Annotated in this window: 63 protein-coding genes, 1 tRNA gene and 1 pseudogene; 34 read left to right on the top strand and 31 right to left on the bottom strand. The window is 68.2% G+C overall.

All coding sequences use genetic code 11. The annotated features are described in order from the left end of the window. Positions 1 to 214: 214 nt before the first annotated feature. Positions 215 to 373 carry a hypothetical protein gene (locus ACFOSH_RS30480; protein WP_378242715.1) on the bottom strand — a complete coding sequence of 53 codons (159 nt, stop codon included), beginning with the start codon at positions 371 to 373 and terminating at the stop codon, positions 215 to 217. 443 nt (positions 374 to 816) lie between these two features. Between ACFOSH_RS30480 and ACFOSH_RS30475 the strand changes: the two genes are divergently transcribed. Further along, positions 817 to 2,010, top strand: a complete 1,194-nt coding sequence (locus ACFOSH_RS30475; RefSeq protein ID WP_378242713.1) for an MFS transporter — start codon at positions 817 to 819, stop codon at positions 2,008 to 2,010. A gap of 76 nt (positions 2,011 to 2,086) precedes the next feature. Further along, positions 2,087 to 2,398 (top strand): annotated as a pseudogene (locus tag ACFOSH_RS45155) (transposase); the annotation flags it as partial. 189 nt (positions 2,399 to 2,587) lie between these two features. On the opposite strand, the gene ACFOSH_RS30465 reads toward ACFOSH_RS45155, so the two are convergent. Next, the gene (locus tag ACFOSH_RS30465) at positions 2,588 to 3,052 is read right to left on the bottom strand and encodes an ArsI/CadI family heavy metal resistance metalloenzyme (protein WP_378242709.1); all 465 of its coding nucleotides are present in this window, start codon (positions 3,050 to 3,052) and stop codon (positions 2,588 to 2,590) included. Between the two features lie 82 nt (positions 3,053 to 3,134). Between ACFOSH_RS30465 and ACFOSH_RS30460 the strand changes: the two genes are divergently transcribed. From ACFOSH_RS30460 to ACFOSH_RS30450, 3 genes are read left to right on the top strand one after another with little or no spacing between them, the layout of a single operon-like run. Further along, complete coding sequence (locus tag ACFOSH_RS30460) at positions 3,135 to 3,497, top strand: metalloregulator ArsR/SmtB family transcription factor (RefSeq protein WP_378242707.1); 363 nt, start codon at positions 3,135 to 3,137, stop codon at positions 3,495 to 3,497. Next, a complete protein-coding gene (arsB, locus tag ACFOSH_RS30455) occupies positions 3,494 to 4,567 on the top strand; it encodes an ACR3 family arsenite efflux transporter (protein WP_378242705.1) in 1,074 nt (357 codons plus the stop codon). Before ACFOSH_RS30460 ends, arsB begins: the two co-directional genes overlap by 4 nt. Further along, positions 4,564 to 4,965, top strand: a complete 402-nt coding sequence (locus ACFOSH_RS30450) for an arsenate reductase ArsC (RefSeq protein WP_378242703.1) — start codon at positions 4,564 to 4,566, stop codon at positions 4,963 to 4,965. Before arsB ends, ACFOSH_RS30450 begins: the two co-directional genes overlap by 4 nt. 282 nt (positions 4,966 to 5,247) lie before the next feature. Here ACFOSH_RS30450 and ACFOSH_RS30445 read toward each other — a convergent pair whose 3' ends face one another. Then, positions 5,248 to 6,243 carry a ferritin-like domain-containing protein gene (locus tag ACFOSH_RS30445; RefSeq protein ID WP_378242701.1) on the bottom strand — a complete coding sequence of 332 codons (996 nt, stop codon included), beginning with the start codon at positions 6,241 to 6,243 and terminating at the stop codon, positions 5,248 to 5,250. Between the two features lie 589 nt (positions 6,244 to 6,832). On the opposite strand from ACFOSH_RS30445, the gene ACFOSH_RS30440 reads away from it, so the two are divergent. Beyond that, entirely contained in the window at positions 6,833 to 7,144 is a 312-nt protein-coding gene (locus ACFOSH_RS30440) for a hypothetical protein (RefSeq protein WP_378242699.1), read from the top strand. A gap of 71 nt (positions 7,145 to 7,215) precedes the next feature. On the opposite strand, the gene ACFOSH_RS30435 is transcribed toward ACFOSH_RS30440, so the two are convergent. Then, positions 7,216 to 7,422 (bottom strand): LuxR C-terminal-related transcriptional regulator, encoded by a 207-nt coding sequence (locus ACFOSH_RS30435; protein WP_378242697.1) that lies wholly within the window; start codon positions 7,420 to 7,422, stop codon positions 7,216 to 7,218. A gap of 360 nt (positions 7,423 to 7,782) precedes the next feature. Here ACFOSH_RS30435 and ACFOSH_RS30430 point away from each other — a divergent pair, with 360 nt between their 5' ends. Continuing rightward, a complete protein-coding gene (locus ACFOSH_RS30430) occupies positions 7,783 to 8,409 on the top strand; it encodes a carbonic anhydrase (RefSeq protein ID WP_378242695.1) in 627 nt (208 codons plus the stop codon). A 31-nt stretch (positions 8,410 to 8,440) separates the two neighbouring features. Here the strand turns inward: ACFOSH_RS30430 and ACFOSH_RS30425 are convergent, their stop codons facing one another. Continuing rightward, positions 8,441 to 10,078: a polyketide antibiotic transporter gene (locus ACFOSH_RS30425; RefSeq protein ID WP_378242694.1), complete on the bottom strand. Its 1,638-nt coding sequence runs from the start codon at positions 10,076 to 10,078 to the stop codon at positions 8,441 to 8,443. Beyond that, entirely contained in the window at positions 10,075 to 10,983 is a 909-nt protein-coding gene (locus ACFOSH_RS30420) for an ABC transporter ATP-binding protein (RefSeq protein WP_378242692.1), read from the bottom strand. The genes ACFOSH_RS30425 and ACFOSH_RS30420 overlap by 4 nt, the downstream gene beginning before the upstream one ends. A gap of 239 nt (positions 10,984 to 11,222) precedes the next feature. Here ACFOSH_RS30420 and ACFOSH_RS30415 point away from each other — a divergent pair, with 239 nt between their 5' ends. After that, positions 11,223 to 12,434, top strand: coding sequence for a cation:proton antiporter (locus ACFOSH_RS30415; protein WP_378242690.1), 1,212 nt, complete (start codon positions 11,223 to 11,225; stop codon positions 12,432 to 12,434). A gap of 67 nt (positions 12,435 to 12,501) precedes the next feature. On the opposite strand, the gene ACFOSH_RS30410 is transcribed toward ACFOSH_RS30415, so the two are convergent. Genes ACFOSH_RS30410 through ACFOSH_RS30400 form a run of 3 tightly spaced genes read right to left on the bottom strand, consistent with a single transcriptional unit; the run spans position 12,502 to position 14,880 of the window. Then, positions 12,502 to 12,990 (bottom strand): DUF6653 family protein, encoded by a 489-nt coding sequence (locus ACFOSH_RS30410; RefSeq protein ID WP_378242688.1) that lies wholly within the window; start codon positions 12,988 to 12,990, stop codon positions 12,502 to 12,504. 13 nt (positions 12,991 to 13,003) lie between these two features. Beyond that, on the bottom strand, positions 13,004 to 14,272 hold the full coding sequence (locus ACFOSH_RS30405) for a glycosyltransferase (RefSeq protein ID WP_378242686.1): 1,269 nt from the start codon (positions 14,270 to 14,272) through the stop codon (positions 13,004 to 13,006). Then, on the bottom strand, positions 14,269 to 14,880 hold the full coding sequence (locus ACFOSH_RS30400; protein ID WP_378242684.1) for a TetR/AcrR family transcriptional regulator: 612 nt from the start codon (positions 14,878 to 14,880) through the stop codon (positions 14,269 to 14,271). Before ACFOSH_RS30400 ends, ACFOSH_RS30405 begins: the two co-directional genes overlap by 4 nt. A 225-nt stretch (positions 14,881 to 15,105) precedes the next feature. Here ACFOSH_RS30400 and ACFOSH_RS30395 point away from each other — a divergent pair, with 225 nt between their 5' ends. After that, positions 15,106 to 16,590, top strand: coding sequence for a SulP family inorganic anion transporter (locus ACFOSH_RS30395; protein ID WP_378242682.1), 1,485 nt, complete (start codon positions 15,106 to 15,108; stop codon positions 16,588 to 16,590). 9 nt (positions 16,591 to 16,599) lie between these two features. Here the strand turns inward: ACFOSH_RS30395 and ACFOSH_RS30390 are convergent, their stop codons facing one another. Next, positions 16,600 to 17,046, bottom strand: a complete 447-nt coding sequence (locus ACFOSH_RS30390) for a CBS domain-containing protein (RefSeq protein ID WP_378242680.1) — start codon at positions 17,044 to 17,046, stop codon at positions 16,600 to 16,602. 39 nt (positions 17,047 to 17,085) lie between these two features. Then, positions 17,086 to 17,241 carry a hypothetical protein gene (locus tag ACFOSH_RS30385; protein ID WP_378242678.1) on the bottom strand — a complete coding sequence of 52 codons (156 nt, stop codon included), beginning with the start codon at positions 17,239 to 17,241 and terminating at the stop codon, positions 17,086 to 17,088. Positions 17,242 to 17,510: 269 nt separating this feature from the next. On the opposite strand from ACFOSH_RS30385, the gene ACFOSH_RS30380 reads away from it, so the two are divergent. The 3 genes from ACFOSH_RS30380 to ACFOSH_RS30370 all read left to right on the top strand — a co-directional run bounded on the left by ACFOSH_RS30380 (position 17,511) and on the right by ACFOSH_RS30370 (position 19,830). Continuing rightward, entirely contained in the window at positions 17,511 to 18,803 is a 1,293-nt protein-coding gene (locus ACFOSH_RS30380; RefSeq protein WP_378242676.1) for an ArsB/NhaD family transporter, read from the top strand. Between the two features lie 131 nt (positions 18,804 to 18,934). Next, a complete protein-coding gene (locus tag ACFOSH_RS30375; protein ID WP_378242675.1) occupies positions 18,935 to 19,150 on the top strand; it encodes a hypothetical protein in 216 nt (71 codons plus the stop codon). Then, positions 19,150 to 19,830: a winged helix-turn-helix transcriptional regulator gene (locus ACFOSH_RS30370; protein WP_378242673.1), complete on the top strand. Its 681-nt coding sequence runs from the start codon at positions 19,150 to 19,152 to the stop codon at positions 19,828 to 19,830. The genes ACFOSH_RS30375 and ACFOSH_RS30370 overlap by 1 nt, the downstream gene beginning before the upstream one ends. Positions 19,831 to 20,058: 228 nt before the next feature. On the opposite strand, the gene ACFOSH_RS30365 is transcribed toward ACFOSH_RS30370, so the two are convergent. Together ACFOSH_RS30365 and ACFOSH_RS30360 are read right to left on the bottom strand one after the other, a co-directional pair. Next, positions 20,059 to 20,613, bottom strand: a complete 555-nt coding sequence (locus tag ACFOSH_RS30365; protein WP_378242671.1) for a hypothetical protein — start codon at positions 20,611 to 20,613, stop codon at positions 20,059 to 20,061. 107 nt (positions 20,614 to 20,720) lie between these two features. Continuing rightward, a complete protein-coding gene (locus ACFOSH_RS30360; protein WP_378242669.1) occupies positions 20,721 to 21,185 on the bottom strand; it encodes a hypothetical protein in 465 nt (154 codons plus the stop codon). Positions 21,186 to 21,307: 122 nt separating this feature from the next. Between ACFOSH_RS30360 and ACFOSH_RS30355 the strand changes: the two genes are divergently transcribed. From ACFOSH_RS30355 to ACFOSH_RS30345, 3 genes are all read left to right on the top strand, one after another. Then, complete coding sequence (locus ACFOSH_RS30355) at positions 21,308 to 21,988, top strand: response regulator (RefSeq protein WP_378242667.1); 681 nt, start codon at positions 21,308 to 21,310, stop codon at positions 21,986 to 21,988. Next, positions 21,985 to 23,373: a sensor histidine kinase gene (locus ACFOSH_RS30350; protein WP_378242665.1), complete on the top strand. Its 1,389-nt coding sequence runs from the start codon at positions 21,985 to 21,987 to the stop codon at positions 23,371 to 23,373. Before ACFOSH_RS30355 ends, ACFOSH_RS30350 begins: the two co-directional genes overlap by 4 nt. 240 nt (positions 23,374 to 23,613) lie before the next feature. Then, complete coding sequence (locus ACFOSH_RS30345) at positions 23,614 to 23,829, top strand: hypothetical protein (protein WP_378242663.1); 216 nt, start codon at positions 23,614 to 23,616, stop codon at positions 23,827 to 23,829. Between the two features lie 237 nt (positions 23,830 to 24,066). On the opposite strand, the gene ACFOSH_RS30340 is transcribed toward ACFOSH_RS30345, so the two are convergent. Beyond that, positions 24,067 to 24,381 (bottom strand): hypothetical protein, encoded by a 315-nt coding sequence (locus tag ACFOSH_RS30340; protein ID WP_378242661.1) that lies wholly within the window; start codon positions 24,379 to 24,381, stop codon positions 24,067 to 24,069. Positions 24,382 to 24,632: 251 nt separating this feature from the next. Beyond that, a complete protein-coding gene (locus tag ACFOSH_RS30335; protein WP_378242718.1) occupies positions 24,633 to 25,004 on the bottom strand; it encodes an SRPBCC family protein in 372 nt (123 codons plus the stop codon). Positions 25,005 to 25,739: 735 nt separating this feature from the next. Between ACFOSH_RS30335 and ACFOSH_RS30330 the strand changes: the two genes are divergently transcribed. Then, positions 25,740 to 26,057, top strand: a complete 318-nt coding sequence (locus ACFOSH_RS30330) for an alcohol dehydrogenase catalytic domain-containing protein (RefSeq protein ID WP_378242659.1) — start codon at positions 25,740 to 25,742, stop codon at positions 26,055 to 26,057. A 294-nt stretch (positions 26,058 to 26,351) separates the two neighbouring features. Here the strand turns inward: ACFOSH_RS30330 and ACFOSH_RS30325 are convergent. After that, positions 26,352 to 26,425: transfer RNA gene (locus tag ACFOSH_RS30325), tRNA-Leu, on the bottom strand. A gap of 173 nt (positions 26,426 to 26,598) precedes the next feature. Between ACFOSH_RS30325 and ACFOSH_RS30320 the strand changes: the two genes are divergently transcribed. Next, positions 26,599 to 27,210 carry an ANTAR domain-containing response regulator gene (locus tag ACFOSH_RS30320; RefSeq protein WP_005157321.1) on the top strand — a complete coding sequence of 204 codons (612 nt, stop codon included), beginning with the start codon at positions 26,599 to 26,601 and terminating at the stop codon, positions 27,208 to 27,210. A 47-nt stretch (positions 27,211 to 27,257) separates the two neighbouring features. Here the strand turns inward: ACFOSH_RS30320 and ACFOSH_RS30315 are convergent, their stop codons facing one another. Continuing rightward, positions 27,258 to 28,475 carry an alkaline phosphatase gene (locus ACFOSH_RS30315; protein ID WP_378242657.1) on the bottom strand — a complete coding sequence of 406 codons (1,218 nt, stop codon included), beginning with the start codon at positions 28,473 to 28,475 and terminating at the stop codon, positions 27,258 to 27,260. Between the two features lie 198 nt (positions 28,476 to 28,673). Here ACFOSH_RS30315 and ACFOSH_RS30310 point away from each other — a divergent pair, with 198 nt between their 5' ends. The 7 genes from ACFOSH_RS30310 (at position 28,674) to ACFOSH_RS30280 (ending at position 32,312) form a co-directional block, all read left to right on the top strand. Beyond that, positions 28,674 to 29,138 (top strand): Asp23/Gls24 family envelope stress response protein, encoded by a 465-nt coding sequence (locus tag ACFOSH_RS30310; protein WP_378242655.1) that lies wholly within the window; start codon positions 28,674 to 28,676, stop codon positions 29,136 to 29,138. A gap of 41 nt (positions 29,139 to 29,179) precedes the next feature. Next, the gene (locus ACFOSH_RS30305) at positions 29,180 to 29,356 is read left to right on the top strand and encodes a hypothetical protein (RefSeq protein WP_005154991.1); all 177 of its coding nucleotides are present in this window, start codon (positions 29,180 to 29,182) and stop codon (positions 29,354 to 29,356) included. Between the two features lie 5 nt (positions 29,357 to 29,361). Then, the gene (locus ACFOSH_RS30300) at positions 29,362 to 29,748 is read left to right on the top strand and encodes an Asp23/Gls24 family envelope stress response protein (protein ID WP_378242653.1); all 387 of its coding nucleotides are present in this window, start codon (positions 29,362 to 29,364) and stop codon (positions 29,746 to 29,748) included. After that, a complete protein-coding gene (locus tag ACFOSH_RS30295; RefSeq protein ID WP_378242651.1) occupies positions 29,745 to 30,272 on the top strand; it encodes a DUF6286 domain-containing protein in 528 nt (175 codons plus the stop codon). The genes ACFOSH_RS30300 and ACFOSH_RS30295 overlap by 4 nt, the downstream gene beginning before the upstream one ends. Further along, entirely contained in the window at positions 30,269 to 30,835 is a 567-nt protein-coding gene (locus ACFOSH_RS30290; RefSeq protein ID WP_378242649.1) for an alkaline shock response membrane anchor protein AmaP, read from the top strand. Before ACFOSH_RS30295 ends, ACFOSH_RS30290 begins: the two co-directional genes overlap by 4 nt. A 71-nt stretch (positions 30,836 to 30,906) precedes the next feature. Next, positions 30,907 to 31,350: an ATP-binding protein gene (locus ACFOSH_RS30285; RefSeq protein WP_378242647.1), complete on the top strand. Its 444-nt coding sequence runs from the start codon at positions 30,907 to 30,909 to the stop codon at positions 31,348 to 31,350. A 26-nt stretch (positions 31,351 to 31,376) separates the two neighbouring features. After that, complete coding sequence (locus tag ACFOSH_RS30280) at positions 31,377 to 32,312, top strand: SDR family NAD(P)-dependent oxidoreductase (RefSeq protein WP_378242645.1); 936 nt, start codon at positions 31,377 to 31,379, stop codon at positions 32,310 to 32,312. Here ACFOSH_RS30280 and ACFOSH_RS30275 read toward each other — a convergent pair. The 3 genes from ACFOSH_RS30275 to ACFOSH_RS30265 form a co-directional block, all read right to left on the bottom strand. Next, the gene (locus tag ACFOSH_RS30275) at positions 32,309 to 33,031 is read right to left on the bottom strand and encodes an anti-sigma factor (RefSeq protein WP_378242643.1); all 723 of its coding nucleotides are present in this window, start codon (positions 33,029 to 33,031) and stop codon (positions 32,309 to 32,311) included. The genes ACFOSH_RS30280 and ACFOSH_RS30275 overlap by 4 nt on opposite strands. Then, positions 33,028 to 33,624, bottom strand: a complete 597-nt coding sequence (gene sigK, locus ACFOSH_RS30270) for an ECF RNA polymerase sigma factor SigK (RefSeq protein ID WP_378242641.1) — start codon at positions 33,622 to 33,624, stop codon at positions 33,028 to 33,030. Before sigK ends, ACFOSH_RS30275 begins: the two co-directional genes overlap by 4 nt. Positions 33,625 to 33,747: 123 nt before the next feature. Next, positions 33,748 to 34,215 (bottom strand): MarR family winged helix-turn-helix transcriptional regulator, encoded by a 468-nt coding sequence (locus tag ACFOSH_RS30265; protein ID WP_378242639.1) that lies wholly within the window; start codon positions 34,213 to 34,215, stop codon positions 33,748 to 33,750. Between the two features lie 87 nt (positions 34,216 to 34,302). Here ACFOSH_RS30265 and ACFOSH_RS30260 point away from each other — a divergent pair, with 87 nt between their 5' ends. Then, a complete protein-coding gene (locus ACFOSH_RS30260; protein ID WP_378242717.1) occupies positions 34,303 to 35,415 on the top strand; it encodes a cytochrome P450 in 1,113 nt (370 codons plus the stop codon). A gap of 48 nt (positions 35,416 to 35,463) precedes the next feature. Here the strand turns inward: ACFOSH_RS30260 and ACFOSH_RS30255 are convergent, their stop codons facing one another. The 4 genes from ACFOSH_RS30255 to ACFOSH_RS30240 form a co-directional block, all read right to left on the bottom strand. Beyond that, positions 35,464 to 35,670: a CsbD family protein gene (locus tag ACFOSH_RS30255; RefSeq protein ID WP_378242637.1), complete on the bottom strand. Its 207-nt coding sequence runs from the start codon at positions 35,668 to 35,670 to the stop codon at positions 35,464 to 35,466. A gap of 98 nt (positions 35,671 to 35,768) precedes the next feature. Continuing rightward, on the bottom strand, positions 35,769 to 36,185 hold the full coding sequence (locus tag ACFOSH_RS30250; protein ID WP_378242635.1) for a VOC family protein: 417 nt from the start codon (positions 36,183 to 36,185) through the stop codon (positions 35,769 to 35,771). Between the two features lie 28 nt (positions 36,186 to 36,213). Then, positions 36,214 to 37,095: an alpha/beta fold hydrolase gene (locus ACFOSH_RS30245; protein ID WP_378242633.1), complete on the bottom strand. Its 882-nt coding sequence runs from the start codon at positions 37,093 to 37,095 to the stop codon at positions 36,214 to 36,216. Between the two features lie 21 nt (positions 37,096 to 37,116). Next, positions 37,117 to 37,617: an ATP-binding protein gene (locus ACFOSH_RS30240; protein ID WP_378242631.1), complete on the bottom strand. Its 501-nt coding sequence runs from the start codon at positions 37,615 to 37,617 to the stop codon at positions 37,117 to 37,119. A gap of 160 nt (positions 37,618 to 37,777) precedes the next feature. Between ACFOSH_RS30240 and ACFOSH_RS30235 the strand changes: the two genes are divergently transcribed. Then, complete coding sequence (locus ACFOSH_RS30235) at positions 37,778 to 38,389, top strand: LysE family translocator (RefSeq protein ID WP_378242629.1); 612 nt, start codon at positions 37,778 to 37,780, stop codon at positions 38,387 to 38,389. Between the two features lie 11 nt (positions 38,390 to 38,400). Continuing rightward, positions 38,401 to 39,030 carry a B3/B4 domain-containing protein gene (locus ACFOSH_RS30230; protein WP_378242627.1) on the top strand — a complete coding sequence of 210 codons (630 nt, stop codon included), beginning with the start codon at positions 38,401 to 38,403 and terminating at the stop codon, positions 39,028 to 39,030. Here ACFOSH_RS30230 and ku read toward each other — a convergent pair. Continuing rightward, positions 39,017 to 39,958 (bottom strand): non-homologous end joining protein Ku, encoded by a 942-nt coding sequence (gene ku / locus ACFOSH_RS30225; protein ID WP_378242625.1) that lies wholly within the window; start codon positions 39,956 to 39,958, stop codon positions 39,017 to 39,019. The two genes, ACFOSH_RS30230 and ku, sit on opposite strands and share 14 nt — an antisense overlap. 57 nt (positions 39,959 to 40,015) lie before the next feature. After that, positions 40,016 to 40,294: a YggT family protein gene (locus ACFOSH_RS30220; RefSeq protein WP_378242623.1), complete on the bottom strand. Its 279-nt coding sequence runs from the start codon at positions 40,292 to 40,294 to the stop codon at positions 40,016 to 40,018. A gap of 431 nt (positions 40,295 to 40,725) precedes the next feature. On the opposite strand from ACFOSH_RS30220, the gene ACFOSH_RS30215 reads away from it, so the two are divergent. Then, positions 40,726 to 43,656: an AfsR/SARP family transcriptional regulator gene (locus tag ACFOSH_RS30215; protein ID WP_378242621.1), complete on the top strand. Its 2,931-nt coding sequence runs from the start codon at positions 40,726 to 40,728 to the stop codon at positions 43,654 to 43,656. 257 nt (positions 43,657 to 43,913) lie between these two features. Next, entirely contained in the window at positions 43,914 to 44,987 is a 1,074-nt protein-coding gene (locus ACFOSH_RS30210; protein ID WP_378242619.1) for a SagB/ThcOx family dehydrogenase, read from the top strand. Between the two features lie 34 nt (positions 44,988 to 45,021). Here the strand turns inward: ACFOSH_RS30210 and ACFOSH_RS30205 are convergent, their stop codons facing one another. Then, positions 45,022 to 45,726 (bottom strand): methyltransferase domain-containing protein, encoded by a 705-nt coding sequence (locus ACFOSH_RS30205; protein ID WP_378242617.1) that lies wholly within the window; start codon positions 45,724 to 45,726, stop codon positions 45,022 to 45,024. A gap of 28 nt (positions 45,727 to 45,754) precedes the next feature. Here ACFOSH_RS30205 and ACFOSH_RS30200 point away from each other — a divergent pair, with 28 nt between their 5' ends. Further along, a complete protein-coding gene (locus ACFOSH_RS30200) occupies positions 45,755 to 46,135 on the top strand; it encodes a helix-turn-helix domain-containing protein (protein WP_378242615.1) in 381 nt (126 codons plus the stop codon). A gap of 19 nt (positions 46,136 to 46,154) precedes the next feature. Here the strand turns inward: ACFOSH_RS30200 and ACFOSH_RS30195 are convergent, their stop codons facing one another. After that, a complete protein-coding gene (locus tag ACFOSH_RS30195; RefSeq protein ID WP_378242613.1) occupies positions 46,155 to 46,742 on the bottom strand; it encodes a DUF305 domain-containing protein in 588 nt (195 codons plus the stop codon). Between the two features lie 47 nt (positions 46,743 to 46,789). After that, positions 46,790 to 47,176, bottom strand: coding sequence for a DUF6153 family protein (locus ACFOSH_RS30190; RefSeq protein WP_378242611.1), 387 nt, complete (start codon positions 47,174 to 47,176; stop codon positions 46,790 to 46,792). Between the two features lie 46 nt (positions 47,177 to 47,222). Between ACFOSH_RS30190 and ACFOSH_RS30185 the strand changes: the two genes are divergently transcribed. Beyond that, positions 47,223 to 48,269, top strand: coding sequence for a winged helix DNA-binding domain-containing protein (locus tag ACFOSH_RS30185; protein WP_378242609.1), 1,047 nt, complete (start codon positions 47,223 to 47,225; stop codon positions 48,267 to 48,269). On the opposite strand, the gene ACFOSH_RS30180 is transcribed toward ACFOSH_RS30185, so the two are convergent. Further along, complete coding sequence (locus tag ACFOSH_RS30180; RefSeq protein ID WP_378242607.1) at positions 48,262 to 49,419, bottom strand: epoxide hydrolase family protein; 1,158 nt, start codon at positions 49,417 to 49,419, stop codon at positions 48,262 to 48,264. The two genes, ACFOSH_RS30185 and ACFOSH_RS30180, sit on opposite strands and share 8 nt — an antisense overlap. Before the next feature lie 78 nt (positions 49,420 to 49,497). Here ACFOSH_RS30180 and ACFOSH_RS30175 point away from each other — a divergent pair, with 78 nt between their 5' ends. Next, complete coding sequence (locus tag ACFOSH_RS30175) at positions 49,498 to 49,890, top strand: NUDIX domain-containing protein (RefSeq protein ID WP_378242605.1); 393 nt, start codon at positions 49,498 to 49,500, stop codon at positions 49,888 to 49,890. Between the two features lie 42 nt (positions 49,891 to 49,932). After that, the gene (locus ACFOSH_RS30170; RefSeq protein WP_378242603.1) at positions 49,933 to 50,343 is read left to right on the top strand and encodes a hypothetical protein; all 411 of its coding nucleotides are present in this window, start codon (positions 49,933 to 49,935) and stop codon (positions 50,341 to 50,343) included. Here the strand turns inward: ACFOSH_RS30170 and ACFOSH_RS30165 are convergent. Then, positions 50,248 to 51,516, bottom strand: a complete 1,269-nt coding sequence (locus tag ACFOSH_RS30165; protein WP_378242601.1) for an MFS transporter — start codon at positions 51,514 to 51,516, stop codon at positions 50,248 to 50,250. The genes ACFOSH_RS30170 and ACFOSH_RS30165 overlap by 96 nt on opposite strands. Before the next feature lie 80 nt (positions 51,517 to 51,596). Here ACFOSH_RS30165 and pdxR point away from each other — a divergent pair, with 80 nt between their 5' ends. After that, entirely contained in the window at positions 51,597 to 53,009 is a 1,413-nt protein-coding gene (gene pdxR, locus ACFOSH_RS30160) for a MocR-like pyridoxine biosynthesis transcription factor PdxR (protein WP_378242599.1), read from the top strand. Positions 53,010 to 53,156: the final 147 nt, after the last annotated feature.

Below are 53,156 nucleotides of genomic sequence, written 5' to 3'. Positions count from 1 at the left end.
TCCTCCAAGTCGACAACCCCCGCGCCACCGTCGCACTGGTCGAGAACACCCTGCACTGAAAGAGGAATTCGACGCTCCCCCCTCGTGCCCGCCGCCGACCGCGACGGCAACCAACCGCAGACGTCCCCGAACACCCCTTCACCGCCAGAACGATCATCACCTGGTGGTGCACTGAGGGATTGAGTGGATTGCGCGAGAACGGGAACAACCGGTTTCAGCGGAGCCGGTAAGCGTGAAGGATGCTCTGGGTCGTGGTGTTCCCGTCGGCGTCGGGGGCTTTCGCGCGCAGGGAGACAGAACCGGTCGCCGGATGGCGGAGTTCGGCGTCGCACCGGCCGACCTGCCCGCTCACCTTCGCGGGCTGCCAGTTCACGCCACCGTCGTAGGACGCTTCGACCCTGCAGGCCGGTGATCGTGTCGGGACCGTCCTGCCGGGACAGGGTGACGACCGGGATGGTGAAGGTGCCACCACCCGGCGCGCTGTTGGCCAGATCCACCGCCGGGGTGTAGCGCACCTCCGACAACGGCAGCGTTTGGCCCACTCCCTGGACGAACCCGCTGCGGAAGGTCCATTCGGCGGAGAAAGCCGCCGGCGACCGGGAGCGCACCCAACGCCGCGACCGCGGGAGGAACCCAGCCGAGCGCGAGCGCCGCGGCACCGAGCCGTGTTCCCCGCCGCGGTCGAACGCGTTCTCCGAGTCGTCCTGAACTTGCGCGAACCAGACGGGGAGACAGTATGCCCCGCCCGCCCCTTGACCGGAAGCCGATCTTCGCTATTCTGGCCTGCTGCCTTCTGGGGGAAGGACCACAGCAGCCATGCAGAAACAGCGTCACCTTTTCCTCGCCGCCACTCTCATCGACGCGCTCGGAAGCGGGATCTGGATCCCGTTCGGGCTGCTCTTCCTTGTCCACGGCCAGGGCTTCGGCCTGGTCGAAGCCGGCGCGGCGCTCAGCACCGGCGGCCTGCTCGCACTGACGACCGGGCCACTGGCGGGTACCGCGATGGACCGGTTCGGCCCGCGCGCCCTCTTGATCGCGGGAAACCTCCTCCGGCTGGTCGCCTTCTGCTGCTATCCCCTGCTGACCTCGATCTGGCAGGTCGTCGCCGCCACCCTTGTGGCGGGCGTCGGCGATCGGCTGTTCTGGACCTGCAACGCCCCCATGATCGCCGAGCTCACCACCGGCCGGGACGCCGAACGCGTCCTCGGCCTCCAGACGATGGGCAGGTTCGCCGGGGCGGGCGCCGGTGCGGCGGCGAGCGCGGTGCTCCCGGAGATCACCAGTCCGGCGGCGTTCCATCTCATCGCCTACGCCAACGCCGCCAGCTTCGCCGTGGCCGCGGCTCTCCTCTGGTTCCTGCCCACCCTGGCAAGGGCGTCCGAGAAAGACAGATCAGCAGGCTGGAAAGTGGTCTTCGCCGACCGGCCCTATATCCGGTTCTGCTTGACGCATATGGCTTTCACCCTGGCGAGTGCGAGCAAGTTCGCCATCCTGCCGATCCTGGTCCGCGATTTCCTGCACGGTCCTCAGTGGGTCACCGGTACCGCGATCACGATCGGGACCGTCGTGGTGGTGTCCTGCCAGAACATCGTCGTCCGCCTGCTCGCGAACCACACCAGAGCCACCGGGCTCATCGCCGCCGCATTGGTCTTCGCGGGTTCGTTCGCGATGCTGATCCCCGTCACTTCGGTCTCCTTGCGGGTCGCGATCGGGCTGATCCTCGTCACGAGCATCACCTTCTCCATCGCTGAGACGATGTTCGCACCACTATCCACGGCCGCTGCCGCCGAAAACGCGCCACCAGGGGCCGAGGGCCGAGCGAGCGCGCTGTTCCAGCTGTCATGGGGACTTCCGGTGGCGCTCGCGCCGGCCATCCTCGGCACCCTGCTCTCAGCGAGCAACCCCCTACCGTGGACGTGCCTCACCGTCACCTCCCTACTCGCCGTCCCCGCCATCCTCAGCCTGAAGAAAACACTGCTCGCCAAGCAGTCACCACCCATATCGGCGTAGACACAACAGGCCCGGAACGGGGACTGTCTCAAGATCGGTGTTTCTGGCCCGACACGCCGGGCTGGGTTCTGGCGGGATGGGCGTTGTGGGCGATGACATCGGAGCTTGTGAGTCCATGACGGCGCGGAAGTTGTCGCCGGAGCAAGTCGCCGCGGCGGCGATGGTGGCCGAAGCGAAAGTCCGCGGGCCGGCTCTGACCGGCCCCGGCGGGCTGCTGAAGCTGTTCACCGAGAACGTGCCGGAAACCGCGCTGAACGAGAAGATGGCCGAGCATCTCGGGCACGAGAAGAACCAGGCCGGCCCGGACCGCGAGTCGGCGAACGTGCGCGATGGCAGCCGGGCGAAAACAGTGATCTCGGACGATGCGGGCGAGGTCGGTATCACCTTGTGCGCCTGGGTGAACTTCAAGCCCGAGCCCGAGGCGCCGGCCCGAAGATCGCCGGGGAGGAGCCCGATCACGACAGTGTCGCGCTCGCGCCGCAGGTGTGAGGGTGGTTGGTCGCGCTGGTCTGCCTCGACAGGAACGGAGCGCCGGCTCGGGGCGGAGTAGCAGCTCGGCCACTCCGCCCCGAGCTGATCATGAGCAGCAACCCGCAGGCTGCGCGGCCACGCCGGCCTGGCCGGTGTCGGAGGTGCAGCAGGTGGCGAGGGCGGCGCTGTCGGTGCCGAAGGTCCGCGAGTCGGCTTTGACGGTGTAGACCTCCCAGGGTTCCTGGCCGGGACCGTGGACCCAGACCTTGTCCTGGACGGCGTAGCAACAGGTGGTGTCGTCCTCGGTCAGCGTGTCCAGCCCTTCGCCGGTGAGGCGCTTGCTGGCTTCGCTGACCTGGTCGGTGGATTCGACTTCGACGCCGAGGTGGTCCATGACCGTCGCCTGACCGGGTTCGCCTTCCAGGAGCACGAGCTTGAGCGCGGGTTCGGCGATGGCGAAGTTGGCGTAGCCGGGGCGGAGCTTGGCCGGTTCCGTGCCGAAGAGCTTGGAGTAGAAGTCGATCGAGCCTTCGAGGTCCCCGACCCGTAGCGCGAGCTGTACCCGTGACATCGCATCCTCCTTGGATAGACGTTCATCGAAACAGTGTGCGACTTAGATTGGCTTCTACTTAGAAGTCTGTCAAGATAGATGCATGCCGAAACAGCTGCCGCTCCTCGCGATGGACGCCTGCTGCTCCCCGCTGGCCCGCGAACCGCTGACCGAGGCCCAGGCCGTCGAGTTGTCCACGCTGTTCAAGGCGATGGCCGACCCCGTCCGGCTGCGGCTGCTGTCACTGATCGCCTCCCACGACGGGGGCGAGGCGTGCGTGTGTGACCTGACCGACGCGTTCGACCTGACCGGCCCGACCATCTCCCACCACCTCAAGGTCCTGCGGGAGTCCGGGCTGATCACCGGGCAGCGGCGCGGGACCTGGGTCTACTACCGGGTCCACCCCGAGGTGTTGGCCCGCCTGTCGGCCGTGCTCGTTCCTGGTGACGCCCCGGTCCCGGCATGACCGGCCAGCACAGCGGGGTGGTCGGGAAGCTGTCCACCCTGGACCGGTTCCTGCCCGTGTGGATCGCGGCCGCCATGATCGCCGGACTCCTGGCCGGGCGCTGGATCCCCGGCCTGAACACCGTCCTGTCCGCGGTGCAGGTGGCCGGGATCTCGCTGCCGATCGCGTTCGGGCTGCTGGTGATGATGTACCCGGTGCTGGCGAAGGTCCGCTACGACCGGCTCGCCGCGGTGACCGGGGACCGGCGGCTGCTGTGGCCGTCGCTGGTGCTGAACTGGCTGATCGGCCCGGCGCTGATGTTCGCCCTCGCCTGGCTGCTGCTGCCCGACCTGCCGGAGTACCGGACCGGGCTGATCATCGTCGGCCTCGCCCGCTGCATCGCCATGGTCATCATCTGGAACGACCTCGCCTGCGGCGACCGCGAAGCCGCCGCCGTGCTCGTCGCCTTGAACTCGGTGTTCCAGGTGATCGCGTTCGGCCTGCTCGGCTGGTTCTACCTCGCGGTCCTGCCCCGCTGGCTCGGCCTCCCACAAGCCGACCTCGCCGTCTCCGGCTGGCAGATCGCGAAAAGCGTGCTGATCTTCCTCGGTATCCCGCTCCTCGCGGGCTACCTCACCCGCCGATTCGGCGAACGCGCGAAAGGCCGCACCTGGTACGAGACACGGTTCCTGCCGAAGATCGGACCGGCCGCGCTCTACGGTCTGCTGTTCACCATCGTGATTCTCTTCGCGCTGCAAGGAGAACAGATCACCGCGCGGCCGCTGGACGTCGTCCGGATCGCCGTGCCGCTGCTGGTCTACTTCGGACTGATGTGGGCCGGGTCCTACGCCTTCGGCCGTGCCGTCGGCCTCACCTACGAACGCACCACCACGTTGGCGTTCACCGCCGCGGGCAACAACTTCGAACTCGCCATCGCCGTCGCCATCGCCACCTTCGGCGCGACCAGCGGACAAGCCCTCGCCGGAGTCGTCGGGCCACTGATCGAAGTCCCCGTGCTCGTCGCGCTCGTCTACGTGTCCCTGGCGCTGCGCCGCCGATACAGCCCCGCCCGCGTGGAGGTCACCCCGTGAACACCCCCGAAGTCCTGTTCGTCTGCGTCCACAACGCCGGACGCTCCCAAATGGCCGCAGCCCTGCTGCACCACCACGCCGCCGGACGCCTCACCGTCCGCTCCGCCGGATCGGCACCGGCGAGCGAAGTCAACCCTGCCGTGGTCGCGGTCATGGCCGAACTCGGCATCGACGTCTCCCGCGAGTTCCCCAAACGCCTCACCACCGACGCCGTCGAGGCCGCCGACGTCGTGATCACCATGGGCTGCGGTGACGCCTGCCCGGTCTTTCCCGGCAAGCGCTACCTCGACTGGCAACTCGACGACCCCGCCGGCCAGACCGCCGAGCAGATCCGACCGATCCGCGACGAGATCGACCGCCGCGTCCGCGCCCTGCTCGCCGAACTGGTCGCCCGATGACGCCCGGCCCGGTGCCGGTTCGTCTCGCGCTCATGGAGCGTCGGCCGCCACCGCCACCGCGACCGCTGGCGCGACGTCCTGATGATCGAACGCCGCAGCACGATCACCGGGGCCGGCTGAGCGCCCCACGCTGAAGCAACCGCTCGCGGCCGCGTGGCGTCGTCCGGATCGGAGTCTCGCCGCCGGCCCGCTTCGGGCTTATGCAGGCAGGGCCTGCGCCTTCGCCTGCCCGAAGTCCTGGCCGGGCGAGCAGTCCACCCGCCCGGCCAGGACTGGTGGTGATCAGCCGTTGGGGTCGCTGGTGTTCACGTCGCCGTTGACGCCCTTGGGGAAGAAGCCGCCGGAGGTGACGGCCTTCGGGTTCAGGTAGACGATGTTGAGCACCTGTCCCGGGGAGCGGCTGTAGGCGATCCCGTTGCCGTCGGTCGGCACGATGTTCGCCCTGCCCTGTCCGTCGACCACACCCTGGTCCAGATCGGCCTTCCCGTCGAGGCTGTCGCGGGCGTTGGAAAGCTTGACGCTGGCCTCGCGCAGGTCGCGGCCGAGGAGACCGAGCCCGAGGAGCCCACCGGTGTGCTGGTAGAGCGCGGTGCGGATGCTGGCGGCGTGGTACGCCTCAACGGCCAGGATCCCGGCGGCGGCTTCGAGGTAGGTCTTGTTGGTGATCAGCGGCGCGGCGCCCTTGTAGGCGGTGACACCGACGTCTTCGAACAGGTACGCCGCCAGCAGGAAGTTCTCCTCGCAGGCGAACGCGTCGAAACTCTGCCCCTTCTTGACCAGCCCGGCGGCCTGCGCCGCGGCCGTGAAACTGGCCTGCAGATCGATCGCGGGACGGCTCACCGCCGCGGATCCGAGCGCGGTGCGCAAGAACTCGACGTGGGCCTTCTCGTCGCCGGCGATCTCTTGCGCGTACTGCTTCGCGGCCTTCGTCTTGAACTTCACCGCGCGTCCACCGGTGACACCACCGCGCGTGCCGGTCCCGGTCGTCATGGAGTCGGCGAGCCCCTTGCCGGTGACGGCGTGCAAGTAGAACTCCGCTTCGAGATATTCGAGGTTGAGCGCGAAATTGAGTACCGCGCCGTCACTCACCCCTTCCGCTTCTGCCGCGGCCGGCCTGGCGGTCCCCGCCGACGCGGAAGGGACGGCGATCCCGCCGAGCGCACCCACCCCGACGACGCCAAGGCCCGTCACCCCGGCGGCGCGCAGGAAGCGGCGCCGATCCTGCTGATTCTCCGCACTCCGGTTGATCATCGATGCGGCATAGCGTTTGCCAAACACGTACGGTCTCCTTCCCGCCCGTGTCCTGGCTTCGCACGACAACGGGCGTGCCCCGCTCACCGGGCTATGACCATCGGCGGGCAAGGGTCGACTACGCGGACATCCTGCTTTCGAGTACGCAGCACGATCAGCTTGGTGCTCTTTCGCACTTCGGCCGGAATTCGCCGGATTCCGACGTCGGAGCGACCCCGATCGTGGCGGTGGAACGCGCTTCGCAGATCGTTGTGCTTCACCTACCGCACGCGGTCTCGTTCCGTGGCCGATCGGCCGAAGTTCGGCCGATTCGGTGATTCCACCAAGCCGCCAGGGCACCGGGCGCGAAATTACCGCACAAGGGCGTCCACCTGGGGTTCAGGCGGGACAAAACCTCGTCCATCGACACCGAACGGGCGAGGGCGTTTTGTCGTGCGTTCTTCATCACCCCGCCTCCCCTCGTCTCTGTTGTCAGGAAAAGAAGACCATTGACATGGACCGGAAAACTCCTGCTAACGTCCGATACGAAGTGTCAATCGAGCGGCCTCGCAAAGCCCAGATCGACTCTTGGGGGCTCATTCTTCTGTGAGGTCGTTTTTCCGGGGGAAGGAAACCGATGAAAATTCGTAACTCGCTGCTGACCTTGGCCGTGCTCGTGGGCGGCGCGATGACGGTGCTGCCCGGCGTGGCCGGCGCCACCGTCACCGAGGATTGCACGTACAACACCAGCGCCAGCGGGGTGAACTTCCACGTCAAGTGCTCCCGCCTGCCCACGGGAGTCTCGCAGTATCGGGCGGTCGCGCAGTGCGGCAACGGCTCCACCACCTATGGGATCTGGAAGACGGTGGCGGAGAGTGTGTACATCGGCTCCGTGGCCGACTGCACGAACCGGGGCAACGTGGCCAAGGGAGGAATCCAGCTCCGCTGATCACCTGCCCAGAGGAATGTACATGACGGCGGTGTCCCGGATTTCCTGTCCGGGCCACCGCCCTCCTTTCACTATTCTCCGCTGAGCATTCCGCTGTGCAGGGCGGCCGTGGTGCGCCGGTCATGGGCGCCGAGCTTGGCGCGTATTCGTGCCATGTGGTGTTCGACGGTCTTCCCGGAAATATGCGGCAGCTCGCCGATTTCGCGGTAGTATGGCCGTCGACGGCCAGGCGTCCGATGTCGGGGCAACAAGGAGAACAGGTCCACCGGCTGTCTCATCATCGCCTCGTACGCACCCGTCCAGCTCCCGCGAATCGCGTCGGGAGTCTCGGCACGGCGGATCAGACCGAAGGCGGGGTGCCGGCCGAACCAGCGCGCCGCCCTCCGGACAAGTGATGTCGCCCGCCTGATCCCGCCGCGACCCCAACCCCGTCGACCGGTGTCGATGAGGAAGTGGAATGGACGGAAACCGGTTCCGCGCATGACAAGGACTCGAGCCGGATCTCCCGGCGAACCTCGACGGCAAGATCGAGCGGCTGCGACCACACAGGGAGAACTGAGACCAGGGTGCACACCGAACCCTCGCCGACAGTATCCCTTATGTCCGCTTCGCTCGACCGGCCGTTGTATTGTGCGTCCATGATCAACGCGTCCGAGCCGTCCCCCTCCGAGGCCTTCGACCTACTGCTGGCCGGTAACCGGCGCTTCATCGCCGGCACCCCGGAGCATCCGAACCAGGACGCCACCCGGCGTGCCGAAACAGCTCCCGGACAACGTCCCTTCGCTGTCCTCTTCGGCTGTTCCGACTCACGGCTGGCCGCTGAGATCATCTTCGACCGCGGGCTGGGCGACCTGTTCGTCGTCCGCACCGCCGGTCACGTCGCCGGTTCGGAAGTGCTGGGCAGCATCGAGTACGCGGTCAGCGTCCTCGGCTGTCCCCTGGTCGTCGTGTTGGGTCACGACTCCTGTGGTGCCGTCGCCGCGACCCGCGCGGCGCTGACCGAAGGACTCGGCACCAACAGCTTCGTCCGCGACGTCATCGAACGGGTCACCCCGAGCATCCTCGCCGCCCGAGCCGCCGGGCTCACCGGCGACGACGACATCATCGACGAACACATCCGTCACACCGTCGACCTCCTGGCCGACCGCTCCCGCCTGCTCGCCGGCAAGATCGAAGCCGGGGAGACCGCGATCGCCGGACTGTCCTACCGCCTGGCCGACGGCAGCGCCCGGGTCGTCACCACCCGCGGCCTGAAAACCGGCTGAATCATCGGCTGAGCGTTTTCGGAGGCGCAGGTCAGGTATCGAGGTCCCTGCGCTGATAGCCGAGGACGCCGAGCGCGACCAGCGCTCCGCTGACCAGCAGAAGGCCGACGGTCGCGCTCCAGTCCGGTGGTGTTTCGGGTACAGAAGACAGATAGGTGTACGGGGAAAGGTACGTGAGCCACTCGGGTGCGTGAGTGCTCTGCAGGATCACGGTGAGCAGAAAGCCACCGGCGACCGGGAGCGCACCCAGCGCGGTGACCGCGCGAGGTGCCCAGCCGAGCCCAAGGGCCGCGGTACCGAGCGCGAGCAAGGCGACCGGAGCGGCATTCCCGGCCCCGGCGAGGGCGGCCGTGATCGGCAACGCCGCGCCGGCGATGGTCGCGCCGCACCAGAGCAGCGTTCCCGCAGTGGCCAGCAGTCCCAGCGCGCCCAGGCCGGTGATGAGGAGTTCGGTGAGCACGATCCGGTGCCGGGAGAGAGGCAGCGCCAGCAGCAGTGTCAGCCGTCGATCGGTCTCGGCCGCGGCGAACGCGGCGATCCGTGTCGCGGCATGGAGACCGACCGGGATCGTGAGCAGGCTGAACATCGCCGCGGCGAACCCCTCGGCGGTGCCGAGCCCGCCGAAGCCCGCAGCCGCTGCCAGTTCGGCGAAACGCGGGTTCTCTCGCAGAAACCGCAGAATCGACGCGATGAGGACGCCGACGAGCAGGAAGTAAGCCCCGATCGCCAGCGACCAGGCGAGAGTGGGACGCGCCGCGCGCCGGACGGCGAACCCGGTGACGGATCCCAGCAGCCCCACTCGCGGTCGCCGCCTGCCGGACGGATTCAGCACTCCCCGGCCGACGTCCCGGCGTGAGCAGGCGATCACCGCCGTGGCGCCGAGCAGGACCGGGAACGCGGCGAGGACCATCAGCGGGACGATCCTGTCGTCGGCATAGGGCGCGGCGATGGCGGTCAAGCCGAACGGGGTGGCCCAGGCAGCCCAGGACAGCGCGCTGACGCCGTCCGCGAGCATGCGAAGGAACAGGAAGGTGCCGAGTGCCGCGACAGCGAGCCCGGTGGCGGTGGCGCGGGCGGGCATGAGTTGCGCGGACAGCGCGCCCGCCGCGGCGAAGGTCATGGTCACGCCGAGTAGGCCCGCAGCGTGAATGACAGCACCCAAGGGCTGAGTACCGGCGACCAGCAGGGCCAACGCCACCGCCGCCGCGATCGCGACGGCCGCCGCGGTCAGCACGGCCAGAACCCGCTTGAGCGGATCGGCCGCGCGCAGGCGACCCGCGAGCAGCAGGTCAGCGCGGCCGGCGTCTTCTTCGCCGCGGGTGAGGCGGGTCGCGGTCAGCAACGCCCACACGCCGGTCAGGAGCTGGATGGGTGTGCCAGTACGCCAGACGGTGAATCCGCCCGGATCGTCCAGTGCGACCGGCGGCCCGAACAGGATCCGGATGGCCGGGTTCTCCGCGAGTGCCCGGATGGCCGTGCCGTTGAGTTCACCGGCGAAGGTGGCTTGGTACTGGCCTGCCACGACGGCCGACATACCCGCCGCCGCCAGGCCGACGAGCAGCGCGCCACGCCGGATCCGCCGGGCGACGTGCCGTGTGACCGCGGCGCCCGCACTACCCTGAGCCAGGATCTCGCGTTCCGAAGACAGTCTCACCGTTTCGGCGGTCATCGGGCGTTCTCGCCGTAGTAGTCGAGGAAGATCTCTTCGAGGGTCGGTTCACGCATCGAAAGCGTGGTGACGTCGGCGGCGGCCAGTGCCCGCAATGCCGGGCCCGGCGGCCCGGACATCGTGAAGCGCAGACGGCCCTCGTCCAGGCGCTCGACCTCCAGCACACCTGGAACGTCCACAAGCGACGGTTCAGGGCCGCGATGACCTATTTCCACAGTGGTGCGGTGCAACCGGCGCAGTTCGGTGATCCCCGCGATTTCGACCAGCCGTCCGGCACGCAGGATGCCGACCCGGTCGCAAACCGCCTCCACCTCGGCAAGCTGGTGCGAGGAAAGGAACACCGCCTGTCCCCGCTCCCGAGCCTCGACAACACACTGCCGGAAAACCTGTTCCATCAAGGGGTCCAGGCCGCTGGTGGGCTCGTCCAGCACGAGTAGCGGCGCCCGGCCGGCGAAGGCGGCGATCAAGGCGATCTTCTGTCGATTGCCTGTCGAGTAGGTCTTGGCGGGCTTGTCCAGGTCCACCTCGAAACGGCGCACGAGTTCCGCGCGATACCCCGGATCGACGCCAGGACCGACCCGGGCCAGCAACTCGAGAATCTCGCCGCCGGTCATATCCGGCCACAACGCGACATCACCGGGCACATACCCCAGCAAACTGTGCGCACGCCGCACATCGGCCGCCGGAACGCCGAACACCGTCGCCGATCCCGCCGACGGACGGATCAAGCCGAGCAGCAGCCGGATGGTCGTGGATTTGCCCGCGCCATTGGGGCCGAGGAAACCGAACACCTCGCCGGCAGCCACGGACAGCGCGAGATCGTCGAGAGCGAGCGTGCGGCCGAAGCGCTTGGTCAAACCGGTGACTTGGACAGCGGCGTGCGGTGTCCCGATGGCGCTGCGCATGGGTCATTCCCTTCCCGGACGGCGAATAACGTTGCCGACCAGGCTTCCCGGCGCACCTGAGGAAAAGGTACTCCCACTGGATCCTCGACACCAGACCACAAGTCGTCACGGTCGTCCCGACACGATCCGGTTTGCGTCGACGGCCTCCATACGGCATCTTTACGCGCGGAGCGCCGGGAAGCCTGGTCGGCACGACCCATCCATGACGGGTGGGGCGTTCGACGTGGACGGGGTTGTGCATGGCGCTCGCTTTGGCGTTCGGGCTGGTGTTGCTGATCAGCGTGTCACTGTCCGGGCTCGCGGCCCGGACAGTGCTCTCGACGGCGTTGCTGTTTCTCATCGCCGGCGCCTTGATCGGGCAGGGCGGTTTCGGCTTGGTCGACATCCCGTCCAACGGCGCGTTCGTGACCGGGCTCGCCGATCTGGCGCTGTTCACGGTGTTGTTCACCGACGGACAGCGCGCCGGCCTTCCCGATCTGAAGGAAGGGTGGCGGCTGTCCGGCCGGGCGCTCGGGCTGGCGATGCCGCTGACCATGGTCGGGATCGCCGTCCCCACCCACTTCCTCACCGGACTGGACTGGACGACCTCGTTCCTGATCGGTGCCATCCTGTCGCCGACCGACCCGGTCTTCGCCTCCGCCATCGTCGGCCGGACCGACGTACCACTTCGGCTGCGCAGGCTTCTCAACGTCGAATCCGGGCTCAACGACGGCCTCGCGCTGCCGTTCGTGCTGATCTTCCTCGCCACCGCCGCCAACCGGGACACCGACTTCGGCGGGATCGCGATCGAGCTCGTCGCCGGTCTCGCGCTCGGTGTCGCCATACCCGCGGTGATCGCGCTCGCCTGGCGATTGAAGATCCTGACCGCCGAACCGAGGCTTCAAGCACTGGGGCCACTCGCGGTCGCGGTCATCCTCTACGCGACCTGCCACCTCACGCACGCCAACCCGTACCTCGCCGCGTTCGCCGCCGGCGCCACCCTGGCCACCATGGACCGGGTTTCCGCCGAGCACTTCGAGCACTTCGGTGATCTTCTTTCAGAGACAACGAAATTCGCCGCCCTGCTCGTGTTCGGCGCCCTCATCACACCCGAGCGGCTCTCCCATCTCAGCTTCGGCGACTGGGCCGTCGCCATCATCGCCATCGTGCTGATCCGGCCCGCCGCGATGATGCTCTCCCTCGTCCGCACTCCGCTGCCCGCACGGGAACGATCGGTCGCCGCCTGGTTCGGGCCGAAAGGGTTCGCTTCCGTCGTCTACGGCCTGCTCGCGCTCCAAGCCGGGATTCCCGCCGGGGAACACGTCTTCGACCTCGTCGCCATCACGATCGCCTTGTCGATCGTCCTGCACTCCTCCACGGACGTGCCCGTCGCCAAGGCGCTCAGGATCGAACCACCCGACAACCTGCCCACCGGACGCCCGGAACCCGCGTCGCAACAGAAAGGTTCCTGATGGGAGGCGTCACGCCCGCCTTGCAGCGACCCGGACGCTTGAGACCTGTTCTTCGCCGAAGTGCGGTTCAGCGGTGAGGGGCGACCTGTTCCCCTGCCAGCTGCCAAAGCCAGCCGAACCTGTCGATGCGCCACAGCTGAGCCATGACGACGAGGGTCGCTCCGAACAGGGTGGGCCAGAAGTCGAGTGCGGCCAGGCCCCAGGTGATCAGGCCGAAGCCGATGAGGCCGAGTACGACCAGAACCCGCAGGACCTGCCTGTGGTCCGGCGGGACAGACGCTTTGTCGTGCGCCCAGATCCGTTCGCCGTAGATCCCGCGTGCGGCCCAGCTGCGCGGCTCGACCGGCGGGAACGCCGAGGGATTGAGGAACAGCCACACGACCACGGCCGCGATCGGCGCCAGGCACCACCAGCCGATCCAGGTCCGGCTCCAGATCGCGAGCAGCATCAGCGGAATCGCCGCGAACCGGGTCCATACGCTCCAAGGGTTCGCGTGGCGACGCCAGGCTTCGTCGTCCATCCGGAAGGTCTTCGCGACGGCATCGGTGACAGCCATGATGTTGTCCTTGTCAAGTGAGGGTTTCGAGAAGGGCGACGGCGGCGGAGACACCGGCCTCCGCTCGGATCTCCCGCGCGAGCCGCTCGGCTCGTTCGCGCATCGTGGGATCTCCGGTGGCTTGGCGTAGCGCCGCGGCGAGCCGGTCGCCGGTGAGGCGTTGCTGGCGGATCGGCGCCGGTGCGACGCCGAGGGCGTGCATCCGGGCCGCCCAGAACGGCTGGTCGGCGACGAACGGACACACCACCTGCGGCCTGCCGGCCGCCAGCGCGGCTCCGGTCGTGCCGCCGCCTCCGTGGTGCACGACGGCGCTCATTCGCGGGAACAGCCAGTCGTGTGGTGCGTGGTCGATCACCAACAGATCGCCGGTTCCGGCGTCCGCGGCGATGCCGCCCCAGCCGGTCGCGAGCACCGCGCGCACACCCGCCCGCCGGACCGCTTCCTCGACCACCGCCCGGGTACGGCGCGAGTCGCGGCCCGCCATACTGCCGAATCCGATGTAGACAGGAGCGGTTCCGGCGGCGAGGAAGTCCCGCAACTCAGCGGGCGGCTCCCAGCCCGCCCCGGCGGGGAGATGCCAGAAGCCAGTGGTGTGCACCGAGTTCGGCCAATCGGCGGCGGCGAGGGTGACGTGACGGCTGAACGCTTGCAGGACCGGTCGGTTCATGCCGTCCTCGTCGCGCAGGATGTCGTGGCTTCCCCGGCGTCGCGGCAGCCCGAGATCGGTGGTACGCCACGCGGAGGTGATACCGGCATACATCCGCAGTACGGCGCCCACAGCGAGATACGTGGCCCGGTTCAGCCTCTTCGGCAGGCGGGGCAAGGGAATCATCGGGCAGGGGAACTCCCCGATGGGAATCCAGCCGGGTTGCAACGCGACGACGACCGCGGGCACACGGAGCATCTCGGCCACGTGGTGCGCGGGTACCCCGGTCGTGTGCACGACGACGTCCGCGTGCGACGTTTTCGCGATTACGCCGACGTCGCGCAGGACTTCCGCCATCAGCGGCTTGATCCGCCGAGCCGTCCGCACGGCGGTGACCTTGCCCCGCACTCCGCGGTAGCCGCCCTCGATGGCCTCCTTCACCACCGGGTCGTTCATCAGCCGGTTCGGCCCCTCACTCAACGACGCGAACTCGACGTCGTACTCCCCCGCGACGTCAGCGAACGAGCCCGGCGCGGCCAGCACCGCCTCGTGCCCGTGTGCGCGCAGGGCGACCGCGAGAGCGAGCATCGGTTGCACGTCACCTCGTGTGCCATGGGTGACCAGCAAGGCCCTCACTTCGACCGCTCCGTGTCGTCGATGGTGGCGTAGGCGGACAGCCAGCGGTCATCGGCGAACAGGCCGTGGGTCAGCATCTCCAGCCCGGCCGTGGCACCCCGGACCGCGGTCGCCGTCTCCGCCGGATCGCCGCCGAGCAGCCGTCCTACGTGATCACCCAGGACGAGAGGCGCAAGCAGCCACGAGACGTAGACGACAGCCCGCGCCCGGGAGTCGTCCGTGGACCGCACCCAGCCCTGATTCTCGCCCTCGGCGAGCCAGGCTTCGGTGCGCTCCACGATCTCGGTGAACAGCGCGGACACTCCACTCGTACCCTCCAGAAACGCCCGGGCCAGATAGCGTCGCACGGGCGTGGCGGCGTGCAGCACCTCCGCCAGCGCATCGGTTCCTTCGCCGCTGCCAGAGCGGATCGAGTCGAGCACGTGGTCGTCACACGCCTGTCGCAGGCCGTCCTTGGAGCCGAAATGGTGCAGCACCAGCCCCGGTGACACCCCGGCGTCCCCGGCCACCGCCCGCACCGAGGTGCCTGCCACACCGTCGGCACCGAATCTGGCCAGCGCGGCATCGCGAATCCGAGCCCGCGCGGTCAGATCAGATACTGAACTCATGTTCAGAGTATTGAACACTTGTTCAGTTCAGTCAAGCGGCGGCGAAGACATCACGCAAGAACATGCCGAATCAGCCGGCTAGGCCAAACTGGTGACAGAACCTTCTTTTACTATTCCTTTAAGTCTCTATAGGGAATCTTTACGCCCAGGAGTGCCGGGAAGTCTGGTCGGCGGCCTGGCCCACCCCACGGGCCGAGGTAAAGCCATGCCGTAGAGCGGAGACCGATGCTCCAGCGTTTCGCCAGAGAACTTCTTTCCGGACTGACCGTGGCCATCGTGGCGCTTCCGCTGGCGATCGCGTTCGGGATCACCGCGACAGGCACCTCCGAAGGGGCGCTCGTCGGGTTGTACGGCGCGATCTTCGCGGGTTTCTTCGCCGCGGTGTTCGGCGGGACACCCGCCCAGGTGACCGGCCCGACCGGCCCGATCACCGTCGTCGCCACCGGGGTGATCGCCACGCACGGGCTCGAAGGCGCCTTCCTCGCCTTCGTCATGGCCGGCGCGTTCCAGATCCTGTTCGGCCTGTGCCGGCTCGGATCGCTCATCCGTTTCATCCCGCACCCGGTGGCATCCGGTTTCATGGGTGGAATCGCGTTGATCATCATCCTCGGCGAACTGGACCAGGTGCGGAAAAGCTTCCTGGTCGTCGCGGCCACGATCGTGCTCATGCTCGTGGCCGCGCGGGTGATCAAGTCGATCCCGGCGAGCCTGATCGCGCTCGTGTTCATCGCGGCGATCCTTCCGTTCGCCGAGCCCCTGCTGCAGAACCTGCGCATCGGACCGGTCACGCTCAACGGTGCCGTCGACTACATCGGCCGGATCCCGGAATCCCTTCCGTCCTTGAGCATCCCGGATTTCAGTGGCTCGCTGCTGCTCACACTCGTCCTGCCCGCGCTCAGCATCGCCTTGCTGGGGTCGATCGACTCTCTGCTGACCTCGGTCGTGATGGACAACATCACCGGCCGTCGCCACCGCAGCAACCGGGAACTCGTCGGCCAGGGCCTCGGCAACATGGCCAGTGGCCTGTTCGGTGGCCTCGCTTCAGCGGGCGCGACCGTCCGCTCGGTGGTCAACGTCCGCAGCGGTGGCCGCACCGGACTGTCGGCCGCGACGCACAGTGTCATCCTGCTCGGCCTGGTCGCGGGTCTCGGGGCGGTCGTCCAGTTCATTCCCCTCGCCGTGCTGTCCGGAATCCTGATCTTGACCGCGATCGGCATGTTCGACTGGGAAAGCCTGCGCAAGATCCACGTCGCGCCCCGGGGCGACGTGGTCGTGATGTTCGCGACGATGATCATCACGGTGCTGGTCGACCTGACCGTGGCGGTCGCGGTCGGCGTCGCTGTGGCGCTCGTCGTGCACTTCGCGCAATCACGGCGAGGCAAGGCATCCGTCGTCCAGGACGAGACGGGCACCTACCGTGTCGATGGCCCCTTGTCGTTTCTCTCCATCGACCGCGTCCTCACCCGGCTCCGCGACGACGAACCGAAACTGTCACTGCGCCTCGACAAGGTGAGCTACATGGACATGTCCGGCGCCAAGGGGTTGCTGACCTTCCTCGATCACTCTCGCGGTTCCGACATCCAGGTCGACCTCGGAGAGCTGCCACCTCACGTCGAACACAGACTCATCACGCTCGCGAACGACGAGCAGCGCGACAGCCTCAGATCCGTCACCGAAACCGCGGACCGAGCGACCGAGAGGCGGTCCTGACGGGCGACGTCAACGCGGGGCGAGCGCCAGTTCCAGAAGGCGGGACGCCGAGATCACGCCGAGCAGCGTCTTGTCCCGCATGACCGCGACCAGCGGGCAGCGGAGCCTCGCCATCATGGCGGCGACCTCGATGATCGTGTCGTCGGAGTTCACCCGGGGCAACTCGGTCGGCTCGTCCGGAAGCAGCGAGCTCACCTTGCGGCCGCCCAGTTTGTCGGCGACGCGATCGGCCATCGACTCGTTCAGGACACCGGCGAGCGACGGGTCGTCCTGAACGTAGGTCGGTACGAGAAGACGGACTACCTCGGATGCGGGCAGAACCGACTGCGGACAACCCGATCGATCGGTCACGACGATGCCGGGGAGACGATGTTCCGCGAGGAGCCGTGCCGCGTCGAGCGCGTCGGAATCCATGTCCACGACCGGGAATTCCTCGGCCATCTCAGCGGCATGCATGTAAGTCAGAGTAGGCCGTCCCGGCCCGGTCCGCCCGGTTCAGCTGTCGTTACTGTCCGATTCTTTACGCCCGTCCGGGAACCCGGCGTGTCCCGCCGATTCGTTCCGTTCCTGCCGTAGGTGCACGACGCGAAGTGCTGCGATCAGGACCACGAACACCGCGATCAGCGCGAGCGGGCCGAGCAATCCGGACATCGGTTTCCCTCATCCCACGACGGTGTGGCCTTCGGTTTATCCAGGGTACAGGAGTCGCCACCACTGGTTACCCACATCCGTTCGTCGCCCGAGTTGCCACTCGCCCGCGTTTACGGCATCTTGACGCGTGGAGCGCCGGGAAGTCTGGTCGGCACACCCGGCCCACTTGGGCCGGGTCGGTCGGCATGGACGGGATACGTGAGCGCACAAGTGGTCTGGCAGCGTCTTCGACGAACACCCACCTCTGACCTTCTCCCTCGGGACGCGGCATGAGCGCCGTCGTCGCCGTCGCCGTGTTCGTCGTGGCCTATCTGTTCATCGCCACCGAGAAGATCCCCAAGATGGTCACCGCCCTCGCCGGTGCGGGCATCGTGCTCGCCGTCGGCGTGGTCGGCTCCGAAGACGCGTTCTACTCCCACGAAACCGGAGTCGACTGGGACGTCGTCTTCCTGCTGCTCGGGATGATGATCATCGTCGGCGTCCTGCGCAAGACCGGTGTCTTCGAGTTCACCGCGATCTGGGCCGCCAAACGAGCCAAGGGCTCACCGCTGCGGATCATGATCCTGCTGGTGCTCATCACCGCGATCGCGTCCGCGTTCCTGGACAACGTCACCACGGTGCTGCTCATGGCCCCGGTGACACTGCTGGTGTGCGACCGGCTCGACATCAAACCGGTCCCCTTCCTGATCGCCGAGGTCATGGCCTCGAACATCGGCGGCGCAGCCACCCTGATCGGCGATCCGCCGAACATCATCATCGGCAGCCGCGCCGGACTGACGTTCAACGACTTCCTCGTCAACATGGCGCCGATCGTGGCGATCGAGATCATCGTCTTCTGCCTTGTCCTGCCAAGGCTGTTCCGCGGTTCCTTCACCGTCGACCCGGACCGGGTCGCCGACGTCATGGCACTCAACGAACGCGAAGCCATCCACGACAAGAAGCTCCTCGTCAAATGCGGCGTCGTGCTCCTCGGCGTTTTCACCGCGTTCATCGGGCACTCGATCTTCCACATCGAGCCCTCGATCGTCGCCCTGCTCGGCGCCGGAGTCCTCGTCCTGCTGTCCCAGGCCAAACCGAAGGACTACCTGGCCAGCGTCGAGTGGGAAACGCTGCTGTTCTTCGCCGGGCTGTTCATCATGATCGGCGCACTGGTCAAAACCGGCGTCATCGGCGATCTCGCGAAACTCGCCGCCGACGCCACCGGCGGCAACGCCCTCCTCGCCGTCATGCTCATCCTCGGCGTCTCGGCGCTCCTGTCCGGCGTCGTCGACAACATCCCCTACGTCGCCACCATGAGCCCACTCGTCCTCGGACTCACCAACGACATCGCCGACCCGACCCATTCCGAAGCGCTCTGGTGGTCCCTCGCCCTCGGCGCCGACTTCGGCGGCAACGCCACCGCCATCGGCGCCAGCGCCAACGTCGTCGTCCTCGGCATCGCCGCCCGCGCCGGAAGCCCCATCTCCTTCTGGGAATTCACCAAGAAAGGCGTCATCGTCACCCTGATCACCGTCCTCGTCGCCGCCCCCTACCTCTGGCTCCGCTACTTCGTCTTCGCCTGACCCCGAAGAACCGACAGGATCCCGATCTCGGAAGAATGACGGCGAGCTCGCTCAATCGTCAGACAGTCGTCAGGTTCGCCCCGGCCACGAGCCGGAAGAATATCGGGGAAACCGGAGTGTCTAGGAGACCGATGAGCGTAGAAACCCCGCAGGCGCAAGACGTCGTGCGCAATGTGACCGTTCGGCTTGGCAACGAGTTCTCGACGAAGCTGTCGTCTGTGGCGGTGGGCGTCATCGTCCGCGCCGCCTATCGCGATCTCCAGGAGCAGATCGTCCCCGAGGCGCTCGGGGACATGCTGCACCGCCTCGCACGTCACCGCATCGCGCGGCTTGTGCAGGTTCTGTGATGCGCTACGAGCAGCACTGCCCGATCGCGCTCGCGGCCGAGGTGGTCGGTGAGCCCTGGACACTGTTGGTCATCCGCGAGCTGCTGAACGGCAGTACCGCGATCGACGACATCGCGGCCGGCGTGCCGGGTATGTCCGCCGGGCTGCTGACCAAGCGGCTCCGCAAGCTCGGCTCGGCGGGTCTGGTGGTACTCGGAACGCGCCGCGCCGAGTTGACCGCCTCGGGTCGTGAGCTGGCCGAGGTCATCGAACAGCTCGGCCACTGGGGCGCACGGCGGCTCCCGCCGCCGCGATATGGCGATCTCAACCCCGCTCTGGTCCTTCGTGACCTTTGCCGGGAGATCGACCGCACTCTGCTGCCCGCGGAGGCTGTGTCGATCCACTTCCGGTTCACGGAATCTCCCGGATCGCGCTGGTGGTGGCTGGTGCTCTCGCAAACCGTCGCCGCGCCGACGGTGCACGATCCGAGACTTCCCTTGGCAATGCGCATCGAGTGCACGCTCGGCGCCCTCGCACGCGTCTGGCTCGGGCACACCGAGTGGCTCGACGCTCTCCGGGACAAAGCGATCATCATCACCGGACCGCGGACCGCCGTACGCCAAGCCATCACCTGGATCGGCACCAGCCGTTTCGCCGGCGACGCCACTATCGGCCCCGATGCACCGCTACTGTCCTCATAGGACGACTCGTCTCGTGCCGCCGCGGCGGCGCCAAGGAATCCCGTCGAACCGGCCGGTTGACCCAGGAATCGAAGACCAGGACAAGACCGGCGATCGCGAAACCGGCGCCCGCGAGCGACCACATCCCCAGAGCAGACATGAGCACCCCGGCCAAGAAAGCCGGTACGACCGCGAACAAGCAGAACGGGTCCGGCCTTCCGAAAACCTTTCGCCTGCCGTTTTCGGAAATCATGGCTTCCTCTCGTTCGCTCCGGCCTCGAGAAGTTCGAAGGCGCGGAGCTCCGCGACTCTCGCCTTCTCCTCAGCTTCTCCTGCGAGTTCTCGGTGTCGCAACGCCGCGAAGGCATCGTCGCGGCACCGGATCGCCTCCCCTCGTTCGCGGTGCCCCTCGGCCCTCCGGATGGCCGCGTAAGCACGATGGATCTCGATCTCACGGGCCGTCATACCCCGCACGAACCGCGTGGCCTTACCTCGGTGTTCCGCCGCCGCGGCAAGCTCTTCGTAGGCCATGTAATGACACATGGCTACTTCCGCCAGATCTCGCTGGCGGTGCGCCACTGCGGTTTGCCCGGAGGCCAGCGACTCGGCCGCCCGCTCGAGGCGCTCCCCCGCTTCCCCGCGTACCCGAGCGGCCTCGGCCCGCAACTGCTTGGCTCGCCGGATCCCGTTGTCGACGCCGTCCCCCAGGACCGGCGCGCCATCGGATGCCACCGAGTGTGTCCTCAGCCCCACGTACGACAGTTCGGTCAAGGCCCTGCTGTGCAACCTGACGGAGAGAGCCATCGTTCGTCCTCGTTGTCTGCGGATACGGTGCGCTCGCCGAGCGTGTCATGGAACCCGGAAGGCCGACCTGACGAAATCCTTACGATCGGCCGACCTGAGGCGAAGAGTCACATTCCCGTGAGCGACTCCGCCGAACGCCTGTCCGCTTCCTTGGCGGCGAGTTCATGCCTCTGGGCAGCCGCCTCGTCACCGGCCGTTCTGGCCGAGAACGCCGCGGCGCGTTCATGATGTGCCTCGGCGCGGCGGATCGCCGTGAACGAACGATCGATCAAGAGTTTCCATTGTGGAGAGTCACGAGGGTGGACTTTCGCCCCCGCACGGGCTTCCGCGGCGTTGGCGAGCTCGTGATAAGCGAACCCGTGGTGAGCGGCCACCTCACCAAGCAGGCGTTGCGACTTGGCACGCGCGAACGCGTCTGGTTCTCCGCCCGATTCGATCTCCGCGGCCAACGTCCGATGCCCGTCCGCGACGGCCCAAGACCGGTCCGCGTCATCGCGCAGCCGTCGCACCTTGGGAGGGATTCCCGTGTTGAGAGCGACTTCGGCTTGTGGCGTGAGAACGTCGGTGGTCATGGGTGTTCCTCCCGTGTTTCGGTGAGCGTGATTTCACCCTGACACGAGCCTCGCCCTTTGAAACTGACGAGTGCCTTACGATCGAAGGCTGTTAGCCTGGCCGGCGGAAGGAGATACCGACTGTGTCCACCCGTGTTCTCCTCGTCGAGGACGACGTGATGATCAGTGAAGCCTTGAGTCTCGCGCTGGCCGACGAAGGCTTCGACGTCGCCTGTGCGGAAACCGGCGAAGACGGGCTCGAACTGCTCGCAGGCGGCCAGTTCGATGTCATTCTCCTCGACCTCATGCTGCCGGGCATCGACGGCCTCACCGTCTGCCGGTCCGTGCGCGAGCAAGGAGCACTGCCGATCATCGTGATCACCGCCCGCGCGGACACCCAAGACGTGATCGCGGGCCTCGAAGCCGGCGCGGACGACTACGTCACCAAACCACTGGTAGCCGGCGAACTCGCGGCACGGATCCGTGCCCTCCTCCGCCGCACCGCACCACCTCCCCCGACCAGGTTCACCGTGGGCGGCCTGGAAATCCAGCCCGACGAAGAGAGTGTGCGGCGCGATGGGGATCCAGTGCACCTGACCCGCACCGAGTTCCGTCTCCTCGCCGAACTCGCCGGCGCCGAGGGCCGGGTCGTCACCAGGGAACAATTGCTGCAGCGAGTGTGGGGCCACGACTACTTCGGCGACACGCGGCTGCTGGATGTCCACATCAGACGGTTACGCCGCAAGGTCGAACCCGATCCCGACAATCCCAGTCTCGTGCTCACCGTGCGTGGACGCGGCTATCAAATCGCCACGGGATCATGACCCGCGCGGAGCTCCGGTCCGCGCTACGGCGGCTGTCCCTGCGCTGGCGCGTGGCAGGCGCGTTCGGCCTCTGCCTGGCGGTCGTGATGACCGTGCTCGGGGTCGCGACCTGGAACCTGACCACCGGCTACATGCTCGACCAACGCGAGCAGAGCACCTTGCGGCAGTCGGAGGTCAACGTCGGCCTGGTCGACAAAGCGCTCGCCGAGCATTCCGACAACCTCACCGAGCTCCTGACCGGGCTCGCCAGTGGCCCGGACTCGTCCATCCTCCTGTCCCGGCTCGACGGCTGGCTCACCAGCGGACGGCAGATCGAGCCCCGCGTCATTCCGGCCGCCCTGCTGAAGAGCGCACGTGAAGGCGTCGCCGCACGGCAGAGGTTCACCGCCGACGGCATCCCCGTGCTCGCCATCGCGACACCGGTGGGAAGTGGCGAGAGCATCTACGTCGAGCTGTACCCGCTGCTGGAGCTGGATCGGACCTTCCGGTATCTCAGCATCCTGCTGATCACCGGCACCGTCGTGGCGGCGATGTTCGGCGTTGCCCTCGGCGCCTGGACCACCAAACGCGCCCTGCGTCCGCTCTCCGTGCTCCGCGGAGCCGCGGCCAGGGTGGCACGCGGGGATCTGAAGACCCGGCTCCCGCATCAGGACGATCCGGACCTCGCCCCGCTCGCCACGAGTTTCAACACCACGACCGAACAATTGGAACAACGAGTAAGCCGGGACAAACGCTTCGCCGCGGACGTCAGCCACGAACTCCGCTCGCCGCTCACCACGATGGTCAACGTCACTCAGGTCATGACCCGCCGCCAGGACACGATGGACCCGACCGCCCGCAAAGCACTGGGACTGCTCGACGCGGAACTGCACCGCTTTCAGGGCATGGTCGTCGACCTGCTCGAGATCTCCCGCGCCGACCAAGACGACGTCACCGAGTCCGCCGAACTGGTGGACCTCGACGACCTTCTGCGCAACGTTCTCGACAGCAGAGGCACTTCCGAATCACCTCTCCACACCGATCCCGACACCCCGCTCGTCTTCGCCGACCGCCGCCGCATCGACCGGGTCGTGACCAACCTGCTCGACAACGCCGACCGCTACGGCGGAGGCGCCGTGGCGGTGACCCTGCGCAGACGGGGTGACCACGCGAGGATCGAAGTGGACGACGCCGGCAGTGGCGTTCCGCCCGCTCTGCGGGAGCGCATCTTCGAACGCTTCGCCCGCGGTCTGCACGCCGGCCGGCGTGACCGCGACACCGGCAGCGGGCTCGGGCTGGCCATCGTCGCCGACCACGTCCACCGCCACGGCGGCACCGTCTGGGTCGAAGACCGCCCCGGCGGCGGCGCCCGCTTCATCGTCGAACTCCCGGAGGCGACCGCGTGAAACCCTGGCCGATCCTCGTAGTCACGGCAGCCGCCCTAGGCCTCGGCGGCTGCGGTGTGACCGATCAGGACGAACCCGAGCCGATCGCCACTCTCGCACCGAGCACCACCCCGACAGTCTCCAGCCGCTCGGTCCCGCCCACGTCGCCGCATGGTCCTACGCAATCGTCAGGCACTCGTCAGGTGCAGACCCCCGTATCGCCTACACAATGAAGAAAGTCGTCGACGAGGAGGAGAGGGCATGACCGTCCACGACCACCACACCGACGACATCACCGACGAAGTCCGCCAATGGCTCTCCCGCGAGTTCTCCTCGTCCTTGAGCGAGTCCGCGGTCACCGAGATCGTGTGCTCCGCCCACGCAGATCTCGAAGGCCAGATCCGGCCTGACGCGATGGGAGAAATGCTGCACCGGCTCGCCCGGTTCCGCGTGCTCCGGACACTCGCGAGCCGGTGATACGTCGCGGACCGACATGGCCGAAGGCTGTGCCCAGCGTCGGAATAGACCTCGGTGATGCCGGGAGACGCGAGTTATCCATAGCCCACGGTCGTGGCCGTGACGACGAAGTATCACCAATGGTTCTCCGGCAGGACCAGTTCGCTTCCCACAGGTTCTGCCAGCAGCATCAGCGGCCAGGTGGTCACAGAGACGGAGGGGAAGACCAGCACTCCGGTTCCGGACAGCGACGAGTTCCTACCAGCTGACGTGCTGATGAAACGTCAACTTCCAGCCGTCGTAACGGCGAACGTAAACGCTGCTCACGCGGGCTGAGTAAGGAACCCCGTCTTTGGTGGCGGCGACCCGGTAGTTGACCGCGCCGACCACGCGGCTGAGCCTTGCCGCGCTCAGATCGGCAAGGCTATGCGCCGTCCAGGTCGCCCCGCACAAGGCTGACAGGGCGGCTTCACGTTCCTGGATCGGCTTTCTGTCAATCAGGAGAACCACGACACGATCGTGGAGCACGTTCTCGTAGAACGACCGTGCGGCGGCCGGTTCGTCGGTGAGCACACGCCAGGCACCTCGCTCCAGGCCTGCCAGCGCGTCCACGGCTATCGCTTCACGATCCCGCGCAGGAGCCTTCCGTGCCCGGGCTCACTGGCTGACCGTTTCACGATTCATGCCCAGCCCTCGCCGATCTGTCGTAGCCCGTATCGGGCTGTCGCTGCGCGTCCTCCGGCATGCACCGGATAGCGATCAGCATCCCGCACCTCGACGCGAACGAACCTGACAATCACCTTACGTTTTGACCTGCCGCGTACTCAGCGAGCCCCGTCGCCGTTCTCGTCATCGTACGCCGCACTTGCCTTTCCGAGGAACGGAATCCTACTTTCGCGCGCGGAATACGTTCCGGGCCAACGAATTCTGGTTCCTCCGCCGGGAATCTCGTGGAGGCCGACCGTTGCCCGGCGATCCGCCAATTGTGGGTTTTCCACGGTCTCGTAGGCGAACCGCTTCCCAGGCGTGAGGCTCGTGATCCGTTCCCGGGCGACAGACCGGCCTGCCCGAAAGGCACGGGTGGCACCCACCTCGTCACACCCGTCCGGCGAGAGGCCGGCGGAGCGGCTGACGTCCAGCTCACCGGTCCCCGACCAGGCGGGCCACGTCCTCGGGTCCAGCAGCAATGCCCACACGACCGCAGGCGGTGCCGTCGATTCGGCCAAAACGTCGTACGACCGCACCGCGGGTCCCTCCAGGAAAGGTGATTGTGCTGACGACCCCGGATCAGGCCACAGGTCGCGCCTGCCGGTAAACCGATCGAGCTTTCTGGAATCATTAGTCCATTATGGACGATAGTCCATAATGGACATGCCCGAAGGCTTCATACGGCCGACAACAACCGTCACGCTGATCAGCTGTTGCAGAGGCACAAGCTTCATGAAGCGTGAATAAAGCGAAACAGGCAAATAATCCCCGTGGTCAACGGTGTTTCACCCCAGCGGGTGGCTAGCCTCCCCCAGGCGGGCGACACCCGAGTGGCCGCTTGTCCGGGGCAGGCCGGGCCTGGATGTTGCGATACCAGTGTCTGTCGGCGTCCCGGCGACAGCGCACTCGACGCGGAACTCACGAAGGACCTCTTCGGTGATGGCTTCCTTCGCCTTGAACCAGGTGTCAGGAGGGAACGAGCGATTGCCGAAGGGTGCGCCGAACCGTTCACCGCCGCGACGACGGGCGGTGCTCCGAATACCGTCATGAAGTGCTCCTCCAGCTCGTGAAGTGGGCCGGGCACCGACTCCGCCGACGCTAGGCAGTTCCGGACGGGCACGATGCGGCCGGACGTCTCGGCACGCAGGGGCTTTCGGCCCTGTATCGAGTGACGGCACGGAGACAGGCTCGAACCGGAATTCTTCGGTGGACCAGGAGAAAGCATGAAGGCACTGGTTTACGACGGGCCGGGACGGCGGGCTCGGACCGACCGGCCTCAGCCGGATCTCGCCGCGGCGACCGACGCGATCGTCCGCGTCGACGCGGTCACCATCTGCGGCACCGACCTGCACATCCTCAAAGGCGATGTCCCGGCCGTGGAGCACGGCAGGACCCTCGGTCACGAGGCGGTCGGCACGATCATGGAGGTCGGCCGGGCGGTGACGACCTTGAAGCCGGGCGATCGGGTGCTCGTCTCCTGCATCACCGCGTGCGGGCGGTGCGAGTACTGCCGGAAGGCGTCGCGGACGAGGCCGCCTTGATGCTGGCCGACATCATGCCGACTTCCTACGAAGTCGGCGCCCGCAACGGGAAGGTCCGGCCCGGCGACTGTGTCGCGATCGTCGGGGCGGGGCCGATCGGGCTCGCCTCGATCACCACGGCGCGCCCGCCACGGTGCACCTGGAGAACCTCTGGATTCGCGACATCACCATCACCACGGGCCTGGTCGACACCTCGAGCACCTCGATGCTGGCGGCAGAGAGGATCGCCGAGCCCATGAATCCCCAGGAAGTCCCGGCCCAGCGGGCCGGATCTGCTTGTGGGGTAGTTGTCGGTGCCCCCGGTGAGATTCGAACTCACACTGGACGGGTTTTGAATCCGTTGCCTCTGCCAGTTGGGCTACGGGGGCGATGCCCGGTGAACTTTACGGGATCGCGGGAGCACGTCTCCCGCCGGGCCCGGGAGTGTGACGACCGTCTGACGTGGTGAACGCCATCTAGCCGTCTGGATCGTTCCCGGTAGGCTTCAGGTTCGCGGACAGCCCGCGAGCCGAACTGCCCGACGACCTTCAGGAGGACCCCGGTGACCGAGCAGGCTGCCGAGGCCAACGGTGCCGTCGCCGCACCCCAGCGGCGGGTGCTCGTGGCCGAAGATGAGGCCCTCATCCGTCTGGACCTCGTCGAGATGCTCCGCGAAGAGGGCTACGAGGTTGTCGGTGAGGCCGGGGATGGCGAACAGGCCATCAACCTGGCCACCGAATTGAAGCCCGACCTGGTGATTCTCGACGTCAAGATGCCCAAGCTCGACGGTATCGAGGCCGCTTCCAAGATCACCGGCGACCGGATCGCGCCGGTCGTCATCCTGACCGCGTTCAGTCAGCGCGACCTCGTCGAGCGGGCCAGGGACGCGGGCACGATGGCGTACCTGGTCAAGCCGTTCGCCAAGCGTGACCTGGTGCCCGCCATCGAGCTGGCCGTGAGCCGGTTCGCCGAGCTCCAGGCCCTCGAGTCCGAGGTCGCCGGCCTCACCGACAGGCTCGAAACGCGCAAGGTCATCGACCGTGCGAAGGGTCTGCTGATGAGCCGTCAGGGGCTCACCGAGCCGGACGCGTTCCGCTGGATACAGCGCACCGCGATGGACCGCAGGACCACGATGAAGGCGGTGGCCGAGGCCGTCGTCGAGAGCATCGGCTGACGAAAGACCCGTGAAGGCCACCTCCGTCGCCGGAGGTGGCCTTCCGTTTATAGGCCGCTTGCCGCCCGCATCACCCAGTAGACGTCTGTGTTCTCGACGGTGCCGCCCAATCGGGCGGAGCCGGGGCCTTCGGCGGTGACGGGAGTGTCGGCGCCGGTGTGACCGTGGGTCGTCCAGTCCACAGTGAACTGGAGCTTCGAGCCCGGTACATCGAACGGACCGTCCTGGTCAGGGTCGGTTTCGTCGGTGTCGTAGTTCTCGATGCTCAGCCCGCCGGTCTCGTGGTCGCCGCCGATGATCACCAGCGTGTCAGGATGCGCGCGGACGAACCGCAGGACCTCGGCGATAGTGGCGTCGAGCGCACGACCGGCGTCGATCACGCCGTGCGCGTTGTTCTCGTGCGACATCCCGTCGGTCCCTTCCTCCTCCAGGAAGAGGAAGAATCCGCGCGGATTCTTCGACAGTGTGTCCAGCGCCTTGCGCGCCATCTGCTGGAGCGGCACCCGCGGCGCGTACTTCCCGACGCCGTCCGGGCCGTAGTCGACCATGTCCTCGTTCGCGAACAGGCCGAGGATCCGGTTCGCCCGCGTGTTCCGCAGTTCGTCGCCGTCACGCACGTAGGTGTAGCCCGTTCGCTGCGCGCGTTCGACCAGGTCGCCGTAGGGGCTGCGACTCTCCTCCCCTGGCTTGTCCGGCCAGAGCCCGGGGTTCCCCTTCGGGTACCACCAGTCCTCACCGCCGCCGAGCAGGACGTCCGGGCGGCTGTTCTCGATGTACTGCTTCGCGATGTCGCTCTGCGAATCCCTGCTGGGCACGTGCGCCGCGAAGGCCGCCGGCGAGGCGCCGGTCACCTGCGCGGTGGTGACCAGGCCGGTCGACTTCCCGGCCCGCTTCGCCCGTTCGAGGATCGTTTCCAGCGGACGTCCCCGGGTGTCCACCCCGACCGCGCCGTTGCGTGTCTTGTGCCCGGTCGCCAGCGCGGTGGCCGCCGCGGCCGAGTCGGTGACGATCTCGTCCTCGTCGTCGGACGACGTCCGCACGAGACCGGTCGCCGCGAGCCCGTCCATCGCCAGCTGACCACGTTTGCCCTTGAGCGCCAGCCGGAGCAGATCACGCTGGCCCAGGCCGAGGCCGTCACCCTGGATGTAGATGATGTTGCGCGCGGCGCGCGCCCCGGAACCCGCCGTCGTCGGGTCCGCGACAGCGGCCGAGCCGCCGCAGAGAACCACCAGAACCGTCGCCGCCGCCAGACCACGTCCGCGCACATCGCCTCCCGTTAGTTAGGAACCTTTCCTAACAGAGAAGCCACGCGAAGGCCAGAAAAGCCCGTGAAGGATACCCAGCGACGGTGAGATCCAGACCACACGATCGGGTCGTGACGATCTTGTCCCGGCTGGGTCTATGGAGTGTGGAAGTGAAGAACTTCCGCCGCAGCCAACGGAATCCGAACCGAGGAGATTGCGATGACGAACACCGCCACCACCGCCAAGCCGAACTCGAACTCCGCCGCCCCCGCCGAGAACAGCGCGCTCACCTCCAGTCAGGGCGTAACGACGATCGCCGACACCGTCGTGCAGAAGGTCGCGGGCCTCGCGACCCGTGAGATCACCGGCGTCCACGCGCTCGGCGGCGGCGCCGTGCGTGCCTTCAACGCTCTTCGCGAGCGCATCCCGGGCGCCACCGCGTCCGCCGGGCAGGGCGTCTCCGTCGAGGTCGGCGAGCGCCAGGCCGCGGTCGACCTGCAGATCGTCGTCGAATACGGCGTCGCGATCGCGGATCTCGCCAAGTCGGTGCGCCGCAACGTGATCGGCGCGGTCGAACAGATGACCGGACTCGAGGTCGTCGAGGTCAACATCAACGTGTCCGACGTGCACATCCCGGGCGACGACGACACCGACGAACTCACCGAATCCGGCCGCGTCCAGTGACCACCGGCGCCGGTCCGCGCCCGAAAGCAAGGAGAACGTTCATGAACGCCACCCATCTCGGCCTGTTGACCGGTCTCGTGCTCGGCGTGGCCGGCGCGTTCGGCGGCTTCGGCGCCTTCCTCGTCGTGCTCGTCCTCGCCGTCCTCGGCCTGCTGGTCGGCCGGTTCCTCGACGGCAAGCTCGACCTTTCGGCCCTGGCCGGCCGCGACAGGGGCTGACCGCCATGACGACCATGACCCCCGCCGCGCCGGACACGGACGGGCGCGGCGGGCTGACCGTGGCAGGCGGCGCCGTCGAGCGGATCGCCGCACGGGCGATCACCGAACTCGACGGCCTCGGCGGCGCGGCGTCACGGGTGCTCGGGATCGCGGTCGGCGGCGAAGACCTCGACCAGGGCGCCAAGGTGAGCGCGAACGTCACCGGCTCGACAGCCACCTTGGACGTCCGGCTCTCGGTGAGGTACCCGCTTTCGGTCCGTGCCACCACCGAAACCGCGCGAGAGCACCTGATCCGCCGCGTCGGCGAACTCTCCGGCCTGACGGTGGCACGCGTCGACATCACCGTCACGGCCCTGCACTCCGCGGAGCCCGAAACGAGGAGGGTCCGATGAAACGGCGCCCCCGCCGCAGCGTCCCGGCCGTGCTCGTCGCCCTCGTGGTGCTCGCCGGCTGTGTCCTGGCCGCCGCCGTCGCGGTCCAGACGATCCTCGGGGAGAAACCGTGGATCAGCTACGACGCCCTCGCGTCCGCGCTACACGACTCCCGATGGAGTGATCCGCTGCCGGCGATCGCCGGTGGCGGGGTCGCGCTGATCGGTTTGCTGCTCCTCGTGAGCGCGATCATCCCGGGGAGGCCGACCGTGCTGCCGCTCGAAGGCGGCCCGGATTCCGGCGCCTCCCGGCGCAGCTACCGGTCGACACTGCGCGCCGCCGCCTCCACTGTGGACGGTGTCTCGGCGGCGAAACTGAAGGTCAAGCGGCGCGGGATCGTCTCGGTGGTGACCACCGGGCGGACGAACACCGCGGGACTCGCCGACGCCGTCCGCGCCGCCATCGAGCATCGCCTCGCCCAGATCGGCCCCGCCACCGTCCCGGCCGTGCGGGTCCGGGTCAAGGCCACCAGGAGCGCGTCATGACCGATCTCAACCGTCCCGCCCGGCTGAACCGCACCCTCCTGGTGCTGACGGGGCTCGTGCTGCTCGCCGGTGGCGTGTTCGCCGTCGCCACCCATTTCGGCAGGATCCCGCTGATCGAGCCCGGCAGCGCACTCGTGCCCGGCACGGCCCTGCCGCCCGGCTGGGCCTGGTACGCCGTCGCCGGGGGCGCGGTCGTCGTCGGACTGCTGACGCTGCGCTGGCTCATCGCGCAGCCCGCCCGCAAACCCAAGTCCCGCACCTGGCGCTTCGAGCAGGACACGGGCCGGACAGCGCTGGCCGCGAGCACCGCGGTGGAACCGTTCGTGGCGGAGGTCGCGGCCTATCCCGGCGTCCACGCCGCACACGCCACGCTGGGCGGTCCCCAGGACGCGCCGATACTGGCCGTGGTGCTGAGCGCCGAACAGGACGGCGATCTGGCCGCCATCCGCGAGCGCGTCACCGAGGAAGGTCTCCCACGGCTGCGCCAGGCGCTGGACCTCGACGAGCTTCCGACGACCATCGAGTTCCGCTTCTCCACCAAGACCGGCCCCCGCCTGCATTAGCACCCGTCCGCTCCCCCGCCGGCTCCGAACGCCTCGTGAGAGGTGTGTGTCGGTGAGGGGAGCTGGGTGCGGTGAACGGTGGCCAGGCGGAGCTGGAAGCGGAACTCGACCGATTCTGCCGCCGGGTCGCCGGCGCCGCGGAAATCACGCTCGGCCTGCGGAACCTTCCCGAACTGCGCGACATCCGCTCCGTGGTCGCCGACAGCCTCGGCTTCGGCCGCGGCGAGGACGAACCGCTGGGTGCCCTCCTGCTCGTCATCGACGAGCTGGTGAGCAACGCGTACCGGCACACGGACGGACCCGGTGAACTGCGCGTCAACAGGCATGTCCGCAGCTTCATGGTCGAAGTCTCCGACGACGACCCCGATCTGGAAGCCTTGCGTTCCGCACCCGAAAGCACGCACTACGGACTCCGTTTGATCACCCAGCTTTCCCTCGATTGGGGTTTCCGCGGCGAGCGGGCCGGGAAAACGGTGTGGGCACTGGTTCCCGCGCAGCTGTACTACGAACAGTGAAGATCGGAACGTTGAGGAGCACCCGCATGTCCATCGTGACCCGAGCCGCCGACACCGTGCTCGACCGGACCCTGCTCGGTTACAGCAGCGTCGGGCCCTTCCTGCGACGCCGGTGGTGGCCGGCGGACCCCTCGCCGGACGCGCTCGCGGGCAAGGTCGCCGTGGTGACCGGTGCGAAGGCGGGCTTGGGCAAGGCGACCGCCATCGGGCTGGCGAAGCTGGGCGCGACCGTCCGGATCGCGGTCCGCGGTGACGGCGACGCCGCCCGCGCCGAGATCGAACGCGCCGTGCCCGGCGCGCGGATCGTCGTCGACCAGTGCGACGTCAGCCTGATCTCGTCCGTGCGCGACTACGCGAAGGACCTCGACGGCGAGGTCGACGTGCTCGTGCACAACGCCGGTGTGATGCCCGCCGAGCGCTCGGAAACGGCCGAGGGGAACGAGGTCATGCTGGCCACGCATGTGCTCGGCCCGCATCTCCTCACCGCGTCGCTCCGGCCGAAGTTCGCCGACGGCGCGCGGGTGATCTGGGTCAGTTCCGGCGGGATGTACGGCCAGCCTCTGCGCACCGACGACCTCCAGTACCTCCAGGGCGAGTACAAACCGGCCGCCGGATACGCGCGCACCAAACGCATGCAGGTGGTACTCGCCGAACTCTGGGCGGACGAGCTGGACGGCTCCGGGGTCACCGTGCACAGCGCCCATCCCGGCTGGGCCGACACCCCCGGGGTCGCGACCTCCTTGCCGACGTTCCAGAAGGTGACCCGGCCGATCCTGCGGAACCCCGAGCAGGGCGCCGACACCTTCGTCTGGCTCGCCGCGGCCGAGGAACCGGCCCGGTACAACGGGATGTTCTGGCACGATCGCGTCCAGCGGCCAACGCACTACCTCGGCAAGACCCGGGAAACCGCCGCGCAGCGCCAAGAACTCTGGCAGGCTTGCGGGCGGTCGACCGGTATCTAGACCAGGTTCACCATGACGACCGCCGGGACGGTGGGAGCAGGCGAGCCCCCGGCGGGTTCCGCGGTGATGCCGACCCGGTCGATCCCGCCCGGCAGGTCCGCGAGGACCGGTCGAGTCCGATGTGGACCATCGTCGGCCAGCAGCCCGGCGGAGCGCACGCCGCTCTTCCCGATGAGCCACACCTGATACGCCTTGCCGGGCGCCAACGGCGGGAGTTCACCGGCCAGCACGACGACCTTGCCCTGGCTCCGCGAGGTCACGACCGTGGTCTTCCCGGGCACGGCGCCCTTGACCGTCGAGGCGTCGGGTGCGGTGAGCACCGAGTTCACCGAAGCGAGCTGCTGCTGCGCGGGGTCGGTCCCCGGCTCGGTGTTCGCGGTGACCAGGCCGAACACCAGGGCCCCGGCGGCCGCCGCCGCGGCACCCCACAGGGCTACCCGCATCGGCGGCTTCTTCGCGGTCGGGGTTCGCCGTGCGGCCGTGACCAGCGGCGGCCACTGGCGGGTCTGGGCGATCTGGGTGAGCGTCGCTTCCCGCAGCCTCGGCGGCGGCGCGGCGGGGAGCGCGGCCCCCAACCGCGCCGCGGTCTCCCGCAGCTCCCGGACCTCCTGGCCGCACGCGGGGCAACCCCGCAGGTGCCGCTTGAACGCCGCGGCTTCCTCCGCCGGGACGGCGTCCACGGCGTAGGCCCCCGTCAGTGTGTGCAGTTCCGCCGTCATTGCCCCACCCCCAAGCAGTCGCGCAACCGGATCAGGCCGTCGCGGATGCGGGTCTTCACCGTGCCGGGCGCGGTCTTGAGCACTTCCGCGACTTCCGGGTAGGTGTATCCGTTGTAGTAGGCCAGCACCACCGATTCCCGTTGCAGATCGGTCAGCGCGGACAGGCACTGGCGCACCCGTTGCTGCTCCAGGTTGGTGATCGTCGACTCGGCGACCTCGTCGAACGGGCGGCGGAAGTCGAGCCTGCCCGCGCGGTCGTCCCTGTCGAGCGCGGCCTGATGCGAACGCACCCGGTCCACGGCCCGCCGGTGCGCGATGGTGAGCACCCAAGCCAGGGTGCTCCCCTTGCCCGGTTTGAACCGTGCGGCCGTCCGCCACACCTCCACCAGCACTTCCTGGGTCACCTCCTCGGCGAACGTGCCGTTGCGGACGACCCTGTTCACCACGCCCCACACCGGCCCCGCCACGACGTCGTAGAGGTCGGCGAACGCTTGTTCGTCACCGGCCGCGACCCGCTGCATCAGGCCCGGCTCGGCCTGCGCCGTCCCGGTGCCACCGTTTTCGCGCGGATTCGTCCGCACACCCTCGACCATCAAGCTGCCTCCACCTCACCCGACACCCGGCTACGCGGTTCCGCGGCGTCTGTGAGGGATTCGACGCCGAGGGTGGCGCGGACTGGTCGGGCAGGCGGGAAACACTCGAACGAGGCGGGCGCCTCACCCCTGTTCGTCGAGCACGGTGTCCATTGTGGACCGAAGGTGGCGCAGGAAAGCCTCGAACCGCTCGATCTCCTCCGCCGGGTACTCCGCCACCAGCGCCGTGAGCCCGGCGCTGAACGGGCCGAAGAACTCCCGCGCGGGCCCCTGGATGTCGGGGCCGCTGCGCAGGGTCACCTTCCGCCTGTCGGCGCTCTCCCTGGTCCGCACCACGTGACCGAGGCTCTCCAGCCGGTTCAGCAGGTTCGTGGTCGCGCCCGAGGTCAGCGCGATGCGTTCGCCGAGCCGGGCCGGGGACAGCGGCGAGCCGGTGTCTTCCGCGTAGAGGATCTCCACGAGGGCGGCGGCGTCGGTGGCGTGCAGGCCGAGCCAGTTCGCGAAACGCCGGGTGAACTCGGTGTAGTTCGCCCCGAAGCCGCGGAGGCCGTCCAGCAGCGACACGGCCCGCGCCGCGACATCGTCCTCCATCACCCCTCCTCGGATCCGTGCTTTGACAACCTACCGGCCGCAAATATACCTTCATGGTGAAGCTACTTTCTCATGAAGGAGTCACTTGTGCTTCCCGACCCGTTCGCCGCGACGACCCGCGGTATCACCGAGCCCGACCTGGTCCGCCCCGCGCTGCGGGCCGCCGGCCCCCTCGTCGAAGTGGCCGCCCCGGCGGGCGGAAGCGCGTGGATCGTGACCGAGGAGGAGCTGGCCCGCGAAGTCCTCTCCGACCCGCGCATCGCCAAGGATCCCGCGCTGGCCCCCGAGAAGTGGGACCGCGCCGGACTCGAACAGACCGCGGCCGAGCAGCCGTCCTTGACCACGCTGGACGGCCCCGATCACGTACTTCTGAGGCGCGCGCACGCCCCGCTGCTGAGCGCCAAACGGATTCAGGCGCAGTCCGGCCGCATCCACGAGATCGCGCGCGAACTGCTCGCGGACCTGGGCGAGGAACCCGTCGACCTGATGGACGGGTTCTCCACCCGGTTCCCGCTGACCGTGCTGCTCGACCTGCTCGGTATCCCGCTCGACCTGCTCGACGACGTCGTGGACGCCTGCCGCCGCATGTCCAGCCCGGAACCGGGCGCGCAGGGCGAGGCCATCGGCGCGATCGCGGGCCTCGCAGCGGCGGGGCTGACGCCGGATCGGCACGGGCTCGCCGCGGAACTGCGGGACCGTGTCCCGGCAGGGACGACCGAAGACGATTTGAGGTATCACCTGTTTTCGTTGATCTTCGCCGGGCAGCTGACCACCGACGCCTCGATCGGCTTCCTGGTCTCGCGGCTTCTCAACGGGGACAAGGCTTCCGAGGACACCCTCGTCCGCGAGACCCTGCGAGACCATCCGCCCGCGCCGTTCACGCTCTGGCGGTTCACCACCGTGGAACTCGACCTCGCCGGGACCCGGCTTCCCGCGCGGGCCCCCGTGCTCGTCGACATCCAGGGCATCAACACCGACCCCGGCCGTCGCCCCGGCTCGGATCTGGCCTTCGGCGCGGGTCCGCACTTCTGCGTCGGCGCCCAACTCGCGCAACTCGAACTCCGGGCGGCGGCGACGGTCCTGCGCACGGACTTCCCCCAAGCCCGGCTCGCCATGCCTTACGCCGAACTCCGGCAGACGTTCCTCGGCGGTATCCAGGGCACGCGGCTCACCAGCCTGCCGGTGCTACTGCACGGCTGAAGAACGGGCCGGGGCACGGAAATCCGCTGCCCCGGCCCGGAACGGCCGCTACTTCTTGAAGGTGTCGCGGAGCTTGTCCGCCGCGTCACCGACGGCGTCCTTCACGTTCTCGACGGCGCCCTTGAGACCGGCCTTCGCCTGGTCCGCCTGGCCCTCCGCACGCAGTTCCTCGTTGCCGGTGGCGTCGCCGGTGGCCTCCTTGGCCTTACCGCCGAGCTCTTCGGCCTTGTTGCTGATCTTGTCGCCCAACGACATCGGGTCCTCCTCCGTCCGTGGCGCCCGGATCGTGCGCCGTACAGAGGTAAGGACAAGCCGGGATCCGATTCGTCATGCACACGGACGGGTGATCGCCCTCACCCCATGCGCCAGGGCATGTGCTGAAGCGTCCAGGTGTTGCCGTCCGGGTCGCTGAAGGCCGCGTAGAAGACGCCGCCCATGTCCTCGACCGGCCCCACCTCGGTACCCCGGGCGATGAGCGCGGCGCGGGCTTCCTCGATGTCGGCGACCACCAGATGGAGCCCGCGCAGGGTCCCGACCGGCATGTCGAGCGACGCGATCCCGGTGGCCAAGGTGATCGAGCAGGCCGAACCGGGCGGGGTGAGCTGGACGATCCGGACCCCGTCGGCGGGCCGCACGTCGACGTCGAGCCGGAAACCGAGCCGCTCGGTGTAGAACTCTTTCGCCCGGTCGATGTCGCTGACCGGCACCGGGACGAGTTCGAGCAGGAACGTCCCCGGCGGGACCGGGGGCGCGGGCTGGGGGTCGGTCACGGACGTTCCTTTCGCCGGAGGACTCTCGCTAAAGCAAGGAAGCTACAGCGGCGGCGAACGCTTCAGGGGCTTCCTGGGGAACGTTGTGGCCCACCCCGGGCAGAACCCGATGGTCATACGGCCCCGTGAAGTACTCGCGGTCGCCGTCCGCACTGGGCCCGCCGACGCCGTCGGCGCCGCTCTCCAGCACGACCGTCGGCACCGTGATCGCGGGTTGCTTCGCGATCAGGTCTTCGAGCGCCCGGTACCGCGGATCCCCTTCCGCCAGGCCGAACCGGTGCCGGTAGGAATGAATGACGACATCGACGAAGTCCGGGTTGTGGAGGCTGGGGGCACTGGCCGGGAACGCCGCGTCGGCGCCTTTCCAGGTCGGTGACCAGGTGCGCCACAGCAGGGCACACAGCTCTTCGCGGTTCTCCGTCAGGCCACGGCGACCGCGCTCGGAGTGGAAGTAGTACTGGTACCAGTAAGTGCGTTCCCATTCGGGCGACGCCGGTTCTCCCGCGTAGGCCAGGTTCTGGACGTTGTAGCCGTCCACCGTGACCAGTCCACGCACGCGCTCGGGCCGGAGCGCGGCCGCGATGCAGGCCGCGCGGCCACCCCAGTCGTACCCGGCGACGACGGCGTTCTCCAGCCCCAGCGCGTCCATGAACTCGAGCAGGTCTTGCGCCAGCGCGGCCTGCTGCCCGGAGCGGGGCGTGGCGTCGTCAAGGAACCGCGTCCCGCCGAACCCGCGGAGGGACGGGACGTACACCGAGGCGCCGCCCGCCGCGAGGACAGGGGCGACCTCGTCGTAGGCGCGAACGTCGTAGGGGAACCCGTGGAGCAGGATCACCGCGGGCCCGCCCGCCTCACCGGCGTGGTCGTACTCGATCTCCAGAACCGGTGTGGTGGCACGTTTCGAGCCCATCACCGGATCCTTTCACGAGGATCAGCCGGACCAGCCGCTCAACCGCGTCAAAAGCCGTTCCAGGACTTCGGGATCGGCACCGACGGGATCACCGGAGACAGGTTCGTCCACCAGGGTCCGGCGGTCGCCCCGCCGCGGCAGCCGTACCTCTCCGGCGGACAGGCCACCGGGCAGCGGCAGTTCGCACCAGGTGGTCACGCCGCCGGTCTCGCGCGGGGCCACCCCGGTCCGCTCTCCCGGCGCCGGCGTCGGCGCGGGAAGGCCGTCGAAGTCGTGGTCGACCTCGATGACCAGAACGTCCGATTGCAGCCGCAGTCTCAGCGTCAGGAAGGGCGGCTCCTTCGGATCGGCCACGTCGACGAGCGCGCCCACCAGTCTGGCGGCGGCGGTCTTCGCCTGATCGAGCAACGGCCTCAAGGACCAATCCGACAAGATGAGACGGACGAAGAGCTCGGAGCACAACACCGCGTTCGGTTGTGCCACCAGCCGAAGGTCGTCCATCTGGGAAGTGCGCGCGCTCAAACCAAGGCCTTCCTCGTCGACGTGCGAGCGTGCATCATGCCACTCCATCCGGTGACGGGCTCACACCGCCTCGAACAGGCGGCCAGAAGACTTTTGGTCCGGTGAAGCAGCACGACTTTGGCCCTGTTCGTGGGACCAAAGGGCGCGCAGAGTGGTCTTCGTGAGTATCGCCTTCCTGATCACCACTCTGATCGTGGTCGCCACGCCCGGAACCGGTGTGGTCTACACCCTTTCCGCCGGGCTGTCCCGCGGGAGACGCGCGAGTGTCCTCGCCGCGACCGCCTGCACCCTCGGGATCGTCCCCCACATGGTCGCCGCGGTCACCGGCCTCGCGGCGCTGCTGCACGCGAGCGCGGTGGCGTTCGAAATCCTCAAGTACCTCGGCGTGGCCTACCTGCTCTACATGGCATGGGCGACGCTGAAGGACCGGGAAGCGCTCGTCGTCGAGGGAGATCCCGAACCCGCGTCGGCCTTGCGGACCATCACTTCCGGCGTGCTGATCAACGTCCTGAACCCGAAGCTGACGCTGTTCTTCTTCGCGTTCTTGCCCCAGTTCGTCCCGGCGGGCGAGCCCGGTTCCGTCCCTCGGATGCTGCTGCTGAGCGGGGTGTTCATGCTGGCGACGTTCGTGGTGTTCAGCGTGTACGGCATCCTCGCCGCCGGCGTGCGCCACCACGTCCTTTCCCGGCCGCGCGTGCTCGCCTGGGCGCGGCGGGTCTTCGCCGGTTCCTTCGCCGTGCTCGGCGCCAAGCTCGCGTTCACCACCCAGTAGACAGGTCTCCCATGCGACTCCAGCACCACCCCGACGTCCGCGCCGAGCACCCCACCCTCGCCGTCGGCACGCTCCAGGCCACCGGTATCACCCCCGAAATGCCTGTCGACCTCGAGAAGTTCGTCGCGCGGGCGACGCGACGGCTCGCGGACGGCCCGGAATCGGAGTTCCCCGAGATCCAGGCATGGCGCCGGGCGTTCGCCAAGATGGGCTTGAAGCCGACGCAGTACCGCTGCGCCTCGGAATCGCTGCTGCGCCGGCTGCGGAAAGAGGGCACGCTCCCCCGGATCCACCCGGTGATCGACCTCTGCAACGCGGTTTCGGTCGCCTACGCCATCCCAGTCGCGGTGCTCGACGTCGCGAAGATCAGCGGCTCGCTCGAAGTCCGCCACGCGCGAGGCGACGAGAAGTACGTGACCTTCGCGGGCACTGTCGAGCATCCGAACCCGGGCGAGGTGATCTTCGCCGACGAAGACGGCCAAGCCCACGCGCGGCGGTGGACGAACCGGCAGAGCGGGCATTCCGCGGTCTCCGCCACGACGTCCGACGTGCTGATCGTTTCCGAAGGACTGCACGGGACGGCGGCCGAGGATGTCCGGCTGCTGATCGAGACCATCGCGGACGAACTCAGGAGGCCTTGAGCGCCTTCTCCAGCCCTGCACGCGTCATCTTCGAACGCCCCTTGATGTCCCGCTCCCGCGCGAGCTTCTCCAGATCCGCCTTCGACAACGAGGACAGGTCCTTCTTCTTCGAGGGCTTTTTCTGTGGCGGCTTCTTCGCCCCGGACTTCTTGGCCTTCCCGCTCTCCACGCTCTTCGAGAGCGCCTCGAACAGGTCGACGACCTTCGTCGGCTCACCGGGTTCGGTGGCGGGCGTGATGGTCTCGCCCTTCTTCTTGGCTTTGATCAGTTTCCGGACGCGATCGGTGTAGGTGTCGCGGTACTCCTCGGGCCGCCAGTCGTCGCTCATCGCGTCGATCAGGTCGACGGCCATGTCGAGTTCCTTGCCACGTGCCTTGGCCTTGCCCGGCAGATCCGGCAGCTGCTCGGCGGGATCCCGCAAATCGGCGGCGAAATGCAGGGTGTTGAGCACCATGACGCCGTCGCCCGCACGGACCAGCGCCAGGTACTCGCGGCCGCGCATGACGAACTTCGCGATCCCGGCCTTGCCCGACGAACGCATCGCTTCGAGCAGCAACGCGTACGGACGCTCGAACTCGTCCTTCACGGGCGCGAGCCAGTACGTCTTGTCGAAGAACATCGGGTCGATGGCGTCCAGCTCGACGAAGCTCTCGATGTCGAGCGACTTCGACCGGCCAGGAGCGATCTCGTCGAGCTCGCCGGGTTCGACGACCACGTACTCGCCGCTGTCGAGCTCGTAACCCTTGACGATGTCGTCGAAGTCGACTTCCTTACCGGTGCGCTCGTTCACCCGCCGGTACCGGACGCGGTCCTGGGTGCCGCGCTGGAACTGGCGGAAGTGCACCGTGTGGTCCTCGACCGCGCTGTACAGCCGGACCGGCACCGTCACCAGGCCGAGTGAAAGCGAACCGCTCCAGACCGGGCGCATGGGCGCACTCCTCTCGTCCTGCGCCTGATACCCGGAACAGCGGCGGATCACACCTGGTCAGAGGCTGAACGCGAGGGACTGCAGAAGCACGACCGCGAGGAACACGAGGGTGAAGGCGAGATCGAACGCCACCCCACCGGCCCGCACCGGACGGACCACGCGCCGGACCGGCGCCAGCACGGGCTCGGTCAGCCGGTGGGTGATCCCGCGCGCCCGGAACGACCAGGCGGGCAGCCGGGTGGCGAGGTTGACGGCCCAGTCCAGCACCATCCGGACGACGAGCACGATCAGGAACAGGGTGAGCAGGACTCCCACCAGACTGCCAAGAGCACTCATGACGGCACACTCCTCTTTGTTCCAGTGTGCCGTGCGTTGCCGGGAGCAGCCTGCGACAGGAAAAAGGGGCTACCAGGGCGGTTGGCCACCCCCAGTTCGAAGGCCAACCGCCGCGGAGCCCCTACACGGTTTCGGCGCGCTGCCCCGTCGCGCCGAGCCCGCCAGCTGATGCTTTCAGCTTTCCAAGGCCCTGCATCGGAATTACATCGGCTCTCCACCGCCTGGTATCCGCGCAGTTCAGGGGCGGCCGGGCGTAGAATCAGACCGGATTCGAGGCAGGCACGGACGCGCCCGTTAGGCCGAATGCCGCAGGCGTACCCCGCGCCGACCTGGCTGGAGGCCGAGGCTGTGGGCTAGGGTGCCGGTCAGCCGGCGAACGGACTGGAGGTAGTGCGTGAGCACGCTCACGGTCTCGGACGACATAGTCGCATATGACCGCTGATCGTTTACCCGATTCGGCGGAATCGGCCCGAACCCCCGGCGACCCGATGCACACCGGCCAGCGATCCCAGCTCAGTTTCTCCGTCCTCGGTCCGCTCGAAGCCGAGGTCGACGGCGCCCCCGTCCGGCTCGGCGGACGCCGCGAACAACGACTCCTCGCGTCCCTGCTGATCAACGCGGGCAGGCTGGTCCCGGTGTCGTACCTGATCGGCACGATGTGGCCGGAAAGCCCGCCGAAGACCGCGGTCCGCCAGGTCAGCAACGCGATCGCGCGGCTGCGGAACGACCTCGGCGTGGCGCGGTCCGCCGTGGTCACCACCGGCTCCGCGTACCGCGTCGTCACCAGCAGCGCCTCTGTCGACTCGGTCCGCTTCGAAGCGGACTACAACCAGGGCGCCGAGTTCCTGGCGGCCGGACTGCTCTCCCAGGCGGCCGCCAAACTCGCGGACGGGCTCGCGCTCTGGCGTGGCCCCGCCTTCGACGGTCTCGAAGGCGACGCCATCGAGCAGACAGCGCGAAGGCTCGACGAAGAACGCATCGCCGCCTCTGAGCTCCTGATCGGCGCCAGGCTCCGGCTCGGCGAGACCGAAGCGGCCGCCCGCGAGGCCTTCGACCTCTCCGCCTGGCATCCCACCCGCGAGACCCTGCAGTGCCTGACCATGCTGGCGCTCTACCGGGCGGGCCGCAGCGCCGACGCGCTCCGGACGTTCGACCGGACCAGGACCGCGCTCGCCGAAGAACTCGGCGTCGACCCGAGTACCGAGCTGAGCGCGCTCCACCAGCAGATCCTGCGCACCGACGCCGAGCTGATGGAGGACGGCGCCCTCGTCCGGTACGGCGTCGGCGGGCTCCGGGCCGGGATGGACACCGGCGGGCGACGCGAGGACGCGGACGCGCGGAAGGCGCTCTTCCCCCGCCCGGCGCAGCTTCCTGCGGACCTCCCCGCGTTCGGCGGCCGCGCCGCGGAACTGCGGACCGTGCTCGAAGTCGGCCAGGACGACTCCACGGCGGGGCCGCGGCTGATCGCGATCGACGGTATGCCCGGGGTCGGCAAGACCGCGCTGGCCGTCCACGCCGCGCACCGGCTCGCCCCGCTGTTCCCCGACGGACAGCTCTTCGTGAACCTCGAAGGATTCTCACCGGCGGGCGACCCGGTGGACCCGGGGACCGCGCTTGAGGCGCTGCTGCGGTCGCTGGGCATCCAGGGTTCGGACATCCCCGCCGGGACCGACCAGCGTGCGGCGCTGTTCCGCAGCTGTCTCGCCGGCAAAAGCGTGCTCGTGGTGCTGGACAACGCCATCGGGGCGACGCAGGTGAATCCGCTGCTGCCCGGTTCGGCGGGTTGCTGCGTGCTGATCACCAGCCGGACCCGGCTCGTGGACCTCGACGGCGCCGCACTGCTCTCCCTGGAACCGTTCAGCCGGGCGGACGCGGTGGACCTGCTCGGCCGCATCGTCGGGCCCTCCCGGCTGAAGCGGGAATCCCCCGACGCCGCCGACCAGGTCGCGAGCCTGTGCGGCGACCTCCCGCTCGCGCTGGCCGTCACGGCGAGCAGGCTGCGAGCGCGAGCGTCCTGGACGCTCGACTTCGTCGCCAGGCAGCTGCGCGACGAACGGAACAAGTTCGGCGAGCTCACCGCGGGGGAACGGGACGTCGCGGGCGCGTTCCGAGTGTCCTATCTGAACTTGACCGAAGCCGAACGGCGGGTGTTCCGCCGGTTGAGCCATCATCCCGGCGCCGCGTTCGACCTCCCTTCGACGGCGGCCTTGGCGGAAGTGGACTTCGGCGAAGCCCGCCGCCTCGCCGAACGCCTCGTCGACGTGAACCTCCTGCGGCAGCCGTCGATGGACCGCTACGAGATGCACGACCTCCTCCGCAGCTACGGCCGTGAGCTCCTGCTGGCCGAGGAGCCCGAACACCAGCGCGAAGCGATGATGCGGCGGCTGTTCGACTACTACCGCAGCACCGTCGCGGCCGCGATGGACTTCATCGACCCGGACTCCGAGGAGGAGCCGGGCGGCCTCGAGGTGCCGAAGAGCGAGTACGGGCAGTCCTTCGCCGGGTACGACCAGGCCGCGCACTGGATGGACACCCAGTGGCAGAACGTCCTGCCGGTGGCCGTCGCGATGAACAACCACCAGCGCTATTCGGATCTCGTGCTCTTCTGCTCGGCGGTCTGGCGTTACTTCGACAACCGCGGCTACTACCGCCAGGCCAGGGAGCTGGAGACCCTCGCCCTGTCCGCCGCGCGGGTGACGGGCAACGTGGTCCTCGAGTACCAGGCCCTGCACATGTACGCGCTGACCTTGTGGCGGCTCAACGAGTTCACCGAGGCGAACAGGCTGTTCAACGAGGTGTTCGAACTGGCCTCGACCACCGGCGACGTGCGGATGCAGTGCCGGGCCAGGGGCAATTCGGGCGTCACCCACTGGCTCAAGGGCGAGTCGGACGAGGCGATCGAGCATCTCGGCTGGGTCCGCGAGACCGCCCATGCCCACGGCAGCGTGCTCATCGAGGCCCGTGCCAGGCATCGGATCGGGCTGATCCTCGCCGAGAACAGTCGCTATGCGGAAGCCGCCGAGGAACTCGACCAAGCGCTGAGACTGGCTCACGAGAACGAATCACCCGATCTCGAGGCGGAATGCCTTCTCGCTCTCGGTATCAATTCGCGTGCACTCGGCGATGGCACACTCGCGGTCACCCAGTTCAGGACCGCGATGGAAGTGCTCGAATCGACCGGGAATCGCAGCATGCTGCCCATCGCCCACAAGGAGTTGGCGGGCGCTTTCGACATTCTCGGTGAGCGCCTGAATGCGGAACGTCATCGCCGGTTCGCTTTGCGCTTGTACACCGATCTCGGTATCTCGGAGTCGCCTGACGTTCGCGAACTCAAACAGCACTTGAACGATTACTCGGCGTAATTCTCCGTTTTGCTCCGGTACCCTGATGGCGTAGGTATATTCGCTTGACCGGAGTAACCGCTCACGGAGAGGATCGGCGACATGCACGATGATGATGACGATGAGTTCTTGTACGAGCTCGAAGCGGAGTACAAGGCACAGAGCACTTGGGGCGGCTTCGAGCCGCCGCCGAACGGTGGACCTCCTTTCCGTTCGCGACACTGAATGACCTGAAGTATTCGGAAAGTATTACTGGGGACTGGGGCACAAGACTTCCGATGCTGGTAAGGGTTTCCTCTTGTGGAACGCTCTATTGGTCCGATGGTGACGTCGTCTGGGACGACCACCTCGGACATCGCCAGCTCAAACTCGCCGAAGGAACCGAGCGCGTCCTGCGTTGGTTCAGTTCTTGGCGAGAGCCGGAATCGGTTCGTGAAGCGGATGACAATCCCGAGACAGGGGAAAAGCTCGTCCGTATCGCGCGAGCGATGATCCGGTACGACGTGCTGGTGGTCAAAGGTTCTTCCCGGCAACAGCGGGAAGAAGAGATCCTTCGGGATTGGGGTCCTTGGGGAACGTCCGCGCGGGCGTTTCACTTCGGTACCCGATCCTTGCGTGAGACCGAGTTCACGACCAGCGAAACAACGGCGAAAACCCTGCTGGAGAAGGCGAAGGCCAGCCCTCCGCCTTCTCCGGTCAGGCCTTCGGGCGAATATCACTCGATAGCGCTGCCCGAACCGTCGCCGGAGCCGCTGAACGCCATCGGGCTCGGCGACGCGCTGAACAAGCGCAGAAGCACCCGCGAGTTCGGCGAAGAACCCCTGCCACTGCGCGATTTGAGCGCACTCCTGACGGCAGCCCGGCCGACGAGGCCGGAAACCCATTCCGACATCCCCGCCACCGGGAACGTCTTCAAGACGAGCCCGTCGGGCGGGGCGAGGCATCCGACAGAGGTGTACGTCTACGCGAGGAACGTCGAAGGCCTGGATCGAGGGGTCTACCGCTACGACGGCTTCCGGCACGGGCTCACGCCGCTGGACGGCAAGATCGACGACGACGAGCTGATCGCGCTCGCCGGCGATCAGCACTGGACCGGGAACGCCGGCGCGCTGCTGATCTACACCAGCGTCATCGAGCGGAACCAGTGGAAGTACTCGGTGAGCCGGACGTATCGGGTGCTGTTGATGGACGTCGGGCATCTCAGCCAGACCGTCTACCTGCTGGCGACGGCGCTCGGGCTGAACGTCACGTTCACCGCGGCGCTGCGCGACGAACTGGTCGAGGACCTCCTGGGCTGCGACCCGGCGAACGAGCTGGTGCTCGGCATGTCGGTGCTCGGCACTCGCGTGTGACGACCGTCTTGCCGGAAAGGCGCTGACGTTAAGCTCAAACCACCCCACAGGCCACGAACTGCGGTACGGCGATCGCATCCCCGCCGTCGACCTGGTCCGCCAGCCAAACCTCGCCCTCCGCGACGGAAACCGCACCCACGCGCACGGCCACCTCCACCAGCCCGCGCACGAACGGCTCTCCACCGAAGAACCCGACGACCGCCTCCACCGAAACCTCACGAAACCCGCTCCCTGCCAGCAACCGCCGGAACCCGCGCGCGATCCGGGGCGTGGTGACCTGCGAAGCCCGGGCGCGCACGATCTCCCGCGTCAGTGCCGGATAAGAGGAATCGATCACGAGCGCCTCCCAGTCGTGCCCGGACAACACGATCCGCCCGCCCGGGGCCAGAACCCGCCGCGCCTCCGCGAGGGCGCGCTCCGGCTCCGCCAGTTCGTGGAACACCTTGTCCGCCCGGTATCCCGCGAACCCGCCGTCGACAGGCAGCGCGTAAGCGTCCCCGGTCAGGAATTCCGCCTCGGGCGAACGCCGCCGGGCCTCGTCGACCATCTCCGCCGAGAGATCGACTCCGACGGCGCGGAATCCCAGCGACGACAACTCGGCCACGGCCAGCCCGGCGCCACAGCCGACGTCGAGCACCGCGGAACCGGGGTCGAGCCGGAGCAGCTCGTAGGTCCGGGCCCGCAGTTCGGCGGCTCCCGGCAAGGCTTCGGCGGCGTCGAGCCGCTGCATCATGGACATACCGAAGATCGTCCGACTTAATGACGACATGAAGTCAAGCACCTTGAGCGTCGGCGAGGTCGCGGAGCGCTTCGGCCTGGCGACGCACGTCCTGCGCCATTGGGAATCCGTCGGCCTCCTCGCACCGGCGCGGTCGGGCGACCGGAGGCGGTACGACGACGCCGACCTCTACCGGATCGCGGTCATCCTGCGGGCGAAGGAAGCCGGTCTCAGCCTCGACGGAATCCGTGAGATGTTCCAGAAACCCGGCGCGCGGGAAACGGTTCTCAAGCGGCACAAGGAAGAACTCACGCGACGCATCGCGGCCGCGCAGGCCTCGCTCGCGATCATCGACTGCGCTCTCGGGTGCGAGCACGACGACTTCACCCAGTGCGCGCATTTCCGCGAGGCGGTGGCGCGGGCCGGATGAGCCCGCGCCACCGTCTGACTCAGCCGAGGAGCGTGCGCATCTCGGTGATCTCGGCCTGTTGACCGTCGATCACCTTCCGCGCCAACGCTTTCACCTCGGCGTTGCTGCCCTGCTGCAACGCTGTCTTCGCCATCGCGAGCGCGCCCTCGTGATGCTTGACCATCATTTCCAGCCACTGCTTGTCGAACGCGGCGCCCTTGGCTTGGCCGAGTTTCGCGAGATCGTCCTCGGTCATCATGCCGGACATCGAGCCGTGCGCGGAGTGCTCACCCGAAGGCGCCGCTCCCCAGCCCTTCAGCAATCCGGTCAGCTGCCGGATTTCCGGGTCCTGCGCCTGCTTGATCCGGGCGGCGAGATCGACGACCTTCGCGTCGCGGGTGCGGCCGTCGACGAGTTTCGCCATCTCGAGCGCCTGTTCGTGGTGCGGGATCATCCCTTGCGCGAACGTGACGTCGGCCTGGTTGTGCCCGGCCTGCTGGGGGTCCGGCGCCTTCATCGTGGACATGTCGTGCCCGCTGGAAGCGGTGTCGGAACCGGCGCAGCCGGCGAGCACGACGAAGGAGGCCAGGGCGGCGAGGGCCGCCCCGACCAGTTTCCTGCTGGTCATGGTTCTTCCTCAAGTCGGTTTCGGGTAGGACGAGACGTGCTCGCCTGTCACACCCGCGACACGCAGAGGAAGGACAAGTGCCGGAGAACCGGTCTCCAGCGCGGCGGATCACGGCCCGGGGCCGCACCACCGCCCTGCCGCGACTTCCCGGCCCGCACCATCCGTTCTGTCCGGACGAGCAACCAGGTGACGATCAGCAACACGGCCGCGGCGAGGACCGCGAGACACAGGTGCAGTCCACTGTGTTCAGCAGGTCCGCCGTCGTCGTGCGAAGGAGTGTCCGCACAACACGGATCCGCCATCGCGACCGCGGCGGTCTCGTGCCCCGCGCCGTGACCGGCTCCGGCGATGACGTGATGCATCCCGACCAGTCCCAGCGCCACCACGCACAACAACAGCCACCGCAGGGCGGCCGGGTACGAGGACTGGGTCACGGCTCCACCGTAGCCGAACCGCTCACGCCCATGAGATCGTCACCGGGTGACGCTGTCCGACGACGACATCCGCGCTGTCCGCGCCCGCGCGCAACTGCTCGGCACCCCGGCCGCGGACGTGCTCGACGTGGCCAGGTCCGTCGCCGCGATCCAGGCGCAGTCGAGTCCCGCCGCCAGGCTCGCGATCCGGGCCCGCGGCCGGGGCCTGACCGCGCCGGACGTCGACGGGTCCCGCGCGGTGGCGCGCACCTGGCTGATGCGCAAGACACTCCACCTCGTGCCGTCGGCGGATCTCCGTTGGCTGAACCGGCTGTTCGGTCCGCGCAACGCCCAGGCGGGGCAGGGACGCCGACGGCAACTGGACCTCACCGACGAACTCTGCGAACGCGCGCTGAAGCGCCTCCAGGATCTCTTGCCGGGCAAGGCGCTCACCCGGCGGGAGATCGTCGACGGCTTGGCCGCCGACGGCATCGTGCTCGACGCGAAGTCCCAGGCACCGGCCCACCTCCTGGCGTATGCGGCCAACCGCGGGCTGCTGTGCCGAGGCCAGGACGACGGCGCGGAGCCGACGTACGTACTCCTCGACGAGTGGACCGCTGAGGATCACATCCCGGACGAGCCGCACGCGGAACTCGCCCATCGCTACCTGACCGCGTATGGCATCGCGACGGCCGAGGACTTCGGCGCCTGGTCCGGACTGCCGCTCGGGCTCTGCCGCGAGGCCTTCGGCAAGCTGGATCTCGTTCCCGCCGGCGGCGGCTTCGCCCTCGCCGAGACCGAGCTTTCCGCGCCCCCGTGCCCCCCGCGCCTGCTCGGCGCCTTCGACACCTGTCTGCTGGGTTACCGCGACCGTGATCTGCTCCTCGATCCGGCCGAGGCGAAACGCGTCAACTCCGGCGGCGGGATGATCGCGCCGACCGTGCTGGTCGACGGCAGGATCGCCGGAACCTGGCACACCAAGCGGACCGCGAAGCAGACGAAGGTCGTCATCGAACCCTTCGCCACGCTTTCGCGGTCCGCCGTCACCGGGTTGGAGTCCGAAGTGGACGATTACGGCCGGTTCCTCGGGGAAACGGCCGTGCTCGTCATTTGAGGGACCGGAAGAATTCCCGCACGTCGGCGACCAGGATCTCAGGCTCTTCCATCGCCGCGAAGTGACCACCGCGATCGACGTCGGTCCACCGCACGATCGTGTGCGCGTCCTCCGAGTACCGCCGGATCCCGACGTCGTGCGCGAAGATCAGCGCCGCCGTCGGCACGCCGGAGTTCTTCTCGACGGCTCCCCAGGTTTCCGCCTGCGCGTAGCCGACGTACGCGGACGAAGCCGCGGTACCGGTGAGCCAGGTGAACATGACGTTGGTCAGCAACCTGTCCCGGCCGATGATCTCCTCGGGCAGCGTCGGGCGCGGATGCGTCCACTCGCGGAACTTGTCCATGATCCAGGCCAGCTGCGCGACCGGGGAGTCCACGAGCCCGTAGCCGAGGGTCTGCGGCCGCGTCGACTGGATCGCGATGTACCCGAACTCCTCCTGCATGAAAGCGCCGATGCGCCGGATGCGGTCGCGTTCGAGGTCGGTGAGCGAGGTGAGTTCCTCTTCCGAAAGCGACATCGGGGGCATCGGCGTCAGGCCGCCGTTGACGTGCACGCCGATCACCTTGTCCGGAGCCGAGCGGCCCACCTCCGGCGACACGGAAGCGCCGAGGTCGCCGCCCTGCACGCCGTAGCGCTCGTACCCGAGCCGTCGCATCAGCTCCGCCCAGGCGCGGCCGATCCTCGGCATGGTCCAGCCGGAATCCGAGACAGGGCCCGAGAAACCGAAGCCGGGCAGCGACGGGATCACGAGGTGGAACGCGTCCGCCGCGTCGCCACCGTGCGCTTTCGGGTCGGTGAGCGGACCGATGACGTCCAGGAACTCCACCACCGAACCCGGCCAGCCGTGCGTGAGGATCAGCGGGGTCGCGTCGGCCTCTGGCGAACGGACGTGCAAGAAGTGGATGTGCTGTCCGTCGATCTCGGTGGTGAACTGCGGAAAGCGGTTGATCTCGCGCTCCGCGGCACGCCAGTCGTAGCTGTCGCGCCAGTATTCGGCGAGTCCGCGCAGCCAGGAAACCGGCACTCCGGTGTCCCACCCGTCCCCGGGGAGCGGAGCGGGCCAGCGCGCGCTGGTGAGCTTCGCGCGCAGTTCGTCCAGCTGCTCCTGGGGGACGTCGAGGCGGAAGGGGCGGATCTCGGTGTTTTCCATGAAGCCCACGCTACGAGGCATTGCGGACAGTTTCTGTCCTCGATCGGAGAAGTGTCCCGGGTAGGGGAAGATGCGCTGGTGACGGACAAGTACTTGGCCTACGGCAGGCTCATCCGCGACGGGAAGATCCTGTTCATCCGGCGGCGGCCGGGGTCCTTCCTCGGTGGCCACTGGGAACTGCCGGGCGGCACCGTCGAGCCGGGCGAACAGTCGCGGGAGACCGCGGTCCGCGAGTTCGCCGAGGAGACCGGGCTGACCGTCCGGGTCACCGGCGAACGCGGCGCCCACAGCTGGGACGACGTCGAGGGCAGGCCGATGCGGATCCACGCCGCCGTGTACGAACTCACCGAAGGGGAACCGGGCGAAGTCGTGCTCAATCCCGAGGAACACGACGCCTTCGCCTGGTATAACCGGGAAGAAGCCGCCGGACTCGACCTCGCCGAGCACTTCCGCCAAGCACTCGAGGGCTGATTCCGGGACCAGTCCCGAGTGGACCTTCCTACGCTCTCCGGCATGCGTCGACGCCTTCTCCTGCCCCTCGCCGCACTCGCTCTCGTGGCGGGCTGCGGTTCGCCCTCCCCCGCCGGGCCCCCGAAGCCCGCGGACGGCGCCGATCTCTCCGCCTGCTCCGACGGCCTCTGCGAGGTGAGCGCACCGGTGGGCGCGAAAGTGGCGCTCCCGGCCCGGACCAACGTCGAATCCGTGAGCGTGCAGTCCGTGGACGGCGAAACCGTCATGCTGATCGCCAGGGGCATCGGGAAGCGTCAGGGCGGATCCTGCTCCGGAAAATGCGAGGCCTCGGGGACGGGCAAGGACTTCAAAGCCAAGCTATGGACGGGCAGCGAGCTGACCTACAACGACCTTGCGATCAAGCTTCTCGGCGTGGGCGACCGTGCCGCCGTCCTCAAGTTCACGCCGCAGTGACCTGGTCCGCTCCGCCCAGCGAACGGCGGGTGTGGTGAACACGCCCGCCAGCAGGAACAGCCCGCCCAGCACCACCCAGCCCGCCGCGCCGCCCACCAGGATCAGGCCGGTCAGCAGCACCGGGCCGAGCATGCGGGCGACAGCGGTCCCGGCCCCGAAGAGCCCCTGGTACTGGCCTTGTTTGCCGTCGGGGGCGAGCCCGAAGCCGATCTCCCACGAGCCCGCGGCCTGGGCCATCTCCCCCACCACCTGCAACGCGGCCCCCGCGAGCAGGACCAGCGCCGCCGCCCACGCGGAACTGCTCAGGGCGGAGAACGAGAAGATCAAGCAGGAGAGGAAGAGCAGCAAGCCCGCGTACCGGGCGTAGCGCGAGGCGCTGCGCAGGCCGGTCACACCGCGCGCCACGCGAACCTGGAAGACCACCACGCTCGCCGTGTTGAGCACCAGCATCGCCGAGACCAGCCAGCCGGGGGCGGCGGTCTTCGTCGAGATCCACAGCGGCAGGACCAGGCTGAACAGCGGCATGTAGAGCAACATGATCATGTTGAGCAGCGCCAGCAGCGCGTATGGACGGTCGCGGAGCACGGCCACGGACGGCTCGCCGGTCTTCACCGGCACCGGTGCCACCGAAGGCACCTTGCGGAGGACGAGAGCCGCGACGACGAAAGCCAGCGCGTCGATGACGAAGACGGTCAGGAAGGCTTCTCGCGTGCCGAGCGCCAGCGCGACCCCGCCGAGCGCCGCGCCGGTCGCGATCCCCGCGTTGGACATCGCCTGCAGCCGGGCCCGGAACGTCGTGCGCTCTGCCGGGTCGATCAGGGCGGCGAGCAACGCCTGCCTCGCCGCGCCGAGGCCGCATTGGAAGCAGGCGTAGACGCAGGCCGCGAGCACGAACGCGACGACCGAATCGACGAAGAGGAACGCCGTGACCGACGCGGCGGTGCCGAGTCCCAGGAAGACGGCCGTCCCCTTCGGCCCGCGACGGTCGGCCAGATGTCCCAGCGCGACTCCGGCCACCGAGCCCGCCGCCCAGCCCACGGTGAGGCCGAGGCCGACCTGCGCGGGCGAAAGCCCGACGATCAGCGTGAAGTACAGGGCCGAGCTGACGTAGTAGGCGCCGTCGCCGACGGAGCTGATCAGCTGGGCCAAGGCCAGTCTCTTCGTGGACTTCATGGACTCAAGTTAGACGGCGGATTGGCCACATCCCAGTTCCAATATCCGACATTACGGTTGGGCCAATATAGGCTCAGGCCGTGCCGTTCCACATCAGCCTCGACGGTCACACCGACCTGGCCGCGCGGATCTACCGCCAGCTCCGCGACGGTATCCTCGACGGGCGCTTACGCCCCGGGGAACGCCTGCCACCGACCAGGGAACTGGCCCGCGAACTCGACGTCTCGCGCAACACGGTCGCCGTCGCCTACGAACGGCTCACCGCGGAAGGCTTCCTCAGCAGCCATGTCGGACGCGGGACGTTCGTCAGCGCCGATCCCGTGGCACGTTCGGAGCGTGCCGCTCCGGAGGGCACCGGAGTGCGACCCATCGCCCGGTGGCGTTCGCTTCCGGCCCAGCTCGGCGCCGACCGGTCCGCTCCCGCCTTCGACTTCCGCGTCGGCGTCCCGGATCCGGCCCTGTTCCCCCTGCGGACCTGGCGACGGCTGGTGAGCCAGGCGCTTCGGCCCGCGTTGCTGCCGCCGTCGGGTTACGCCGACCCGGCCGGTCTCGAAGCGCTGCGGGTGGCGATCGCCCGGCACGTCGGCGCCGCCCGGTCGGTGCGCGCCGGCGGCGAGGACGTCCTGGTCACCCAAGGGGCGCAACAAGCCCTGGACCTGATCGGCCGAGTCCTGATCGAACCCGGCACGCGGGTCGCCGTCGAAGACCCCGGCTATCCCCCGGCCGAGCGGCTCTTCACCGCTCTCGGCGCCCGGGTCACGAAGGTACCGGTGGACGCCGAAGGCCTCGACGTCACCGCGCTCACCAAGGGCACCCGCCTGATCTATACGACGCCATCGCACCAGTTCCCGCTCGGCACGCCGATGTCGCTCGCCAGGAGGACGGCGCTGCTGGCGTGGGCGGAGCGGAACGACGCGGTGATCGTCGAGGACGATTACGACAGCGAGTACCGCTTCTCGGAGCGACCGCTCGAACCGCTTCAAAGCCTGGACCACGGTGGCAGGGTGCTCTACGTCGGATCGTTCTCGAAGACCCTGCTTCCTCTGCTGCGACTCGGTTTCCTCGTCGCACCGACGTCACTGCGCCCGGCGTTGCGGCAGGCGAAGCAACTGATGGACTGGCACGGCGACCTCGTCACCCAAGCGGCGTTGGCGAGCTTCATCGACGAAGGCCTGCTCTCCCGTCACGTGCGCAAGGCCACCCGGGAGTATTCGGTGCGACGGGACCGGATCCTGGCCTTCGCGCGCGGCGGAACGCGGGGCGTGCTGGACGTCGTCCCGTCGAGCGCGGGACTCCATCTGTGCGCGTTGATGAATCCACAAGCGACGGTCACTGTGGACGACGTCATCGCGAAGGCTTCGCGGGCTGGGGTGGCCGTCGAAAGCCTGTCCACGTATGGGGGAACGCGCGATGGGTTGGTGATCGGCTACGGGCTGGTCGGGGCCGATCGGATCGATGAAGGGCTCTCGCGGCTCGGGGAGTGCTTCCGCTGAGGAGTACGGCAAGCGTGTCGGGTGATGAAGGGGACTTTCGCCACATCACAGAGGCTGTTGCGTTTTGGGGCGACCTGCTGGTGATGATTTTGGTGTGGGCTGGTGATGCTGGGAGAATCCTGGTGTGGCTATGGGTTTTCGTCCGGT

Source organism: Amycolatopsis speibonae (assembly GCF_042647925.1).
In the GTDB taxonomy this organism is placed as follows: Bacteria; Actinomycetota; Actinomycetes; order Mycobacteriales; family Pseudonocardiaceae; genus Amycolatopsis; species Amycolatopsis speibonae.
The sequence above is the reverse complement of the archived record's forward strand: the minus strand, read 5'-3'. Positions and strand labels throughout refer to the sequence as shown.

Excerpts from the sequence above, each read along its gene's own strand:
- ACFOSH_RS30430 (WP_378242695.1), top strand. The coding sequence starts at position 7,783 with ATGATCAACGCGTCCGAGCCGTCCCCCTCCGAGGCCTTCGACCTACTG.
- ACFOSH_RS30375 (WP_378242675.1), top strand. The coding sequence starts at position 18,935 with ATGAGCGTAGAAACCCCGCAGGCGCAAGACGTCGTGCGCAATGTGACC.
- ACFOSH_RS30310 (WP_378242655.1), top strand. The coding sequence starts at position 28,674 with ATGACGAACACCGCCACCACCGCCAAGCCGAACTCGAACTCCGCCGCC.
- ACFOSH_RS30410 (WP_378242688.1), bottom strand. The coding sequence starts at position 12,990 with ATGGCTGTCACCGATGCCGTCGCGAAGACCTTCCGGATGGACGACGAA.
- ACFOSH_RS30330 (WP_378242659.1), top strand. The coding sequence starts at position 25,740 with ATGAAGGCACTGGTTTACGACGGGCCGGGACGGCGGGCTCGGACCGAC.
- ACFOSH_RS30465 (WP_378242709.1), bottom strand. The coding sequence starts at position 3,052 with ATGTCACGGGTACAGCTCGCGCTACGGGTCGGGGACCTCGAAGGCTCG.
- ACFOSH_RS30420 (WP_378242692.1), bottom strand. The coding sequence starts at position 10,983 with ATGCGCAGCGCCATCGGGACACCGCACGCCGCTGTCCAAGTCACCGGT.
- ACFOSH_RS30255 (WP_378242637.1), bottom strand. The coding sequence starts at position 35,670 with ATGTCGTTGGGCGACAAGATCAGCAACAAGGCCGAAGAGCTCGGCGGT.
- ACFOSH_RS30460 (WP_378242707.1), top strand. The coding sequence starts at position 3,135 with ATGCCGAAACAGCTGCCGCTCCTCGCGATGGACGCCTGCTGCTCCCCG.
- ACFOSH_RS30220 (WP_378242623.1), bottom strand. The coding sequence starts at position 40,294 with ATGAGTGCTCTTGGCAGTCTGGTGGGAGTCCTGCTCACCCTGTTCCTG.
- ACFOSH_RS30280 (WP_378242645.1), top strand. The coding sequence starts at position 31,377 with ATGTCCATCGTGACCCGAGCCGCCGACACCGTGCTCGACCGGACCCTG.
- sigK (WP_378242641.1), bottom strand. The coding sequence starts at position 33,624 with ATGGTCGAGGGTGTGCGGACGAATCCGCGCGAAAACGGTGGCACCGGG.
- ACFOSH_RS30200 (WP_378242615.1), top strand. The coding sequence starts at position 45,755 with ATGAAGTCAAGCACCTTGAGCGTCGGCGAGGTCGCGGAGCGCTTCGGC.
- ACFOSH_RS30290 (WP_378242649.1), top strand. The coding sequence starts at position 30,269 with ATGACCGATCTCAACCGTCCCGCCCGGCTGAACCGCACCCTCCTGGTG.
- ACFOSH_RS30275 (WP_378242643.1), bottom strand. The coding sequence starts at position 33,031 with ATGACGGCGGAACTGCACACACTGACGGGGGCCTACGCCGTGGACGCC.
- ACFOSH_RS30365 (WP_378242671.1), bottom strand. The coding sequence starts at position 20,613 with ATGGCTCTCTCCGTCAGGTTGCACAGCAGGGCCTTGACCGAACTGTCG.
- ku (WP_378242625.1), bottom strand. The coding sequence starts at position 39,958 with ATGCGCCCGGTCTGGAGCGGTTCGCTTTCACTCGGCCTGGTGACGGTG.
- ACFOSH_RS30170 (WP_378242603.1), top strand. The coding sequence starts at position 49,933 with ATGCGTCGACGCCTTCTCCTGCCCCTCGCCGCACTCGCTCTCGTGGCG.
- ACFOSH_RS30475 (WP_378242713.1), top strand. The coding sequence starts at position 817 with ATGCAGAAACAGCGTCACCTTTTCCTCGCCGCCACTCTCATCGACGCG.
- ACFOSH_RS30395 (WP_378242682.1), top strand. The coding sequence starts at position 15,106 with ATGCTCCAGCGTTTCGCCAGAGAACTTCTTTCCGGACTGACCGTGGCC.
- ACFOSH_RS30345 (WP_378242663.1), top strand. The coding sequence starts at position 23,614 with ATGACCGTCCACGACCACCACACCGACGACATCACCGACGAAGTCCGC.
- ACFOSH_RS30210 (WP_378242619.1), top strand. The coding sequence starts at position 43,914 with ATGCTGGTAAGGGTTTCCTCTTGTGGAACGCTCTATTGGTCCGATGGT.
- ACFOSH_RS30380 (WP_378242676.1), top strand. The coding sequence starts at position 17,511 with ATGAGCGCCGTCGTCGCCGTCGCCGTGTTCGTCGTGGCCTATCTGTTC.
- ACFOSH_RS30350 (WP_378242665.1), top strand. The coding sequence starts at position 21,985 with ATGACCCGCGCGGAGCTCCGGTCCGCGCTACGGCGGCTGTCCCTGCGC.
- ACFOSH_RS30245 (WP_378242633.1), bottom strand. The coding sequence starts at position 37,095 with ATGGGCTCGAAACGTGCCACCACACCGGTTCTGGAGATCGAGTACGAC.
- ACFOSH_RS30230 (WP_378242627.1), top strand. The coding sequence starts at position 38,401 with ATGCGACTCCAGCACCACCCCGACGTCCGCGCCGAGCACCCCACCCTC.
- ACFOSH_RS30305 (WP_005154991.1), top strand. The coding sequence starts at position 29,180 with ATGAACGCCACCCATCTCGGCCTGTTGACCGGTCTCGTGCTCGGCGTG.
- ACFOSH_RS30360 (WP_378242669.1), bottom strand. The coding sequence starts at position 21,185 with ATGACCACCGACGTTCTCACGCCACAAGCCGAAGTCGCTCTCAACACG.
- ACFOSH_RS30265 (WP_378242639.1), bottom strand. The coding sequence starts at position 34,215 with ATGGAGGACGATGTCGCGGCGCGGGCCGTGTCGCTGCTGGACGGCCTC.
- ACFOSH_RS30300 (WP_378242653.1), top strand. The coding sequence starts at position 29,362 with ATGACGACCATGACCCCCGCCGCGCCGGACACGGACGGGCGCGGCGGG.
- ACFOSH_RS30385 (WP_378242678.1), bottom strand. The coding sequence starts at position 17,241 with ATGTCCGGATTGCTCGGCCCGCTCGCGCTGATCGCGGTGTTCGTGGTC.
- ACFOSH_RS30195 (WP_378242613.1), bottom strand. The coding sequence starts at position 46,742 with ATGACCAGCAGGAAACTGGTCGGGGCGGCCCTCGCCGCCCTGGCCTCC.
- ACFOSH_RS30180 (WP_378242607.1), bottom strand. The coding sequence starts at position 49,419 with ATGGAAAACACCGAGATCCGCCCCTTCCGCCTCGACGTCCCCCAGGAG.
- ACFOSH_RS30215 (WP_378242621.1), top strand. The coding sequence starts at position 40,726 with ATGACCGCTGATCGTTTACCCGATTCGGCGGAATCGGCCCGAACCCCC.
- ACFOSH_RS30165 (WP_378242601.1), bottom strand. The coding sequence starts at position 51,516 with ATGAAGTCCACGAAGAGACTGGCCTTGGCCCAGCTGATCAGCTCCGTC.
- ACFOSH_RS30205 (WP_378242617.1), bottom strand. The coding sequence starts at position 45,726 with ATGTCCATGATGCAGCGGCTCGACGCCGCCGAAGCCTTGCCGGGAGCC.
- ACFOSH_RS30415 (WP_378242690.1), top strand. The coding sequence starts at position 11,223 with ATGGCGCTCGCTTTGGCGTTCGGGCTGGTGTTGCTGATCAGCGTGTCA.
- ACFOSH_RS30400 (WP_378242684.1), bottom strand. The coding sequence starts at position 14,880 with ATGAGTTCAGTATCTGATCTGACCGCGCGGGCTCGGATTCGCGATGCC.
- ACFOSH_RS30425 (WP_378242694.1), bottom strand. The coding sequence starts at position 10,078 with ATGACCGCCGAAACGGTGAGACTGTCTTCGGAACGCGAGATCCTGGCT.
- ACFOSH_RS30440 (WP_378242699.1), top strand. The coding sequence starts at position 6,833 with ATGAAAATTCGTAACTCGCTGCTGACCTTGGCCGTGCTCGTGGGCGGC.
- ACFOSH_RS30435 (WP_378242697.1), bottom strand. The coding sequence starts at position 7,422 with ATGAGACAGCCGGTGGACCTGTTCTCCTTGTTGCCCCGACATCGGACG.
- ACFOSH_RS30390 (WP_378242680.1), bottom strand. The coding sequence starts at position 17,046 with ATGCATGCCGCTGAGATGGCCGAGGAATTCCCGGTCGTGGACATGGAT.
- ACFOSH_RS30370 (WP_378242673.1), top strand. The coding sequence starts at position 19,150 with ATGCGCTACGAGCAGCACTGCCCGATCGCGCTCGCGGCCGAGGTGGTC.
- arsB (WP_378242705.1), top strand. The coding sequence starts at position 3,494 with ATGACCGGCCAGCACAGCGGGGTGGTCGGGAAGCTGTCCACCCTGGAC.
- ACFOSH_RS30295 (WP_378242651.1), top strand. The coding sequence starts at position 29,745 with ATGAAACGGCGCCCCCGCCGCAGCGTCCCGGCCGTGCTCGTCGCCCTC.